The sequence below is a fragment of the Candidatus Kinetoplastibacterium blastocrithidii (ex Strigomonas culicis) genome (assembly GCF_000319245.1).
GTDB lineage: Bacteria > Pseudomonadota > Gammaproteobacteria > Burkholderiales > Burkholderiaceae_B > Kinetoplastidibacterium > Kinetoplastidibacterium blastocrithidiae.
On sequence record NC_019814.1, the window covers coordinates 519,043 to 576,713 of the forward strand.

A 57,671-nucleotide genomic window follows, 5' to 3' on the forward strand; every position below is an offset into this window, starting at 1 on the left:
TTGCTCTAAATCACAGCGCAAAGATTTTAAAAACAATTCTTCATCAATATTATTTGGATCTATGCTATGAGAATTGAAATCACAGTATGGGCATTTGCTAACACACCACGGGATATGTATATAAATGGATAAAGGAGGAAGATTTTTTATAAAAATTTTATCGTCGGAATACATTGTATTTCTTTTTTCTTCCACTTTTATAGGAATAATAATCATAACTATTATTTATTCATAATATTATCTATTAATTTATTTATTGCAATTGATCTATGACTTATCAAATTTTTTTCGTCCATGCTCATAGATGCTACTGTTTTCCCAAATTCTGGCATGTAAAAATGAGGGTCATAACCAAATCCATTGGTTCCTGATGGTTCATTCACTATCTCTCCATATAATTTTCCTTCAGAAATTATTGGAGTAGGATCATTTGGATTTCTTAAGAAAACAATGATGCTTATATAGTAAGCTTTTCTATTATCTATATTAGTTAGGTTTTTTATTAAAAGATTATTATTAGAGATATCTCTATTTTGTTTTTCTAATGAAGAATATCTTGCAGAAAATATTCCAGGGTAGTTATCTAAAGCATCAACACATAAACCAGAATCTTCAGCTATTGTCGGTAAATTAGTCAATCTAGTAACATGCCTAGCTTTTTCTATAGCATTTTCCACGAAAGTAATATGTTTTTCATTAACAGTATCAATACCAAATTTGCTTTGAGGTATTATATGAATATTTTTTTTTGAAAAGATATCCATAAATTCTCTGATTTTTTTAGGATTGCTAGAAGCTAAAACTAATTTATTAATTTTCCTGATTTCCATATAACTTCTTTTATTTGTTACTATAATAAAATTATTATTAACTTTGTTGTTTATTATTGATGATGCTGTACATAACAGTTAAAACTATTCAATAGTATCATATGTCATATCTTCAGTAATAGCTTCATAGCACTAGATTATTGTCCTTTATTAATAATAGTTTGTTACGTATAATCACCAGTGCTGTATACTATACTTGTTTTTATGCATTTTTATTCATAAATATTAATATTATTTGATGATCATTATTAATAATTTGTTAAGTAATTTTAACTTATTATTATTTATAACAGTATTCAAGATGTAATTATTTATTAATGGTAATATAGCTATGACAGAATATCCTTGTAAAGACGCGAACATACGTCATTTTCTACAATTAAAAGATCTTAGTAAAGAAGAAATTCTTTATATATTGAAGCGCGCTAGTTTAATAAAATCGAAATTTAAAAAATATGAAACACACATGCCATTACATGATCGAACACTAGCTATGATTTTTGAAAAGGCTAGTACTAGAACTAGGGTTTCTTTCGAGGCTGGGATGTACCAAATGGGAGGATCAGTAATTAATCTCACAAATAATGATTCACAGCTTGGCAGATCAGAGCCGATCGAAGATACGGCTAAAGTTGTATCTAGAATGGTTGATATCGTAATGATTAGAACTTTCGATCAGACTAGAATTGAGAAATTTGCTGCTCATTCGCGTGTTCCAGTTATTAATGGTTTGACTAATGAATTTCATCCATGTCAAATTTTAGCAGATATATTTACTTTTTTAGAGCATAGAGATTCTATAGTTGGAAAAAAAATAGCATGGATTGGTGATGCAAATAATATGTCATATACATGGGTGCAAGCAGCTGAAATTCTTGGTTTTACTCTACATTTTTCTTCTCCAAATGATTATAAAATGGATAGTTCTATAGTAGGTAATGTATCAAGTTCTTACTTAAAGCAGTTTGATGATCCCAGAGAAGCATGTAAAGATGTAGATCTTGTCACAACAGATGTTTGGACAAGCATGGGATATGAATCTGAGAATACAAAAAGGCTAGAAGCATTTGCTGATTGGGCAGTAGATGATAATATGATGTCTATGGCTAATAGTGACGCTTTATTCATGCATTGTTTGCCTGCACATAGAGGTGAGGAAGTCACCGCAAGTGTTATAGATGGTCCTCAGAGTGTTGTTTGGGATGAGGCAGAAAACAGGATGCATTTACAGAAAGCATTAATGGAATTTCTTATATTAGGAAAACTTTAGAACATAAAAATGCCTATATCTAATAAAAAGAAGCTATAGGCATTTTCTATTTTATTTGGTGGGTGCTACAGGATTCGAACCTGTGACCTACGCCTTGTAAGGGCGCCGCTCTACCAACTGAGCTAAGCACCCGAATTAAATCAGGATTAACGACTCAACATAATTCTACATTGTACACTCTATAAATATAATAGCAAGTATATTCTCTGATATTTATTGTTTTAATTTACAGCTTCTTTTAAAGCTTTACCAGGTTTAAATTTAGGAACTCTAGTCTTTTTTATTTTTATTTCTTCACCTGTACGTGGATTACGACCGGTTCTTTCTGCCCTAGTTGATACAGCAAAAGATCCAAAACCTACTAGTGTTACTGTTTCTCCCTTTTTCATTGTACTTTTAACAGCATCAAGGAAAGAATCAATCGCCCTATTAGCTGCTGCTTTTGATATGCCAGCATTAATGGCAATGTGATCAATGAGTTCTGTTTTATTCATATTATTATCCTTTAAAAATTTGGAGACTGGCATATTGAAGTTGGGTCACGATCTCAACTAAATATTATCATGCATATATTTAAATATCACGATTTAGATCTATAACCGTTATTAGGCATTGTTACTAATAATACTGTCAAGCACAAATAAATTTAAAACGTTGTTTTTAATATTTATTTAGCTAAATTGTTACAATGTGCTGCTAAATTTTCTTTGACGTACAGTTTCAAATAAACAAATAGCTGTTGCAACTCCAGCATTTAAACTCATAACATTACCAGACATAGGGATTTTTACTATTTCATCGCAGGTATCTCTTGTCAATCTACGCATCCCTTTACCTTCTGAACCAACAACCCATGCCATTGGTTTTTTTGTATCTATTTCGTATATGCTTTTGCTAGAACTTCCATCAGTTCCTACCAATGTTATTCCATAATCTCTCAATAATCTCATAGTTCTTGCTAGATTCGTCACTGGTATATAAGGAACCGTATCAGACGCGCCACAGGAGACTTTACCTACTACTGGGTTAGTAATATTTGCTGATCTATCACGTGGAGATATTACAGCATCAACTCCTGATGCATTTGCTGTCCGAAAACAAGATCCAAAATTATGAGGATCTGTTATTTCATCTAAGATTAACAATAGAGGATTTCCGCTACTAGAATCAAGTATATCTTCTATGTTTACTGTTTTTATATTAGATTTTCTGCAGAATGCTACTAATCCTTGATGTTTCATATAATTAGATAAGCTATCTAATTTAGCAGACTCAACGTAATATAATTTGCATTTGTTTTCCTCTGCTTTTTTAATAAAATCTAAAATTCTTTTATCTTTTCTTTTGATATCAATATATAATTCTTTTATAGATGTAGGATCTTGACTTAATCTCATTAGTATTGAATGAAATCCAATCATAGTTTGCATAGATGTCATATATTTAAACCCTAAAATTTATATAATGGTTTTGACTTGTTTTGATTAATTATTATTAGAATAGTTGCAATATTCATATATTAGAGTTTTATTATCTATTATTTGTAGAGTTGTTAATGATGAACAAAAATATCTGACCTGATTCAATAATTATTTTATTAATTTCTACTAAAACAGTATCACCTACCTGATAACGTGTGTTAGATATTTCGCACTCAATATATTTTAAGGTCTTATTATATTTAAATTTACTCTTTAATTCTATTATTGGCATAAAACCATCTATCTTTATAGAATCTATAGTAATGAAAATGCCTATATTTGTTACAGCAGAAATTAGTCCAGGAAATGATTTGCCTTCAAATTTTTTAGCAAAAATGCATTTCAGCCAATTATCTGCATACCTAGATGCTTCTAGAGCCCTTCTCTCATAGCAAGATGTTATGTTTGATATTTTTTCTAGATCATCATATGTATATATGGGATTAATTTTACCAATATTAGAATTTTTATCATTGCATATAATATGTTTTATTATGCGATGATTAATAAGATCAGGATATCTTCTTATTGGAGAAGTAAAATGAGCATATATATCAAATGAAAGACCGAAGTGCCCTATATTATCAACACTATAAGTAGCAGTTTGTAATGATTGCAATAACAATGTTTGCAATATGTTAAATTTATTATGAGTTGATATTAAATTAATTAAATTTTGATAATGTTTTGGTTTATTAAAATTATTTGTTATATTTATTCCTATATGGTTTAAGAATATCTTTAGGTTTTTTATACTCTCTTTAGATGGTTTATCATGCACTCTATATAGACACTCTATTTTGTTTTTTTCTATAAAATAAGCAGCGCAAGTATTAGCTAGTAACATACATTCTTCTACCATGCGATGAGCATCATTTCTTTTTTTGGTAACTATATCAGATACCTTACCTTTTTTATTAAAAAGAATTTTAGCTTCTGGTATATCAAAATCAATAGAGCCTCTATTAATACGTTTTTTGATTAAAATATTAAATAATTCGCTCAGAGCACTGATATTTCTATTAACCGGTATGTCTTGTATGATCTCTATCCCATTTTTAATATCTATAATGTTATTGTAAGTTAGTCTTTTTTTTGAATTTATAACTGCTTCATAAAATTTACAATTATCTTTTATTTCTTTATCTGATGTTTTTGATGAAATCAATAATTCACATACCAAAACCAACCTGTCTTCTCCAGGCAATAATGAACATATATTATTAGATAATTTCTCAGGTAGCATCGGTATTACTTCATTTGAGAAGTAAATGCTAGTACCTCTTTCCAATGAAATTTTATCTAAGACTGTATCTTTTTTCACATAATGACTAACATCAGCAATAGCTACCAATAGTCTATAGGATGTTTTTTTTCTATTACCATGTTTAATATATATTTCTTCACAATAAATAGCATCATCGAAGTCTTTAGCATTATCGTCATCTATAGTTATAAATGGTAAATTTCGCAAATCAGTTCTAGTTCTAATATCACTTTCAGTGATATTACTTAACATAGATTCAGATTCATCAATAACTTCTTTTGAAAAAACACTAGGTATATTAAAATTTTCTACAGCTATTTTATTTTCTATATTATTTTCATGTATATTTCCGATAACATCTATTATAACGCCTAATGGATTAAGGTATTTTGATGGTTGTCTAGTAATTTTAACACGAGCGACGTAGTCATTTCTTAACTTATAATCATTATAATTGGTTAAAATTATTTCTCTATTAATATTATTATTTATAGGAATACATAATGAAACACCTTTTTTTGTTATTACTTTTCCTAATAATTTATTTGTAGATCGTTTTACAACTTCAACTATAATATATTCTGACTTTTTTGTTCTGTGATTTATTTTTTTTCTTACATTTACCCAATCTCCGTTAAATACTTTCATCATTTCTTTTTGGGGAATATATAGATTACTTTTTTTGTGACTATTTTGCTTTAGGAACCCATTTCCAGATTTAGTACATATCACTTGACCATATATAAAATTAGTTTTTTTGTTTTCTATTATAAATTCATTATTTATAATAATTTGTCCATCTTTTTCCATAGCAAATAGACGTTTATATATGCCAGATAAGGCTGATTCTTCTTTTATAGGAAAAATATTTTTTATTTCTGTTTTATTAAGGGAGCCATTTTTACGTATAGCATATAAAATATCTTCGCGACTTGGAACATTAGGATCTATTAAAATATGATCAGAATTTAATATTGCTGTATAGGTAGAGTTGTTAGTATTTTTTAATTTTGCCAATGTTAGTATTTCCATATATAATTTAAAATCTATCTCTTATTTTAATAATTTATTTCAATAAGTAAACTGCCCAGATGGCGGAATTGGTAGACGCGCATGGTTCAGGTCTATGTGTCTTTATTGATGTGGAGGTTCAAATCCTCTTCTGGGCACCATGTATTTATCTATGTTAAATTTTCAATGCTTGGTCATGATTTATTTGTATAAATATTATTATTCATGCAGATAAATATGTTAGAATTAAACAGTTAGGAACGTGGCGCATTAGCTCAGTCGGTTAGAGCGACGGAATCATAATCCGCAGGTCCCCTGTTCAAATCAGGGATGCGCCACCAGGTTTTTATTTTATTCTTCTTGCCTCATTTGTATCTAAAGCAAGCTTCTCAGCTAGACCTACGTATGATCTTGGCTCAAGAGATAGTAGGTATTCTTTTGCTTCTGTTGGGATATTTAGCTTAGCTACAAAAGCATATAAATCATCTTTATTAATTTTTTTGCCTCTTGTTAATTCTTTAAGTTGCTCATATGGTTTTTCTATGCCATATCTCCTCATTACTGTCTGTATAGGTTCTGCCAATACTTCCCAAGAATTATTTAAATCATGCTCAATAGATTCTTTATTGATTGATAATTTATTTAATCCTCTTAAACATGATTCCCAAGAGATTATACAATAACCTATAGCTACTCCAATATTACGCATAACTGTAGAATCTGTTAAATCTCTTTGCCATCTAGATACTGGCAACTTGTCAGACATATGCCTTAATAGAGAATTAGCCAATCCTATATTACCCTCAGAATTCTCAAAATCTATTGGGTTTATTTTATGAGGCATTGTTGAAGAGCCAATTTCTCCTTCTTTAGGTAATTGTTTAAAATATCCTAAAGAAATATATCCCCAAATGTCTCTATCAAGATCTAGTATAATTGTATTTACACGAGATATTGAGTCAAATAACTCTGCTATCCAGTCGTGTGGCTCTATTTGAGTAGTATGAGTATTTTGAGTAAGACCTAATTTTTTTATTATGGTTTTAGTTAATAACTTCCAATCCACATTCGGATATGTGGCTACATGAGCATTATAATTGCCTGTTGCTCCATTAAGTTTTGCTAGTATAACTACATCTTTTATTTTTTCAGTAGCATTATGTAACCTAACCACTACATTAGCTAATTCCTTACCAACAGTAGTAGGGCTAGCAGGTTGCCCATGGGTTCTAGACAGCATTGGTTGTGAACTATATAGCTCCGCTATATTTGCAATTTTATCAGTTAATTTTTTTATAGCTGGTAATATAACATTATCACGTGTTCTAGATAACATCAATGCATAAGACACGTTATTAATATCTTCAGAAGTACAAGAAAAATGAATAAACTCTACTGCATCAATTAATTCTTTATTGCCTGAATTAATTATTTTATCCTTTAGCCAGTATTCTACAGCCTTAACATCATGATTAGTAATTTTTTCTATAGTTTTTATTTTTTCTGCATCTTCTAATGAAAAATTCTTAACCAAAGAATTTAGTTCTGCTTTAGATTGGCTAGAAAAAGATTTTAGACCGGGAAGATTTTCATCAGCCAGATTAATTAGCCAAGCAATCTCTACCTCTACTCTATGAGACATAAAAGCTGCTTCTGAAAGCAAAGGTCTAAGAACATCTATGTATGAAGAATATCTACCATCCAATGGAGAAATTGCATTAAGTTGACTTGAAATATTCATATTGCCTACCATTATTAGGATTTTTAAATTTATTAAATTATTATTATTTATAGTAAATATTGCTGGAAATTAGTAAATTATCCCTCCTCCCATACAAATATCATTATCATAAATCACAACTGACTGGCCTGGCGTTATAGCCCACTGTTTTTCTTTAAACTCTATTTCTATTTCGTTGTCATTTAAATTTAACAGCTTACATTCTGAGTCTATTTGTCTGTATCTAGTTTTAGCATGATACAAATTATTTTTTTTTGTTGGCATTAATTCATTTATCCAGTGTATATTAGCAGCTTGTAATCTATTTGAATTTAATAATTGATGATTCTTGCCTCTAACCACGTAGAGTATATTATTTTTTAAATCCTTACGTGCTACATACCAGGCAGCATTCTCAAAAATATTAGAGGAGGGATTATAGTCTTTTATACCTCCTATTCCAAGACCTTTTCTTTGACCTAATGTGTAAAAATGAACTCCTTTATGGACTCCTATTTCTTTACCATCGAGGGTTAGAATAGCTCCTTTTTTAATTGGAATAAATTTTTCTAAAAATCCTGAGAAGAATTTTTCTCCAATAAAACATATACCTGTAGAATCTTTCTTGTCAAAATTATGGAGCCCTATTTCCCTAGCTATTTCTCTAACTTCTGTTTTCTGTATACACCCCAATGGAAATATCGATCTAGATAATTGCTCTTGATTTAGTCTGTATAAGAAATAACTTTGATCTTTTTTTAAATCTACAGCTTTCAGCAAATGATATTTGGAATCTATTTTTTTTATGCGAGCATAATGACCAGTAGCTATATAATTGGCTCCAAGTTGTAAACAATAATCCAAAAAAACTCGAAATTTTATTTCTGAGTTGCATAATATATCCGGATTTGGAGTTCTACCTAATGAATATTCTTTTAAGAAAATAGAGAAAACCTTATCTTTATATTCTCTAGAAAAATTTGCATACTCAAAATCTATTCCTATTTTATCAGCTACGCTTGCAGCATCTATTAAATCATTTTTATATGTGCAATCAGAAGATTCATGATCTTCCCAATTCTTCATGAATAAACCAACAACTTTATAACCATTTTGTTTGAGAATCCAAGCCGCTACGGAAGAATCAACCCCGCCAGACATGCCAACTACAACTAATTTATTTTTATTGCCACTTTCTTTATTTGAAAGACACATATCAATACTATTTTTCATAAATTATTTTTATAGTTGCGGCATAATATTATTCCAATATGGTTCTAATGGAATATAAATGGGATAATTGCATTAGAACCTATAAACAGTATTTATATAAAAAAAACTAGATTAATCTTGTTCATGAGACAATACCTGCCTACGGTTTTTTACAGCTTTAGATAGACGTTCCAGAATCTTAATTGTTGTTTCCCAATCAATACAAGCATCTGTAACACTTTTGCCGTAAATTAAATCCTGTGAATTGTTTAGATCTTGCCTTCCAGACTCTATAAAACTTTCTATCATTACACCTATTATTCTTGAATCACCAGTTTCCAATTGCTCAGATATATTTTCTATTACTATCGGTTGATTATTATGATTCTTATTGCTATTAGAATGACTAGCATCAACCATGATTCTAGGAGCAATACCAGCTCTACCAAGTTCTTCACATGAAATCTGAATGCTTTCAGCATCATAGTTAGGTTTTTTACCGCCCCTTAGAATAATGTGGCAATTTTCATTGCCTTCCGTGGATATTATTGCTGAATGACCACCTTTGGTCACAGATAAAAAATGATGAGGTTGAGAGGCAGTTTTTATTGCATCAATCGCAATTTTTATATTACCATCCGTACCATTTTTAAAACCAACAGGGCACGACAAACCGGAAGCCAATTCTCGATGAGATTGGCTTTCAGTGGTTCTTGCGCCAATAGCACCCCAAGAAACCAAATCAGCTATATATTGAGGAGTTATCATGTCTAGATATTCAGAGCCAGCAGGCAAACCAAAACCGTTTATCGATAGCAATAATCTTCTGGCTATACGTATACCTTTATTGATATTAAAACTATCATCTAAATCTGGATCGTTTATTAAGCCTTTCCATCCAACAGTAGTGCGAGGTTTTTCAAAATATACTCGCATGACAATTTCTAATTCTTTTTTTAATTCTCTTCTAACTTCATTTAACCTTTTAGCGTAATCTAAAGCAGATATTTCATCATGTATAGAACAAGGACCTACCACTACTATTAATCTATCATCCATGCCATGCAAGATTTTATGAATTGATTCTCTTGCTGAATGTACTACTGCTGATGCTTCTTTAGTGCACTCCAATTCTCTCATTACAGTTGCTGGAGGATTTAATTCTTTAATTTCACGTATACGAATATCATCTGTATTATGCGACACTATATTACTCCATGGTATAAATACATTGTTTTAATATTATCTTTGTCAATTTTAACACATGAGCAAATTCTTTAGAAAGTTAAATTATATTTTATGTTTTAGCCTGTTCCTCCTACAGTCAGTTTCTCTATACGAACAGTTGGCATGCCAACACCAACCGGAATACTTTGTCCGTCTTTGCCGCAAACACCAACCCCTGAGTCTAGTGCTAAGTCATTACCGATCATGGATATTTGTTGCATAACATCAGGGCCATTTCCTATAATGGTTGCTCCTTTAACAGGATTAATTATCTTGCCATTCTCTATAATATAGGCTTCAGATGCTGAAAAAACAAATTTGCCACTAGTTATATCAACTTGTCCTCCAGCAAAATTAACAGCATATAAACCTTTTTTTACAGATGAGATTATTTCTTTTGGATCACTCATGCCTCCGAGCATATAAGTATTTGTCATTCTTGGCAATGGAATGTGAGCGAATGACTCACGACGACCATTTCCAGTTGGCAGAACCCCCATTAAATTAGAATTCATTATGTCATGCATGTATCCTTTTAGGACACCATTCTCAATTAAGATATTTTTCTTTGTTATATTTCCTTCATCATCTATGTTAAGAGATCCTCTGCGATTTGGAATCGTGCCATCATCTATTACTGTTACATCCTTAGAGGCTACTTTATCTCCTAATCGTCCAGAAAATATACTCGATCCTTTTCTGTTAAAGTCTCCTTCTAATCCATGACCTACGGCTTCATGTAATAATATCCCAGGCCATCCATTACCTAGAACTACAGTCATTTCGCCAGCAGGAGCTGAAGTAGCCTCTAAGTTTATTAAAGCCTCATTAACAGCTTGTTTTACATAACTTGTTAATATCTCATCAGAAAAATACAAAAGATCTGTCCTCGCTCCACCGCCAGATCTGCCTATTTCTCTTCTTCCTTTACTTTCTGCTATTACTGTAATTGAAACACGTACTAATGGTCTTACATCAGAAATAAAACGACCATCACTACCAGCTATCACTACTATATCTCTCTCAGAGGATAAACTTGCCATTACTTGAGAAACATTTGGGCTTAATTTTCTAGCTATTCTTTCGATTTTTTCTAATAAAAAGATCTTTTGGCCTGTTTCCATGCTATCCATGGGGCTATAGTTACTATAAAGATTGTTAACTTCTTGTATTTTCGAGGGTTTAACATAAATTCTTGAGCCATTTGTTCCAGAATTAGTTATTGTCCGTACTGTTTTTGCTGAATTTATTATGTCGTCATAAGATAGAGAATCTGAATAAGCAAATGCAGTTCTTTCACCACTCAAAGCTCGTATCCCAACCCCATTACTTATAGAAAAATTACCATTCTTTACTATACCTTCTTCCAAACTCCAACTTTCTTGAGATGAATGTTGAAAATACATATCTGCATAATCAACATTCTTAGTCATCATGCTATTAATTGCATTAGAAATTATATTTTCTGTTATATTCCATGGTTCTAATAATTTAGACTTTGCTATATTTAATGAGTCATTGGAGATACTTGTATTCATGTTAAAATTTAAGAGCCTGTTAAATAGTAGATGTTGTTATAAAAATTATACACAAGACCATTATAGTGATTTTGTTGTGTGTTTATCGTGATATTTACAAATTATGTGGATATTATGAAATAAAAACAAAATAAATCATAATTTTATCATCAAAAATAAATTATAAAATAATAGAAAAATATATAACAAAATTAATAAATAAAGTTTGAGAGAAGACTCATAGCTAAGATAATTACAATAACATTAATTTATATTTAAGAAATGAATAACAATAGATCATTTAATACAATCAATTTGAAAGATTATAAACCATACCCATATTTTATAAAACATATAGATTTACAGTTTGATCTTAGTATTAAAGTTACTAAAGTTACAAACAAGATGTATGTAGAGCGCAAATCAGATTTTGCCGATTGCACTGATATAATCTTATATGGAGAAGGAATAAAACTGTTAAATATATCAATTAATAATATTGATATTGATGATAGTCAATACTCTATTAAAGGAAATGCATTAATAATTAAAGAAATACCAAGTAAATCATTTATTGAAATTACTAATGAGTGTTTTCCTGATAAAAATTTTTCAATGATGGGATTATACTTATCGAACGATAATTTCTTTACTCAGTGTGAACCAGAGGGCTTCCGTAGAATAACTTGGTTTGCTGATCGACCAGATGTGATGTCAAAGTATACAGTTACATTAAAAGCTGATAAAAAATACTCGACATTACTATCAAATGGCAATTTAAAATATAAGAAAAGTATTGATTGTAATAGGACTGAGGCTAAATGGATAGATCCATTTCCTAAGCCTAGCTACTTGTTTGCATTAGTAGTTGGTAATTTTAATATCAGAGAAACTGAGATTAAAACTATTAGTAACCGAAATGTTAACTTGCAGATATATAGTGAAGAACCAATTTACTACACAGAATGGGCTATGCAATCACTAATAAATGCTATTAAATGGGATGAGAAAAAATACAATCTTGAACTAGATCTTGATAGATTCATGTTAGTGGCTGTTCGTGATTTTAATATGGGAGCGATGGAAAATAAGGGATTAAATATATTTAATTCTTCTTGTATTATTTCAAGTTATGAAACATCAACAGATTCTGATTATAAAAATATAGAAGCAATTGTTGCTCATGAATATTTTCATAACTGGACTGGAAATAGAGTTACTTGTAGAGATTGGTTTCAACTTAGTCTTAAGGAGGGATTGACTGTATTTAGGGAGCAAGAGTTTGTTTCTGACATGATATCTGAAAATTTAAATGGTGATATTTCTAATAGCGCTCGCGCTATAAAACGTATAGAAGATGTCGTGTATTTGAGATCAAATCAGTTTCCTGAAGATTCAGGCCCGATGGCTCACCCTGTTCGCCCAGAACAATATAAAGAAATTAGTAATTTTTATACTTCAACTATATATGAAAAAGGAGCTGAGATAATAAGGATGCAATGTGGCCTGTTGGGTTCTGAAAAATTTAGTTTAGCAATAAATAAATATTTCCAGTTATATGATGGTCATGCAGTGACATGTGATGATTTTATCAATATAGTAGAATCAATATATTGCGGAAAGAACCGTAATGATTATTTTAAAAAATTTAAGAATTGGTATACTCAGGCAGGAACACCTACTGTAGTGGTAGAAATAGATTACGATCACAAAACAAAATCTTGTTCAATAAATTTATCTCAATATTGCGATAAGGTAGGAATTGAAAAAGAAGAAAATAAAGAAAAGGAACCATTTTTTATACCATTTTCTATTGCTTTATTCGATAAAAATGGTAATGCATATAAGGTTATTTCTGATGAAGAAAATTTATCTATAATAAATGAAACTATCACTTTAGAATTTTTTCAAGAAAAACAAAAATGGATTTTTAAAGAAATAACTGATTTCCCTATTCTATCGCTGCTAAGGAATTTCTCAGCACCCGTAAAAGTAAAATATAAATATCATGATAATGATCTTGAGGTTTTATCCTTGCACGATAATGATTATTTTGCAAAATGGGAAGCTGTTCAAGAATTAGCTATGACTCAGATATTAAATATATTAGATCAGATGCATTTGGGATTAGATTTACAAATTAATAATAACTTTATCAGTGTATATAATGAAATTTTAATTAATAAAAATTTATATTGTGGATATAAAGCAAAAATCTTAACAATTCCAAATGAAAAAATGATTTCGGAACGTTTACAGGTAATTAATCCGTGCTATATAGCTATGGCTCATGATTTCCTAATTAGTAAAATAGGTGAACAACTTCTGCCCCTCTGGATAAACACATTTGTAGAGAACCAAGATTATGATGAATCATATTCTATAGATTTATATCACAAGAGAATGTTAAAAAATTTAGCTATAAAATATATAATGGCTAGTGGAACATCGAATATGTGTGATATTTTTGAAGAAGATTTTTATAGATCTAAAAATATGACGAACTGTATTGCATTGTTATCTAGTATTGTAAATTTTGGAAATTTTAATATTTCTAATAAGGCTTTATCTTTTTTTTATAATAAATGGCATAAAAATCACATTGTAATGGATAAATGGTTTTCAATTCAGGCATCATCTAGAAAAAAGAACTTGAATGATATTAAAGAACTCATGAATAATAAATATTTCACATTTAAGAATCCAAATAGAGTTCGTTCTTTAATATTTCAATTTTGCGCAAGCAATTCAAGAGGGATGCATAATAATGATGGCTCAGGATACGATTTTTGGGCAGAGCAAGTTATAACTCTTGATTGTTTAAATCAGGAGTTATCGTCTAGTTTGGTTCGTATTCTAGATAATTGGTCACGTTTAATACCTACTCTAAAAAATAAAGCCCTGAACTCTTTCTTAAAGATTTATAATAGAAATGATATTTCTAGGAATGTTTTTGAAATAGTTGAAAAATCATTAACAATTAAATAAGGAGACTTAATTGAATAATAATTTGTTGCTAGAATTCTTATCAGAAAAATACACATCATTAAGAAATGATGCTCAGTTGTCTAATTTGATACAAAATATAGCAAAATCCTGTCAAAAAATTAGTAATTTATTAGATAAAGGAGATTTGAATAATGTGCTCGGAAAATCTGAGAATATAAATATTCAAGGCGAAGTGCAGGCAAAATTAGACATCATAGCTAACAATATTATTATAAATGAAAATAATTTCATAGGAAGTCTTGCTGGTCTAGTCTCAGAAGAAATGGACTGTTTTTACAAGATACCAGATAACTATAAAACTGGTGATTATTTGTTACTATTTGATCCATTGGATGGCTCTTCAAATATAGATGTAAATATTTCTGTTGGAACAATATTTTCTATATTGAAAGTTCATAGGAAAATTAAGAATAGCAAAGAATTAATTAGCAATGATTTTCTACAACCAGGTATAAATCAAATAGCTGCAGGTTATGCTATATATGGTCCTCAAACTAGTTTTGTAATTTCTTTAGGTAATGGAGTACATAGTTTTATCCTAGATAAAGAAGAAAAAAGATTAGTTCTTACTAATGAATCCATGAAAATGCCAAAAGATACAAATGAGTTTTCTATAAACTCATCTAATTCAAGATATTGGGACAAATTTATATACAACTATGTGCAAGATTGTCTAAGAGGTTCTGATGGGCCTTTATCTAAAAACTATAATATGAGATGGACAGGATCAATGGTTGCTGATGTGCATAGAATTATAACTAGAGGGGGCATTTTTTTATACCCATGGGACTCTAGAAATCCTAACATCCCTGGTAAACTAAGGCTTATGTATGAAGCAAACCCTATGAGTTTTATAGTAGAACAAGCAGGAGGAATTGCCTCAGATGGAAACAAGAGGATTTTAGAAATCCTTCCAAATGAATTACATCAACGCGCTAGTGTAATACTGGGATCTAGTAACGAGGTTAATAGATTATTAGACTGCTACTTAAACACCTACTAAAGACTAAATCTAAGTAGGTGTTTATCATTTTGATTAACTGATATCTTCTATCCTTATACGAATAACTTTGGAACAGATAAACTCCAAAGATTCTATTTTCTTTATAGAGATATTTATATTTTTTTCAATAGAAGCATGTGTTATGAATATAATATCAGCTTCATTTTCATTATTTGAGCATTGTTGTATCATCGATCCAATAGATATATTAAGATCTGATAATATTTTAGATATCTCTGCTAATACTCCTGGTCTATCCTTAACTCTCATACGTAAATAATAAGAGGTAGATACCATCTCAATTGGCAATATAGGTATATTGCATAATGACTTAGGCTGAAAAGCTAGATGCGGTACTCTATTTTCAGGATCAGCTGTATGCAACCTTGTAATATCAACTAAATCAGCAACTACTGCAGAAGCAGTAGGCTCTCCTCCTGCACCTTGACCATAGTATAATGTCGTGCCAACAGCATCACCTTTTACAAGTACTGCATTCATAGCTCCTTCTACATTAGATAACAAACATCCAGAAGGAATAAGTGCAGGATGAACTCTTAGCTCTATACCATCAGCTCTATGTTTTGTAATTGCTAATAATTTTATACGGTATCCTAGTCTTTCTGCATGAATTATATCTTCTGAAGATAAATCAGAAATACCCTCTATGTATGCCTTTTCAAATTGTATTGGTATTCCAAAAGCTAGAGATGCCAGTAATGTTAATTTATGAGCTGCATCTACACCTTCAATATCAAATGTTGGATCAGCTTCAGCATATCCTAGTTCTTGTGCTTGTTTTAGAACATCCTTAAAAGGCAAACCACTAGACCTCATTTTTGATAAAATGAAATTTGTTGTGCCATTTATGATACCTGCAACAAATTCTATGCGATTAGCTGTTAGACCTTCTCTTATAGATTTAACTATAGGTATCCCTCCTGCTACAGCTGCTTCAAAAGCAACCATTACTCCATTTTCTGATGCTTTCGCAAAAACCTTATTTCCATGCTTGGCTAATAGAGCTTTATTGGCTGTCACAATATGTTTACCATTAGCAATAGCATCCATAACCAAATCCAAAGCTATTCCATCTCCTCCAATCAATTCAATAACTATATCTATATTTGGATCCTTTATTATATCATATGCATCTTTGGTTATTATTGCTTTACCATTCACCAAAGACTGAGCGTGTTCAATATTTAGTGAAGCAATTTTAGTTATTTCTATATTACTACCAGCACGACGTGATATTTCTTTTGCATTTCGCTCCAAAACACTCCATGTGCCGCTGCCCACAACACCCATACCAAGCAGGCCAACTTTAACAGAATTCATTTAATATACCTATCCTTTAATAAAACATACAATAACCATCAATAGAAATTGTATTTTTAAATATATAGTTGCTTTTAATTAGTTTTTGCTATTATGTATTTTTAAAATAATATTTATAATACCATGATAAATATATAAATATTATTGTTATAGGATTTTAAAGGAAATATGATTGAAGTTATATTCTGAAGATTACACATCAAATAATGTTATAAATTCTTATAAAGAAGGTTCTATAAAAATTAATGGTATTTTGTATACTGATAATGTTTTATTTAGCAATAATAGTAAAATACTAAAATTAGATATGATAAATATACAAGATACAGATGGCATGATGCTCCTTGAAATATTTAAATCCTTCCAAAATCAGGAAGAATCACAAAAACATATAGAATTTATATTGATAGGTATTGGCAATAAATCTGTTAGCAGAGATCATTATATAAATAAGAATAGATCTAATATTAATATAGGTATTGAGATAATGAAGACACAATCCGCTGTATATACTTATAATGCCCTGTTAATGCAAGACAAACAAGTTTTAATAGCGTTAATAATTAGAGATTAAGACGCCTATGGATTATATAAAAAAAATGGCTCCTATTTTTGAGGCCATGAGTACTAATGATATTGTAAAATTAGAAGATTATAGAAATAAAAAAAACATAGTTCTATTTTTTTATCCGAGAGATAACACTTCAGGATGCACAAAAGAAAATATAGATTTTCAAAATTATTATCAAAATTTTTTAAATAAAGATACTCTAATTTTTGGTATATCTAGGGATTCTATTAAATCACATAATAATTTTAGCAATAAACTCAAACTAACTTTTCCTCTAATTTCAGATAAAGATGGGATCATATGTAATTTATATAATGTACTTAAGGAGAAAAAGATGTATGGTAAAATTTTTATGGGAATAGATAGGTCGACTTTTATAATAAACAAAAATGGTTTTATCATTAAAGAATGGAGATCTGTGAAAGTAAATAATCATGTTCATGATGTTTTTAATTTTATGGATGATATTAATCTTAGATAAATATTTTAAAATATAGATATTAAAATCAATTATGTATAATTTACCGATTGGTATTACGATGGGGGACCCTTTCGGCATAGGTCCAGAGATTATAATTAAGGCTTACCTAAGCAATCATTTAAAGCGTTGTATAGTTTATGGGGACAAATTTATTCTATCTAAAGCATCAGAAATGCTTAATCAAAATGTAAACATAATTTCCATAGATTCCAATGATATAGAAAAAATATCCTTTGAAAAAAAATGCTTATATGTTCTAAATTGTTGTAATAATATTGACAACAAAAACTTTCAAGCTGGTACTGTCAGTGACACAGCCGGCTATCATTCTTACGCATATATTGAAAGTGCTGTAAAAGATGCAATGGACAAGAAGATAGGTTCTATAGTTACGTCACCATTAAATAAGGAATCACTGTTTGAAGCTGGTATTAAATTTCCAGGGCATACTGAGATATTGGCGAAATTAACAAATACAAAAAAATATGCAATGCTAATGATAAATGATTTGATCAAAGTGATGTTAGTTACTATACATATACCAATAGCAAATATTACTAATACTATTACTATAGGAAAAGAACTAGATACTATCAGATTAGCATACAAAGCTTGCAGGATGATGGGTATAGTTAATCCGCATATTGCAGTTGCTGGACTCAACCCTCATGCTGGTGAGAATGGAATACTTGGAAAAGAAGAGATAACTATTATAAAGCCAGCTATTAAAATAGCTCATAATGAGGGAATATATCTTTCTGGACCTTTACCTGGCGATACTATATTTATGATGGCTAGATTAGGAAAATTTGATATGGTGATAGCTCAGTACCACGACCAAGGATTAATTCCTATAAAATACTTAGGTATTGATCATGGAGTTAATGTTACTGTAGGGTTGCCTTTTATTAGGACAAGTGTTGATCATGGAACTGCCTTTGATATTGCATGGAAAAATAAAGCAAATCATTCGTCTTTAGTTTCAGCAATAAACATGACTAAAAAATTTAACCACAAAATTTAATCAATTATATGCTACTAGCATAATTCAAAAATCTAGTTGTATTACCCTGGAAAGTAAGCTTAACAGTTCCTATTGGTCCATTTCTTTGTTTGCCTATAATTATTTCAGCTGTTCCTTTTTCTTGAGAATCTTGATTATAAAACTCATCTCTATATATGAATAATATTAGGTCGGCGTCTTGTTCTATTGCTCCAGATTCTCTTAGATCACTCATAACTGGTCGTTTATTTTGCCTCTGTTCTAAACTTCGATTTAGTTGGGATAATGCTATCAACGGACAATCAAGTTCTTTTGCAAGACTTTTTAATGACCTACTAATTTCAGAAATTTCTGTAGCTCTATTCTCTTCCCCACTACCAGACATTAACTGCATATAATCTATTATTATCAGTCCTAATTGACCACATTGCCTAGACAGTCTTCTTGTTTTAGCTTTAACCTCTATTACATTTAATGCTGGGGTTTCATCTATATATAATTGAATATCTTGCATCGCTTGAATTGCATCTGTAATCTTAGGCCAATCTTCCTCTGATAATTTTCCAGTGCGCATCTTATGTTGATCAACTTTGCTTATAGATCCAAGCATTCTCATTGCAAGTTGAGAAGCACCCATCTCCATAGAAAAAATAGCTACAGGAAGACCGTGTTCTATAGCTACATATTCACCTATATTCATAGAGAAAGCTGTTTTCCCCATAGATGGCCTACCAGCAACAACAATCAAATCTCCAGGTTGCAATCCAGAAGTAATTTTGTCCAAATCTATAAATCCAGTAGGAACACCTGTTATATCGGTATCACCTTCTCTATGATAAAGATCATCAATTCTTTCTACTACTTGAGCTAGTAAAGGTTGAATTTCTTGGAAACCTGTAGAATTAGATGATTTATCCTGTGCGATCTTAAAGACTTTAGCTTCAGCTTCATCTAATATTTGTCTTGCTTCTTTACCTTTTGGATTTAGAGCTATTTCTGAAATTTCATCAGATATAGCAACTAATTTTCTCAGAATAGAGCGTTCACGGACTATTTCAGCATATCTTGTTATGTTAGCTGCTGATGGAGTATTATGCGCTAGGGCATTTAGATAGCTTATTCCACCAACATCATCAGTTTTTCCAGAATTCGATATAGAATCATTTACAGTAATTACATCGGCCGGCCTATCTAGATTTATTAAGCTGTCTATATGTTTCCATATGAGACGATGTTCATGTCTATAAAAATCATCAGATGTTATTATTCCACTTATTTTATCCCATGTGCTATTATCGATCAGCAGTCCACCTAGTACAGATTGTTCTGCTTCAATGGAATTTGGGGGTGTTCTCAAATAGTCTAATTTATTATCGCTAGTAGTCATTTTTATGTGAGCAATATAAGCACCATTTTAATTAATATAAAATTTCTAACAGCACTTCAAATTACTGAAATAAATAAAACAATAAATATAAATTTAATGTTTTTAACATATAATTATCTGATTTAATAGCATCTCTATTAAATATTAAGAAAAAAGATAATAAAGGAGCCAGTAAAAACTGACTCCTTTATTATCTATAACTCTTCCCTTATAACTATTATTGAAATTTCCTTTTCCACATCAGAATGTAGTTTTATCCTAGCTACGAACTCACCAATAGTTTTTATATGATTATCTGATAAATAAATTTGTGACTTTTCTATAGAAGAAAATCCTGATTTTTTTAAATTATGTAATATATCTATATTACTAACAGATCCAAATAACTTACCATCAACACTAGCTTTCTGAGATATTTTTATTACAAACCCATCTAATTTGTCTGCTAGTTCTTTAGCATCATTTAATTTCTTTAATTGACTTTTTTCTAATTCTGATCTTTTGTTCTCAAATTCTTTTATAGTTTCTTTAGTAGCTCTTTTAGCTATTTTGTTCGGTATTAAAAAATTTCTAGCATAACCATTTTTAACACGAACAACATCACCTAAATTTCCTAAATTGGAAACTTTATCTAATAAAATTACTTCCATGTTATTCAACTCGCTTAATTAGTTATGGTTATCTGTATAAGGAAGCAATGCCAGAAAACGAGCTCGTTTAATAGCTAAACTTAATTGACGTTGATAAATAGCTCTAGTTCCTGTAAGACGAGATGGAATTATTTTTCCATTTTCTTGTATAAAATCCTTTAGAGTATCTGTATCTTTATAGTCGATCTCATCAACTTTAGCTGCAGTAAATCTACAGAATTTACGACGCTTAAATAAAGGATTTTGTTGTACAAACTTACGTTTTTCTTTTGTATTCCCAAAGAATGCCATTTCTTACACCTTATATTTTTATAAAAATTACTATCATTCACTAAAACATTTATTGATAATAAAGAATTTATCTTGTGCTAATACTAAAAATATAAATGCTGCTGTATATCCAGTATATTTTGTTTATGTATTATAATTTCTTGCAAATGAAATTTTAACAATGCAGAGCCTCTATAAGCCGAAGCTATAAAACCCTTGGCTCTAAATTTATAGTCCATAGGCATATCTATTAGGTTATCAGTTATTTTCCCCATAGCAACAGATAATATTTGAAACCTAATTTTTCTCTCAAGACCTGACTCTATAACTTTTGAATAATTTTCTAGAAGCATTTCCAATACAGGAATTCCAGCCCTAGTATAACGTAAACCTTTATTCTCTATAATGGTTACATCAATCTCTAAATTATTCATTCTATATGATAAAACTATTCATCTTCTATGTTATCAGAACTTTCTGAAGAATCCTTAGATATTACTTCTTTTTCAACAGTTTTCATCATAATAGAAGGATTTATATAAGGTTTTTTAGTCTTGATAAGCAAATACCTCAATACAGCATCATTGTAGCGAAATGAATTCTCTAGTTCAGCTAAAGTACTATGGTCACACTCTATATTAATGCATATATAATGAGCTTTAACTAGTTTTTGTATTGGATAAGCCAATGTACGACGTCCCCAGTCCTCAGTGCGATGTATTGAACCACCATGATCTATTATAAGTGATTGATATCTTTTAAGCATAACAGGAACCTGTTCGCTTTGATCCGGATGTACAATAAAAACAACTTCATAATTACGCATAAGTAACTCCTAATGGATAATTTAGACAGATTTTTTAAAGAATGAAAATCAAACTAAAAAAGCCAGCTAAATAATTAGTCTGGCAGGAAAATAAAAAAACAGACACAACCCTACAATTATATATATAATTTATATATTTGCCTAGTTTTTGAATGTTTTTTCTATTACTGCATATGCAGAATGATTATGTATAGATTCAAAATTTTCTGCTTCTACACGATATTTGTTTATATTAGGAAAAATATTATTTATGCGAAATGCTATATCACGTACTAAATCTTCTACAAATTTTGGATTATTATATGCATACTCCGTAACATATTTTTCATCAGGACGTTTCAATATACTCCAAAGTTCACAAGATGCTTCTTTTTCTACTAAGCTAATAATATCCTCAATATATATTTCCATTATTTTACTAGAAGTTATAGATAATGTAATATTAGATCTTTGATTATGCGCTCCATATTCGGATATAGCTTTCGAGCAAGGACATAAGCTTGTGACTGGCACAATTACTACTATCTCAAATTCAGTTTTATTATTATAAGTACGAATATTTACTTGGGCATCATAGCTCATTAAACTAGCGACATTAGAAACAGGTGCTTTTTTCTCTAAAAAGAAAGGGAAAGAAGCAGAAATATCACCATTTTCTGAATTTAGCAGGCATAACATATCTTTGTTCATTTCGGAGAAGATGGATAAATCCATAGACCTATTTTTAAATTTTTCCAATAAAACTAAGAAACGAGACATATGCGTTCCTTTTTTATTAGCAGGTAAAGAAACCGTCATAGTCCAATTAGCAACAGTGTTTTGAGTACTATTATTCTTATCTAGAATACTTATAGGAAATCGCACGTTATGTATACCTACCCTACTAATAGGAATAGATCTAGTATCTACTAAATCTTGTATATCAGGTATTTCTGAAATATTTTCTAAATTTGATTTGATTATTTTCATTTCTTAATAAAATTAATATGATTTTTCTTAAAATATGGATTAGTATAGACTCCATTGAAAAAAATAAAATATATATCTACTGAAATATATATTACTTAATCAATCAAGTTATAAAAACGAGAACGTATAGAATTCTCAATTCCATATACATCTAAACCTATACTAGACATTAGTATATTTGTATCTCCATGAGCAATAAAACAGTCTGGTATTCCAAGCTGTAAAACAGGTATTAATAAATTAAATTTTTGTAATGTTTCCAATACAGCGCTACCGGCACCACCCATTATAGAAGAATCTTCTATTGTAACTATAGCTTTATGATTTTTGCTTATATCTATTATCATCTCATAATCAATTGGTTTTACAAACCTCATGTCTACTACGCTAGTATTTAGAATATCAGCAACATCCAATGCTTTTTGTAATAGAGTTCCAAAACATAAAATAGCTATATTTTTTCCTATTCGTCGTATAACTCCTTTACCAATTTCTACTACACTTAGATCCATATCCATCTCAACTCCAAATATACTTCCTCTAGGATATCTAACAGAAGCAGGTCCTTGATATTTATAACATGTGTTTAATAATATTCTTTCCTCATTTTCATCAGAAGGAGTAGCTATAACTATACCAGGGATACAGCGAAGAAATGATATGTCATAATTACCGGCGTGAGTTGGACCATCTGCCCCTACTATCCCTGCTCGATCTAATGCCAAAGTCACATCTAAACCCTGAATGCAAATATCATGTATAAATTGATCATATCCTCTTTGCAAAAAAGTCGAGTATATGGCAACTACTGGTTTTAATCCATCACACGACATCCCAGCAGCAAAAGTAATTGCATGTTGTTCGGATATGCCAACATCAAAATACCGTTCAGGATATAATTCTTCAAATTTAACTAATCCACTACCTTCACTCATTGCTGGAGTTATGGCAATTAATTTAGAGTCACTACGAGCCATATCGCAGATCCATTCGCTGAAAATATTAGTAAATGTTTTAGTAATATTTTTTTGGGGTAATTTAATACCAGTATTAATATTAAACTTGCCTGGACCATGATAAAGGATCGGATCTTTCTCTGCCAGCTTATAACCTTTCCCTTTTTTAGTTACAATATGCAGGAACTTTAGACCTTGATAAGAATTAACTATATTTAATTCAGATATTAAATCATCTATATTATGACCATTAATTGGACCAAAATATCTAAAACCAAATTCCTCAAAAATAATGCTTGTTTTTATTATATCTTTAGCATGACTTTCAAAAGACTTAGCTAGTTTTAATACTGACGGTATATGACGCAAAACAACTTTCCCAACATTCTTAGCTTTTGCGTAAAAACGACCATCCATAAGTTGAGAAAAATAATTATTTAAAGAGCCAACTGGTTGAGAAATAGACATATGATTATCATTTAATATAACTATTAAATTTATATCTTTTATGTTACCTGCATTATTCATAGCTTCAAATGCCATTCCTGATGATATTGCACCATCCCCAATAATAGCAATATTATTTCGGATTATATTAAGTTCTTTAGCTGCAAAAGCCATACCTAGAGCAGCAGAAATAGAAGTTGAAGAGTGAGCTGTACCAAAAGCATCATAGCAAGATTCTGATCTATTAGGAAACCCTGATATTCCATTATACTGTCTTAGGGTGCTCATTAACTCGCGACGTCCTGTCAGGATCTTATGGACGTATGACTGATGTCCAACATCCCATATAATACGATCCTTTGGGGCATTAAAAACATAATGAATGGCTAAAGTTAACTCTACTACTCCTAGATTAGAGGATAAATGACCACCAGTTTTAGAGACTAATTCTAAGATCTCTCGTCTTATGTCTTTTGCAAGACTTGTCAGCTCTGTAGTATTTAATTTTTTTAAATCACATGGTGATGAAATACAATCCAATAAATTAATAGTCATCTAAAACTCTTATATCTATGTTTATTCAATTAATCTTTAATAATCTCTGTAAATTATTAAATCAAGCATTTCTAATAATCTTTTATTATACAAACCTATAGGTCTTATTATATTTATTGCTTTGTTTCTAAGATTATCTAACATTTTTCTTGATTCTATAACTCCAAACATAGAGGCATATGTGGGCTTATTATATTTAGAATCCTTGCCTGATGTCTTTCCTAGTTGTTTGTCGCTACCTGTTTCATCAAGTATATCATCAACAATCTGAAATATTAGGCCTAAATAATAAGCAAATTTATCAAGCATGCACTGTATAAATTGGTTTGAGTTTGCTAATATATAACCAAATTTTATGCTACATGCTATTATCGCTCCAGTTTTCATTGAATGCATATTCTTTAGTTCATCATAAGAAAGATTGTTTCCTATATTAGTTAAATCTATCGCTTGTCCTCCTGTCATGCCCAAATAACCAGCAGACAGAGCAAGATTTTTTATAAGATTTAACTTTATTTCATGTGAAATTGAAATACCTGCAAGCAGTTCAAAAGCTAATGACTGTAGTGAGTCACCAGCCAGTATCGCAATTGCTTCTCCAAACATTACATGAGTAGAAGGTTTACCCCTCCTCATACAATCATTGTCCATAGAAGGAAGATCATCATGAATCAAAGAATAAGAATGAATAAGTTCTATAGCAATAGCTGCATTATCTACAGAAAATGAAGTTTCATAATCTATTGCTATACAACCATTTGCAGCAATGAATGAAGCATAAACCAATAAAGCACGTATACGCTTACCGCCAGATAAAACTGAATATTGCATTGCCTTCTGTAATGTAGATGATTCTACATTACAATTTGTCAATATATTGCTTAGATTGTCATTTATACTTTCTAAATTATCTGATATCCATTTAGAAAAAGATAAATTAACTTTATTCATTATGATTTATCTTCTTTTAATAAATTCTCATCTAATGGTTTTAATATTTCCTCATCTAAAATCTTTATTTCTTGTTCTGCTTTAGTAAGTTGATTTTGACAAAAACGTACTAGATCAACTCCACGACGATACATAATTAATGAATTTTCTAAAGTTACATTACAACTTTCCATAGAAGATACTAATTTTTCTAATTCGGAAATAGCAGTTTCAAAATCTATTTTAGAAACAGATGTCTTTTTCTTTGAATTATTCAATACAATCTCCAAGTTTAATTAATCTGCCCATAATATATTTATGTTTAATGATCTAATGTTTTTTATATTTTTATAATTAAAAAATTTATTTTTTAATAGAAAAGCTAGAAAATATACTAGATAATATTATTATTGCCATCCCCGCAATATTTTTCATTTCAAGGTGCTCAAGAAAGAATATTACAGCGATAAAATTTGAAAAAATTATAGCGCTATATTGTAAAGTTGCAGTTAAAAATGTTGATCCAAAAGCAAATGCTCTAGTCAAAGCTAATTGACCCAATAACCCAGAAATTCCTATTCCAATCAGACATAAATAAGATGTTGAGTTTATTGGCTCCCAAGAATCAATACTAGAAAAAAGAAAACCAGATATTGTTATAGTTAAAGAAAAATATAAAACTATAAGCCATCCAGACTCTCCTAGACGTCCTAATTCTTTAATTTGTATCATTGCAAGTGCTGATAATGCTCCGGACATTAATCCTAAAAAAATATAAATTAATTGATAGTAATCACTCAGGCTACTAGGACTAATTATTGTTATAACACCTATAAATCCAAATAGAACAGCAAATAACTGAATAATATTTCTATGATCTTTCTCATATACAAATATCCAAGCAGCAATAAACAAAGGGCCGGTATAATTAAGGCAAGTTGCTAGAGCAAGAGGAAGATTGGCTATTGAATAAATACTCATCCATAAAGATAAAACACCATACAAACTCCTCCATATATGTAAATTCCAGTTAATTGGTATTAAACTTTTAGAATAAAAGAATGCAGCTAAGGATATTAAGACAACCGATGGCACTCCTCTAAATATCATTATTTGTGACAAATTAACCCCATTATCAGAGGAGATTTTTACAAATGTTCCCATCAATGAGAAAAAAATAGAAGCTAACAACATCCAAAGAGACTGCATTTTATATGATTCTATTCAAAAAATTATTCACTGATTAATGATTCAATTATATAGCATTAATTGTTAGCGCTAACAATGATAAATTTAGTATTTGTTAATTTTTTTATTTATTGGAATATTAGATGTTAATATGATACATCAATAAAATTAATGCTCATAAACGATTGACAGATCTTTTTTAAAAGATCTATTTATTACATGGAATTTGGTGGGCCCCCCGAGAGTCGAACTCGGCACCAACGGATTATGAGTCCGCTGCTCTAACCAGGCATGAGCTAGAGGCCCAAACATTTTTTAATTATAATATAAAAATTTATTAATTAAAAGATGTTTTTATTTGTTATCTAAAAAGCTTTTAAGTTTATCTGCTCTACTAGGATGACGTAATTTCCTTAATGCTTTAGCTTCTATTTGCCTAATTCTTTCTCTAGTCACATCAAACTGCTTTCCAACCTCTTCTAAAGTTTGATCCGTGTTCATTTCTATACCAAATCTCATTCTCAATACTTTTGCTTCTCTTGGCGTAAGTGAATCTAAAACTTCTTTAACAATATTCTTCATTGACCCATGCAAAGCAGAATCAGAAGGAGTCAACGTTGTTGTATCTTCTATAAAATCACCTAGATGAGAGTCATCATCATCGCCAATTTGAGTTTCCATAGATATAGGCTCTTTGGCGATCTTTAATATTTTTCTAATTTTCTCTTCAGGAATATCCATTTTCTGAGATATTACTGAAGGATCAGGTTCAAAACCACTCTCTTGTAAGAGTTGACGACTAATACGATTCATTTTATTAATTGTTTCTATCATATGAACCGGGATGCGAATTGTTCTAGCTTGATCAGCAATAGATCTTGTTATTGCCTGGCGAATCCACCATGTGGCATATGTTGAGAATTTATAACCACGACGATATTCAAATTTATCTACGGCCTTCATCAAGCCTATATTACCTTCCTGTATAAGATCCAAAAATTGCAAGCCTCTATTAGTATACTTTTTTGCTATAGATATTACTAAACGCAAATTAGCTTCTATCATTTCTCTTTTTGCTTTTCTTGCCATGGCTTCACCCATGATCATTTTTTTATTAATTTCTTTAAATTCACTGATTGGCAAAAGAATCTCGTCCTGAATCTCAATTAATTTTTTTTGAAAATCCTGAATCATAGGAACATAATTCTTCAATAAATCAGAATAGGAATTATTATTTTTTATTTCATAAATTATCCAATTTAAGTCAACCTCTCTATTGACGAATGAATCTATAAAATATTCTCTTGACATGCCAACTTTATCTATGCATATGTTTAAAATTGATCTCTCAATCTGCCTTATTTTATCTATATAAGACCTAATACAATCAGCAAGCCTTTCTACTATTTTTGCTGTAAAACGGACACCCAATAACTCTTCTTGTATAGACTTAAGCATATTAAAATATTCTTCTGTTCGACAACCATTTTCTTTGTAGTTATCACCCATCTGTTTATAAGTATCAGCAATATTGCCAAATTTTATTAGACTTCTTGTTTTTAATTCTTCTAATTGTTTAATAGACATGCCGCCAGAAACAGGATCATCAAAATTATTACTATCGGTAACGCCAATACCAGCATACTCTTCACCATCTTCTGGATCAATTAATCCATCAATAACATCGTCTATTGAAATTTGCTCATTATGAATTTTTTCTATGTTTTGCAGAATATCATCTACTATTAATGGACAAGATGAGATAGCCATAATCATATGTTTCAAACCATCTTCTATTCTTTTAGCTATCTCTATTTCCCCCTCACGAGTTAATAGCTCTACTATACCCATTTCTCTCATATACATTCTTACAGGATCAGTAGTTCTTCCAAAATCAGAATCAACTGTTGTTAAAGCAGCCTCAGCTTCATCCTCAACATCATCATCATTAGAAGCCAAGGTTGCATTTTCATTCATTAATAGTGTGTCTACATCTGGTGCTTGATCATAAACTGTAATACCCATATCACCAAATGTGCTAACTATACTATCTATAGCCTCAGCATCTACCAAATCATCTGGTAGACTATCATTAATTTCACTGTATATAAGATAACCTCTATCTTTACCTAATTTAATCAAAGATTTAAGAATATTTCGGCGTTCTTCGTATTCTTCTTGAGATATGGGCTTTCTATTTAAAACTAAATCTTTCTGTTCATTTTTTCTTTTCCTGCTAACTCTTTTATGTGCCTTTAAATATGGAAGAATATCGACATCATTTTCTTCTATCTCATCAAAAGAATCATTCTCATGATCATCAGTATCATTAATAATTTTCTTGGAGCTGTTTTTAGAGGCATCAATCTCAAATGATTGATTATCTATTATTAAATCCTCATTATTTATCAAAAAAATTTCAGAATTATCAAAATCTTTATTTTTATTTGAATAATCATCTTCAAAATTATTATTTTCTATACTTAGATTATCATTATGGATATTTTTTTTATCTTTTTTTTTAGATCTGCTTGTCTTTGAAATATTTTTTTCATTAGATTTAATAAGTCCCATATATCTTCCATGACATTAATTACGAACGAATAGAATAGATATTAAATATGAGTAATAAAAATACAATATTACTACATAAAGAATATAATTTAGAATTAGTATCTATTAAAGCAATAAATAACTATGATTTATTTATTGCTTTAATAGATATCATTCTTTTTGATAAATCTTTATATCTATCTATATCTTCTCTTGAGGACAAGCCATTTTTGGCAAGAATAATCATATCATTCTTTATTGATTGAGATTCTATAAGCAAAAGAGAATCTTCCCATTCTTTTAAAGGATCTGGTAGTTTATTTTTATCAATCAGGTCTTCCTCTGTAAAGTTGCTTATAGCCATTCCTAATTCAGAATAAGGATCTACAATTTTTTTGATAGAGTCTAAATCTTTAGTGTTTGTATTTTCAACTAACAAAACAAGATCTCTAATTATTTTTAGATCAGAATCTTTATCGAGAATCTCTAATTGCTGATCTCCAATGTGATTAACCAAAGTCAAATTAGATAGCAATAGATTAAATAACCTTCTCATAAGAGAAGGAACAGACTTTTTATTTGATAAGTATCTATTTTGTATATTACTATGTCTTGCTGTGGGCCATTTCTTATTAGAAAATAAGTTATTATTTTCTAATAAGAAATGAGTTAGATCATTTTTATTAAAATTAAGGATTTCTGCAATTTCTTTCTCGATCTGAATTCTTAATGCAGAACAATGCTGCATTTGCTTTAATGTTTTACTAATATCAGTCCAACAAGCAGCTCTTCCTTCTGCCTCATTAATGGAATACTTATTGATATAATTCTCTATCAACATCTTTGATAATGGTACCGATTTTTTTAAACAATTTTCAAAAATATCTTTACCATTTTCTTTGATATATAGATCGGGATCATACCCATCTTTTAGAAATAAAAAACGGATTTCATTACTATCATTGATTTCAGAAATACATAGTAGAAGAGCCTTCCAGGCAGCATTTTTACCTGCTGCATCACCATCAAAACTAAATACTATTTTATCACTAATATTTAATAATTTTTTTATTTGTTCTTTTGTTATAGATGTTCCTAGTGTCGCTACAACATTATTTACGCCATGTTGCGTTAGGCTAATAACGTCCATATAACCTTCTACTACAAGAACAACTCCTTTTGATTTGATATTAATCCTTGATTCCCATAACCCATAAAGCTCTCTACCCTTAGAGAAGATTACTGTTTCAGGAGAATTTAAATATTTAGGCTGTGTATTAGATATCGTCCTAGCACCAAAACCAACTACAGATCCATATTGATTCTTAATAGGGAAAATTATCCTTTCTCTAAATCTATCATACCTGTTTTCATTAGATTTTTTAATAACTAAACCAACGTCAATTAAATAGATATTATTATAATAATCAGAAAATATCTTAGATAATGAGTTGTATCTAGTATCAGACCATCCCAAATTAAAAAATTTTATAAAGTCATTACTAATCCCTCTTTTTTTTAGATATGAAATAGCTGCAACTGAACTATACAACAAATGAGAATAATAAGACTGGGTCTTAAACATTATATCTAAATATATTTTCTCTTTTTTATATTCGTTTTGAAGCTCTTTATTATCAAGCATTGGAACTACTAAACCAATTTGCAAAGCAAGTGATTTCACTGACTCAGTAAAACTCAGTCCTAAATGACTCATAAGAAAAGATATAGAATCACCATGAACTCCGCAACCGAAGCAATGATAATTTTTTTTTACTCTATTAACTGTAAAAGAAGGTGTTCTCTCATTATGAAATGGACATAAACCAACAAAATTAGAGCCAGCTTTCCTTAAGCGAACATATTTAGATATAACATCTAAAATATCCACACGAGCCAATAAATCTTGGACAAAAGACTTTGGTATCAACGAATATATAACTACAAATTGATTTTAATACATACGTGGTGGTAATTGCTGACTGCGAATGCGCTTGTAATGTCTTTTTACAGCAGCAGCCAATTTTCGCTTGCGTTCTGCAGTTGGTTTTTCATAAAACTCCCTGGACCTTAATTCTGTTAATAATCCAGTTTTTTCAATAGTGCGTTTAAAACGACGCATAGCAGATTCAAACGGCTCATTTTCTTTAAGTCTAACAATAGGCATAAAATAATACACTCAAAAAAATTATTAAAAGTAAGATGCTTTATATGAATAATAATATTTATACTACAATCGCATTATATAGTCCCGCATTATAGCATTATTTTTATAATAACTATTAACAAATCTAATTAATGATTAAAAATTGATATAAAATAATCATTTATAACGACATTAAACACCGCCAATGAAGAATTAAACACTAGCGGTGTAAAATTATTATAAATTCAACCGACTTATAGCAGCCAAAAATCATGAAACTTAAAAATATTCAAGACTTCTATTATATCTTAAAATATAGATAACTATATCAGCCTATAGGATTACGAAGCACAATAGTCTCAGAACGATCTGGTCCTGTAGATACTAGATCTATCGGGACGCCACAGACTTCTGCTATCCTTCCAAGATAATGTTTAGCCTCTATAGGTAATTTATCAAATTCCTTTATCCCAGCAGTTGAAGAACTCCACCCAGGCATCTCTTCTAATACAGGTTCTAATTTAGAAACAGCATGCGATCCATATGGCAAAATATCATAAAAATTTCCTTCAGAACGATAACCAACACATAACTTAATAGTATCAATACCATCTAGAACATCAAGTTTTGTGATACATAAACCAGAAACTCCATTTAATCTTACTGATCTTTTTAAAGCCGCTCCATCAAACCATCCACAACGCCTTGGTCTACCGGTAACTGATCCAAATTCTTTACCTACTGTAGCAATATGTAATCCCAATTCATTTGATAACTCAGTAGGAAATGGACCAGACCCAACACGAGTTGTATATGCCTTAGTTATTCCTAATACATAATCTATTGCCTGAGGACCTATTCCAGAGCCAGATGAAGCAGAACCTGCGATACAATTACTGCTAGTAACATATGGGTAAGTACCATGATCAATATCTAAAAGAACACCTTGAGCACCCTCAAACAACAAATTGTTTCCAGATTGCTGCATATTAAATAAATTAGTAGCGACATCATGAACCATTGGTTTTAACAAGGGAGCAAAACTTAAAGTTTCATCTAAAATTTCTTGGAAATCTAATATGTCTGTATTGAAATAATTCTTTAAAATAAAATTATGGTACTCTAAGTTATCATTTAATAAATCCTTAAAATGAGACTCGTTAAATAAATCCTGAACCCTTAATGCTCTTCTTGCTACCTTGTCCTCGTAAGCAGGACCTATTCCTCTACCAGTTGTTCCTATTTTTTCCTTACCCTTATGTAATTCACGAGCATTATCTATGGCAACGTGGTAAGGTAATATTAGCGGACATATATTAGAAATCTGCAATCTAGACCTGACATCTATGCCTGCTGATTCGAGTTCAGAAATCTCTTTCAAAAGAGCCTCTGGAGAAAGAACAACACCATTACCTATAAAACAAGTAACGTGAGGTCTCATTATTCCAGAAGGAATTAATCTTAGCACGGTTTTAGAGCCATTGATCCAAAGGGTGTGTCCTGCATTATGACCACCCTGGAAACGGACAACACCATTGACCGACTCTGTTAACCAATCAACAATCTTGCCCTTACCCTCATCACCCCATTGAGTGCCAATTATTACTATATTTTTGCTCATATCATATTTAAATTTAATAGTTTATATGTATATCCCTAGATCACTATGAGATATAGCTAACCTGCCAGATGCCTTCAAATAAAACTAATTTACGGTCAAACAAAAACTCATCTTGATCAGGATAATCACCTGGTAGTACTTGAACTACTATTTCGCCCTTTCTACGCAAACCACGAATTGTTTCTATCAATAGAGGATCACGACCCCATGGGGCTAATATGGCCTTAGACTTTGCTAGTTTTAATCCGGATGCCAACAAACGCAAATTTAAGCTAAAACCAGTAGCTGGTCTAGCTCTACCAAACGCTAAACTAACATTATCATAACGACCACCGGTAACCAATACTTCTCTCCACCCATCGGCATAAAGAGCAAACTTAACACCAGAATGATAACCATAACCCCAAACATCAGCAAGATCAATACTTAATTGTACATTTGGCAACAAAGCATTTGTCAAAACCTGCAATGAATCAAGAGCCGATATGATACCAGGTGATGATGGTAATATCTTGCGGGCTCTTGAAATCACATCATCAACATTTCCGTATAGTGAACATATAAACTGTAACATTCTTATGGTGTCAGATCTTATAGATTTTTTAGTTAACTCTGATATTCCTGTAGTATCTTTTTCTTTTAATAAAGAAATAATTAAATCAGAGTTACTATAAGCATTATGATCTAGCTCCAATATGCTGCGAACAACACCTGGGTGAGATAAATCTAACCTTGGTAAGTCTATACCAGCAGTATGAACTGTATCTAATGCCATTTGAATAATTTCTAGATCAGCTTCTACGCCACTATGGCCATATATCTCAGCTCCTATTTGAAGAAATTCTCTACTAGATAAAGCATCTACAGGACGAGCATGAAAAACATTGCCACAATAACATAATCTAGTGACTCCATTGCGATTTAATAAATGAGCATCTATGCGAGTAATTTGAGGAGTCATATCAGCACGAATACCCATGGTTCTACCTGATAGCTGATCTATAAGTTTACATGTTCGTAAATTTAAATCACTACCAGTTCCTGATAGTAAGGAATCTATATATTCCACTAAAGGCGGACATACAAGCTCGAAACCATATTTTCTATATAAATCTAACAATCTATGACGCAAGTCTTCTATTCGTCTAGCTTCCATAGGAAGCACATCTGCAAGATTTTCAGGAAGCAACCAATTACTCATAACAATGATCCTTGGACAATAATTAATAAATATACGATAGTGAATTGAAAATTATTTTTAAGAAATAAATTTATTCTTTTATTGAGGATCTCTTAATAAACTGAAAAAATTCAGAGCTGGGATCTACAATCATAACATCATTTTTTGTAGAAAAAGAAGCTCTATAAGCATCTATACTTTTATAAAACTTATAAAATTCCTTGTTTTTAGTGTAAGATGAAGAATATATAGCACTAGCAGATGCATCTGCATCACCCATGATTTCTTGGGCCTTAACATTTGCTTTTGCTAATATTTCTTCTCTATGTCTGTCTGCTTCTGCTCTAATTTTTTCACTTTCTGCAGCTCCAATCGATCTTAGTTCATTTGCCACGCGAGTTCTTTCGGCTTCCATGCGCATATAAACAGATTTTGATATTTCAGGAGCAAATTCTATATGACGTAACCTTACATCTACAATCTCTACTCCTAATGGACTAGCTCTATTAGCCACATTATTTAATATTTCAGCCATTATTTTAGCTCGTTCTACAGAAACAACTTCTTTTACGGTTCTAATATTTACAGAAGCATTCAAAGCATCTCTAATTTGAGCTTGCAATCTTTCTTGTGCAGCCCTCTCATTACCTTCGAAAGTAACATAAAATAATCTTGGATTTGCTATTTTCCATTTAACGAAAGAATCTATCAACAAATTCTTTTTTTCCGAAGTCTGTATTCTTTCAGCATCCTTAGATTCTATTGTTAAAACTCTTTTATCAAGAAAAACAATATTTTGAAAAGGTGATGGTAACTTGAAATACAACCCAGGATCACTAATTTCCCTTCTTAACTCTCCAAGAGAAAATACTAGAGCATAATTTTGCTCACGAACAATGAATAAAGTAGAACCAATAATTGATGCTATTATAAATATTCCAGATAAAATTAAAAATATACGATGCATAACTTTATACAATATTAACGGTTGCGTTGTAACTTATTTAATTCAGAACTAGATAAGTCATTTTTCATATTTTCAGAACATGTCTGTCTTCTGTCATCTTGTTTTTTATTTATAAACTGAGAACTAATATTTTGATAATTACGGAGTTCAGAATTTATATCAGATTTAAAATCATTACCATCTCCAGAACTAGCTCTAATCATTTTATCTAATGGCAAAACCATAAAATTATTATTACTGGAATCTACCATAACTTTACTAACACTAGAAAAAATATCTTTCATTGCATCTAGATATAAACGATCCTTAGTCACCTCAGGAGATTTTTCATACTCTATTAGAATACTATCAAAACGAGAAGCATTACCCTTAGCATCTCCTACTATCCTTGCTTTATAACCCTCTGCTTCTTCTATAACTCTAAAAGCTTGTCCTCTAGCTAAAGGAACAACTTGATTAGCATACGCTTGACCTTCATTTATCTGCCTTTCTCGATCTTGACCTGCTTTCACTGCGTCATCAAAAGCATCTTGAACTTGCTCTGGAGGTTGAACATTTTGTATAGCTACTGCTGTTATTTGAATTCCAGTATTATAGTTGTCTAATATTTTTTGCATAAGATTTTGAACTTCGGATGCTACTAGTGTTCTACCCTCATACAAAACAAAATCCATTGTCTTTCTACCAACAATTTCACGCATAGATGTTTCTGCTGCTTGACGAACAGATTCATCGGGATCTCTTGTTTTAAATAAATAATCAGGAGCTCCATCAGAATTTAACCTATACTGAACCACGAATTGCATATCTACTATATTTTCATCTGTTGTTAACATCAATGATTCTGTTAAAACCTTATTCCTGGATCCTCCTCTAGATCCAACTTCAAATGTTCTTAGTTGAGATATATTTACAATTTCATATTTTTCAATTGGCGCTGGAAATATCCAACTAAAACCTGCATGAGTTGTTTTTAAATATTTACCAAATCTAGTAATAACAGCAACCTGGCCTTCTTTTACAACAAAGAACCCACTAGCAATCCATATAACAAACAATAACAAAAATGATACAATTAGAACATTAAAAGTATTTTTATTGCTAAATCCATTATGTCCTGAACTGTTAAATTCCCCATTATTGTTTTTCTTCCCAAAAACATTACTAATTTTTTTATTTAAGCTGTCCCAGACTTCAGATAAATCAGGAGGACCATCATCGATGTTTTTATTAGCAGAATTGTTTGGTAGGCTGTTCACTTTTTCTTCCATATTTTTTTTACGACCCCAGCCTGAATCGTTTAGATTTAATAGAATTTTAGACATTATTCCTTAGCACCTTACTGGCATTCGATATTACACTTTTCAAAAAATCTACACCATCAAGATTTACTGCGCTCATAAAAACCTTTGCTACAAGTCCTGCACTATCATCATACAGCAACTTAGAAGTAATTTTAGACTTGTCAGTTTTATTGTACACTAAAACAGTAGGTATATTAGATGCTCCTATCTCCTTTATGACTTTGTTTACATTTTCAATTTGATCATACATTTCATTACTAGATGAATCTACTATATGCAACAACAAATCAGCGCTAGCCGTCTCCTCAAGAGTAGCGTGAAATGCCTCCACTATAGAATGCGGCAAATCTCTTATGAAACCTACTGTATCAGATAAAATTATATCCTTATCTATATCATCTCCTACCCAAATACGACGAGAAGTAATATCAAGAGTGGCAAATAACTGATTGGCTACATAAACCTTATCCTTAGCAAGGATATTGAAAATAGTAGATTTTCCAGAGTTAGTATACCCTACTAAGGATACAGAAAATGCGCCATTACGCTCACGTAATCCTCTTTGAGAAATCCTTCTTAATTTAATTTTTTTTATGCGCTCCTTCAAAATCTTTACTTTTGAGCCTATAACACGGCGATCCATCTCTAGTTGAGATTCTCCAGGGCCTCTCATTCCTATACCACCCCTCTGGCGTTCTAAATGAGTCCATAATCTAGTTAGCCTAGTGGATAGATGTTTTAGCTGTGCTAGTTCAACTTGAAGCTTTCCCTCGTGACTTTTTGCCCTTAATGCAAAAATATCTAAAATAAGCGATACCCGATCAACTACCCTTACGTTCCAAATTTTTTCAAGGTTTCTATGCTGAGAAGGTAATAGCGCCTGATTAAATAAAATAATCTCTATGGATAGATCATTTAATAAAGATAATATCTTCTGAACATTACCAGAACCTATAAAAAATTTATTATCTGGCATGTCTTTTTTAAATAACTCAATATGCAGTATGTTCGCCCCAGCAGATTGTGCTAGCATGATGAATTCATCTATATCACACTGAAAATTATCTTTATTTAAATTAACAGCAATTACTAATGCACGCATAATATCAATTAAAATAGACACATGTTAATAACATTCAATTAATTCAGAAACTATACAATAAATTATTCTGAATCGGAATTGTATTGTAGGTCTACGGCTCGAGAGGGAACAACAGTAGAAATAGCATGTTTATATATCATCTGAGTTACTGTATTACGCAGTAATACAACGTATTGATCAAAAGCTTCAACTTGCCCCTGAAGTTTAATGCCATTAACTAAATATATTGAAACTGGCACATGATCCCTACGCAATATATTTAAAAATGGATCTTGAAGCATTTGTCCTTTATTATTCATTAGTATTGTCCCATGTATTTATTATAAACATAAATTTATTTTAGATTTAAAAACTTTTTATTAATTTTAATAGCAAAATAAAAATAAAGCTGCAATTTTAGATATATATTTTTTTTATAGAAATATAAATTAAATATAAAAACAAATCACTACAAAGTATAATTTTTTATAAAAAAATTCAATATAATTTGCCGTTGTGTTGAATATACAATTTAAAAAATGACTATAATTAAATATAAGGATTTTTAGATGACTTAAACTCAATTCTAAGAGGGGTCCCAGATAATTTAAACTCTCTTCGAAAAAAGGACTCTAAATACCTAACATATGAATCTTGTATACTCGTTAAACAATTACCATGAATAACTATTACAGGTGGATTTTGCCCCCCTTGATGAGCATAACGCAATTTAGGGACAAATATACCCTTCTTTGGTGGTGGTTGCTGCTTAGTAGCATCTAGTAAAACTCTTGTTACTTTTGGTGTTGGCAATTTAACAAAAGCTGCATCATATGCATCATTTACAGAAAACAATAATCTTTTTATGTTAGTTTTTCTTAAAGCTGATATAAAATACATATTTGCAAATGATAGAAAATGTAATTTTCTTTTAAATTCTCTTTCTATAGCTGAGCGACTGTCTAGTGATATAGAATCCCACTTGTTAATAGCTATAACAATTGCTTTTCCAGACTCTAAAATAAAACTTGCTATGCGTGCATCTTGATCTGATATTCCAGTATTAGCATCTAATGTTAATATCACAACATTACTTTTTTCTATGGACTGGATAGTTTTAATAACAGAAAATTTCTCTATACAATCAGAAACACGGCTACGTCTCCTTAAGCCAGCTGTATCTATCAATACATATGACCTTCCTGAAAAATTGAAATCAATATTTATAGAATCACGTGTTGTCCCTGGAGAGTCAAAAGTAATCAAACGCTCTTCTCCTAGAATACTATTGATCAAGGTAGACTTACCTACGTTAGGTTGACCAACAATAGATAACCTTATTTTTTTATACAGATCATCATTTTGAGAATCAACATTATCATTTTTACTATATTTATCAATATATAATTTAGATTTGAAAATACTTTCTATAAGAAATCCGATTCCATCACCATGGGAAGCAGAAATTAAAAAAGGAGCTCCAAATCCTAATTCATGGAACTCACTTGCTATTGTATCAATAGATCTTCCCTCTGATTTGTTAATAACAAGAAATACATTGGTTACCGATAGTTTTCGTAAAAAATTGGCTATATCGTAATCAGTATTACATAAACCATCTTTACCATCTACCAAGAAAATTACTATATCAGCGTCCAAAATAGCTTGATTAGTTTGATTAGCTATTTTCATATACATTTTATCTTTAGATAAAGGCTCAAAACCACCAGTATCTATTACAATAAAATTATATTCACCGAACATACCATCACCGTAAATTCTGTCTCTAGTCAATCCGGAAAAATTTGCTACTAAAGCATCTTTAGATTTAGTGAAACGATTAAAAAGCGTAGATTTTCCTACGTTTGGTCTTCCTACTAAGACAATTGCTGGTTTATACGACACGATAAAAACTTTATAAAGAAAATTTCAAAATTAAATATTATAACAACATAAATATTATTATATATAAGCAAATAAATGATTTAGAGTTCATGGATTATAAAAACTAACAGAATCAATTTTTGATTGAATTACTGGCAATAAAGGATCATTTTCTTCTATTGCCTCCATTGCTTTTGTCCACCAATAAATAGCCTCTTTAATATGACTCTGAGCAAAGAAAATATCGCCTTTTTTATCTGCAACCAAACTAAAGAAAGAATCACATGGAATATCTAAGTAAGCAATAGACTCCTGGTATTTCTCTTGATCTAATAATAAACAAGATATTCTCAAACTAGCAATAGACTTAATTAAAATACTATTAGAATTATCATTAACCCATTTTAGTTCATTCAAAGAACCTTGCAAATCACCGCCATCATATAATGCTCTTGCTGTTAATAAACTTCCAAAATATGCATAACTAGTATTAGAATAACCATTGCGCAAAATATTCATAATATATTTAATTTTATTTAGATCAACAGAATCAGAATTTAAATTTTTATTTAAAACTTCAAAATATTCTAACGACTTGTCTAATCTATTTTTATTATAAATTTTCCACGAAAATGAGCCGGCAGTAACTATAATAAAAAAACAAAGCAAAAATATTTTCGCGAAATTACTCTTAAAAAAACCATAAAAAGAATAATCTTTTCGTAAGAAATTAATCATTTCATAAGCCTTTTTCTTAAAAAAGACTCTAGATTTTCAATTGGCATAATTTCTTGCTCCTTGAAAATATCATTAGGATATTGACGTAAATTCTTTACACTAACTGAATTGTTAATTATCTCGTTTTCACCAAATATTACAGCAATAAGAGCCCCACAAGAATCAGCAATCTTAAATTGACGCCTAAAACTATCCCTACCACTGTGTAAAATAACCGAAAAACCTGAATTGCGTAACTGCTCACTAATTTTCAATGAGATCAATTGAGATTTTAAGCTATCATGCATAATGTAAACATCACACTCACTCTTAATATAATCTTTATCAGTATTTGTTTTTTTCCATATTTCTATTAGCCTTTCAAACCCTATTGCAAAACCAGCAGCAGGAATTTGTTTGCCGCCAAGAGATTCTATTAATCCATCATATCTACCACCACCACAAACAGTACCCTGCGAGCCTAAGTCGTTGGAAATCCACTCAAAAACAGTCAAATTATAATAATCTAACCCTCTAACTAAACGATTATTAAGATTGTATTTAACTCCTGCTTCATCTAGAAAAGAACAAACTTTTTCAAAATGATTTATTGAACTATCAGACAAAAAATTAAATAAATTAGGGGCTTCAATTATTAGAGAGCGCATTTCAGGATTTTTACTATCTAATATTCTTAATGGATTAGAATATAATCTACTTCTACTTGCATTATCTATGCAATCAATATTTTTCTCAAAGAAACTTACTAATTCTTGCTTGTATCTTATTCTATCTTGAAGTAAACCTATGGAATTTAACTCAAGATGGATATTATTTAGCCCCAACTTCTTCCATAAACTTGAAACCATAATAATTAATTCAGCATCAATATCAGGATCAGTAAATCCAATAGTCTCAACATCTACTTGGTTAAATTGTCTGTAGCGACCAGCTTGAGGTCGTTCATGTCTAAATACAGGTCCTATAGAGTATACTCTTCTAGATCTTTTGTATGCAAAATTATGCTCTATAGATGCACGAACTATACCAGCAGTTATTTCTGGACGTATCGTCAAACACTCTCCATTTAAACTATCTACAAAAGAATACATCTCTTTTTCAACTATATCGGTAACAGATCCTATACCTCGTTCAAATAACCTAGTATGCTCTAGTAAAGGGACACGTAAATTAACATAACCATAACTATGCAGCCAATCTATTATCAATTTTTCTAAATATTCCCAATCTGCGCTATCCGGAGGAAGAATATCATTCATGCCCCTAATAGCTATAATCTTATTCAAAATATTATTATTCTCAGACATTTTACTAGTATCTTTTAATTTTTATAAAGAAAACCTACCGTATCGAGCAGCAACATAGTTAGATATTATGGTTTTAAATTCCGATAATATACTATCACCCTTTAGAGTAGTAACTCGCTCGCCATCTACAAATACTGGCGCAATAGGAAGCTCTCCATTACCAGGTAAGCTTATCCCAATATCAGCATTTTTACTTTCCCCGGGTCCGTTAACTACGCAACCCATAACGGCCACATTCATTTTTTCAACTCCTGGGTATAAATCCTTCCAAATCAACATATTATCTTTTATAAATATATCTATATCACTAGCTAATTTTTGAAAAAAATCACTGTTTGTTCTGCCGCAACCTGGACAAGAAATAACGGAAGGAGAATAAAACCTAATTCCCAAAGATTGAAGAATTTCTTTAGCTATTAAAACTTCTCTTGACCTAGAATTATTGCCTTCCGGTGTTATCGATACACGTATGGTATCCCCTATTCCTTGATTTAACAATATAGATAATGCTGATGTAGATGAAACTATACCTTTATCTCCTAATCCAGCTTCTGTAAGTCCCAAATGTAGTGGATAATTACAAGCATCTGAAAGAGCATTATATACGTAAATCAACTCTCTAACCTGACTTACTTTACAAGATATCACTATTTTATTACTGCCAAGACCAAGCTCCTCTGCATGACTAGCACTATTCAATGCAGATTCTATCAATGTGTCTAACATTACTGATTTATAGTCAAGCTGATTTTCTTTAAGATGATTATTCTCATTTAGTTTTAACGATAGTAAATCCTTGTCTATACTTCCCCAATTTACACCAATTCGAACTGGTTTATCGTACCTGCACGCTATTTCTATGATATTATTAAAATTGTTATCTTTGTAATGTCCAGAACCAACATTTCCAGGATTTATTCTATACTTTGATAATGCTTGGGCGCAATCAGGGAAATCAGATAACAACTTATGCCCATTGTAATGGAAATCCCCAACTAGAGGAACATAAATTCCATTCTTATCTAACTGATTTCTAATATCTATAACAGACCTAGCCGCCTCTGATGAATTAACAGTTATGCGAACAAGCTCTGCTCCAGATAAAAACAATTCTTTAATTTGCAAAGAAGTATCAATATAATTAGTAGTGCCAGTGTTAGTCATAGACTGTATGACAATAGGATAACCACCTCCTATTGTCACATTATTGTCATTCCAAGATACTTCAACAGCATTAGTTTTTCTACGATTTAAATAATAGTATTCTTTAGGATCTGTCATGGACATGATTTTATATTCTTAAAAATAAACTGAAATGCTGAAATGAAGTAGTTATATAGATTATATACAAAAAGAAAAATCAAATATAAAAATTTAAATATTGAACAAGTCAACTCATACCAAACTATATTCTTTTTATAGGGATCTGTGTTGCTATTTTAGTTACATTCTTAATACTACCAGATAGTTGCCCACAAGCGGCATATATATCATTACCTCTAGTCTTTCGTACTGTAGTCATTATTCCACTATTTATTAATCCATTAGCAAAAGAATTAATTTTTTCAATTGCAGGAGCTTTAAATTCAGAATTTATAAATGAATTAAAAGGTATCAAGTTAACCTTACACTTAATTGTCTTTATAAGACTTATAAGCTCCTTAAGATGGTTATCCGTATCATTAATACCAGATAGCATGCAGTACTCAAATGTTATAAAATCTCTAGGAGATCTTAGAATGTATCTCTTACATGAATCAATTAATTCTTTTATAGGATATTTCTTGTTTATTGGAACCAACTTATTACGTAAAACATCATTAGCAGCATGTAAAGAAACAGCTAAAGAAACAGGACAATCTCTTGCAAGTTTATCTATCATGGGTACTATACCTGATGTTGATACTGTTACTTTTCTTCTTGAAAAACCATATGCATTTACATCAAGTAGCAATTTTATCGACTGAACAACCTCAGAATAGTTTAATAATGGCTCGCCCATACCCATAAAAACTATATTTGTTATCAAGTTTCCTCTATCTTTAATGCTATTCTTATTTATCAAAGATTCATTTCCAATTAATTTATAATTAATTGACCTTTGAGCAGACCATAGTTGGCTTATAATCTCATTAGCACTAAGATTTCGATTAAAACCTTGATGCCCAGTAGAACAAAAAGCACAATTAACAGCGCAACCAGCTTGGCTAGATATACAAAGAGTACGTCTGTTTTTTTCTGGAATAAAAACAGTTTCAATAGCATTGTTATTTCCAACATCAAATAGCCATTTTACTGTACCATCTTTAGAAAAAGTTTCGCTTTTAACTGGCATATTCTCTATTTTTGATATTTCTTTTAATTTATCCCTTAATTTACTTGAAATATTTGTCATAACATCAAAAGAATTTGCAGAGAATTTATGAATCCACTGCTGCAATTGAGTAGCACGAAAACTACTTTTAATAGAATTTTCCTCTAAAAATAAACTTAATGACTCGTGATCCAATCCAATTAAATTAACAAGAGAATTATTATTCATAAAAGTCTTTTGTATTCTCTATATTATTTATGTTCCTGAGCATAGATCTCTGTCTCAGAAAAGAAAAACGAAATTTCTTTAACTGCATTGTCTATAGAGTCTGAGCCATGCACTGCATTAGCATCTATACTATCAGCAAAATCAGCTCTGATAGTCCCAATATCAGCTTTCTTTGGATCAGTATTGCCCATTATGTTTCTATTTTTTTGAACAGCATCATCGCCCTCAAGAACCTGAATAAATGATGGACCAGAAACCATAAAATCTATCAATTCTTTAAAAAAAGCACGATCTTTGTGTATATAATAAAAACTTTCAGCCTCAGAACGTGATAATTTTTTAAATTTAGCAGCAATTATGCATAATCCTGCCTCCTCAAAACGATTTATTATTTTTCCGATAATATTTTTACGTATAGCATCAGGTTTTATTATCGACAAGGTTCGTTGTTTTAACATAAGATCAATCCAATAAAGTTTTATATATTAATATTTGAAAAACCAGCTAACATTCTAACCTAATAATCAAATTAATTTAACAAAAGGAACTTTATTTTTTTACTAAAAAATGTCAGTATTTGATAAAATGCGAAGCTTAACTTTTTCATTATAAAATAATTATAATGAACAAATATAAAAAATAAATTTTAATTAACACTTATGAACGACATAAGATGAATGTTAAGCACTGATATCAGTCTGCTATCTTAACCACTTTAAATGCATTTTCTGGAATTATATTCGATGAATAAATCGGTATTAAATGAATATACAAAAAAAAATAAATTATCTAATGATGAAGATAATCTTTCAAAAAGTTTTGATCCTTGCTCTATAGAAAAAAAATGGTATTCAGAATGGGATAAAAAAGGATATTTTAAATCTGGAAAACATGTAGGAACCGATAAAAATACTGAGGATTTTATAATCCAATTCCCTCCTCCTAATGTAACAGGCACCCTACATATGGGACATGCCTTTAATCAAACAGTTATGGACTGTCTTGTTCGTTATCATCGAATGTCAGGCGATAATACGATATTTATTCCAGGAACTGATCATGCAGGCATAGCTACACAAATGGTTGTAGAACGCCAGCTAGAAAAAAAGAATATTTTTCGTTCTGAGCTAGGAAAAGAAAAATTTATAAAAGAAATATGGAAGTGGAAAGATCATTCTGGGAACACTATAACAAATCAAGTGAAAAGACTTGGTATATCAGCAGATTGGGATAAAGAATATTTCACTATGGATCATAAGATGTCTATAGGTGTCATAGAAGCCTTTGTTAGACTTTATAAAGATGGTCTAATTTATAGAGGAAAACGTTTAGTTAACTGGGATCCTCATTTACTTACTGCTGTATCAGACTTAGAAGTAATTACAGAAGAAGTAAAAGGCTTTATGTGGCATATATCTTATCCATTATCAAAAGAATTTATTAAGTCTGATAACGGCATTAAAAAGATAACAGTTGCAACAACAAGACCTGAAACAATATTTGCCGATTCAGCTATATGTGTAAATCCTAAAGATCATAGATACAATGATCTTATAGGAAAAACAGTTAGTTCCCCAATAACTAATCAAAAAATACCTATTATTGCTGATGATTTTGTAGATATGAATTTTGGTACTGGTTGTGTAAAAATTACTCCAGCTCATGACTTTAATGACTATGAATGTGCATTAAGACATAATTTACCTATGATAGAGATTTTTACAAAAAATGCTCATTTAAATGATAACGTTCCAGAAAAATATCGAGGACTGGACCGTATACAAGCTCGTAAAATTATTATCGAAGATATAAGCAAATCTGGGCTTTTGGTTAAAGAAGAAGAACATATAATTATGATTCCAAAAGGAGATCGTTCAGGTGCAGTTCTAGAACCAATGATCACAAATCAATGGTTTATTGCTGTTAGCAAATATACTAATAATGAAATTTGCTCAAATAAAAGCTTAGCTAAAATAGCACTGGAAGAAGTTGAAACAAACAGGATAAAATTCCATCCAGAAAATTGGAAAAATACCTATAGGCAATGGTTGAATAACATTCAAGATTGGTGCATATCAAGACAACTATGGTGGGGACATTCAATACCAGCATGGTATTCTGAAGATGGAAAGATATTTGTAGCAAAAAATGAAGAAGATGCATATAAAGAAGCATTAAGTTTAGGAGTAACAGGAAAATTAACAAGAGATCCAGATGTGCTTGATACCTGGTTTTCATCTGCTTTGGTTCCCTTTACAACTCTAGGATGGCCTAATGATACATTAGATTTAGATAAATACCTTCCTTCTAGCGTTTTGGTAACAGGGTTTGACATCATATTTTTTTGGGTAACCAGAATGATCATGATGACAAAATACCTAACAGGTAAAATACCATTTAAAAATGTCTATATACACGGTCTTGTACGTGATTCAGATGGACAGAAAATGAGTAAATCTAAAGGAAATACTCTTGACCCTATAGATATAATAGATGGCATTAATTTAGAAAATCTAGTTAAAAAAAGAGTATTTGGTTTATTAAATAATAAACAGGCAAGTAATATAGAAAAAAATACTCGTAAACAATTTCCCAATGGGATTACTGGTCTTGGTACAGATTCACTAAGATTCACTATGGCATCTTATGCAACACTTGGTCGCGATATAAATTTCGATATTAAAAGATGCGAAGGTTATAACAATTTTTGCAATAAATTATGGAATGCTTCACGTTTCGTTCTTCTAAATACAAAAAATAGCCCGATAATAAATGAAAATGTAGAATTTTCATTTGCAGACAAATGGATAAAATCTAGGTTACAAAATACTATTCTTGAAGTAGAAAAAGGATTCTCGGAATACCGATTAGACAATATTTCAACATCAATATATAAATTTGTATGGGATGAATTTTGTGATTGGTATTTAGAAATGGCTAAAGTGAATCTATATCAGCTAACAGATCCACAAAAGAATGCTACAAAAAAAACATTAATCAGTGTGCTTGAGACGATTTTACTTTTACTACATCCTATTATGCCTTTTATAACTGAAGAATTATGGCAAAAAATACATACATATGATTTAAATAAAACTAGCATCAGTGTCCAGCCCTATCCAAAAATAAATAAAAATGAAGTGAATCTGGATATAGAAGATAAGTTTTTAAATTTAAAATTACAAATAGATTCTATACGTGCATTGAGAGGTAGCATGAACATATCACCATCTCATAAAGTACCCCTGATAGCTAAAGGAGATATAGAAGAGTTAAAAATAAATTCTCCTTATCTAATTTATTTCTCAAAATTAGATAAAATTGAGATTGTTGATGATTTACCCAAAATTAATGCTCCACTAAAAGTAATTGGAGCAACCCATTTGATGTTAGATATAAAGATAGATCCAGAAGAAGAATTGTCTCGATTAAATAAAGAATTAATGAAAATCTCAATGGAAATAGAAAAATCTAAAGAAAAACTAGAAAACGTTGGTTTTATAAAAAAGGCACCATTAGAGATACTAGAAAAAGAAAAAACCAAACTTAATAACTTAGAAAATACTTTTATAAGCCTTAAAAATCAATGCTTTGAAATAAAAAAGATAAAATAAAAATACTAAGTTGTATCATTGCTATTATTTTTTAGGAGGGATATAAAAAGCTCGTCATCTTCTGTGAGAAATCCATTGTTACGAGCTTTTATAATCAAATCTGGACGACGCATAAACGTTATCATTAGAGACTTTTCCCTATTCCATTTCCTTATGTCACTATGATTTCCATTAAGCAAAACTTCTGGAACAATTTCTTCTTTAAAATTTCTTGGCTTAGTATATGGATGATCATCTAATAATCCTGATTTATATATACTAAACGATTCACAAGCTTTGGACCTGTCATTTCCAAGAACATTAGGCAACAATCTTACTACAGCATCTATTAATGCTAAAGCTGCAATCTCTCCTCCTGATAGTATGAAATCACCAATAGATATCTCATGGGTAACACAACGATTAACGAATCTTTTGTCAACTCCTTCATAGCGACCACAAACTAATATAGCCCCAGATGTCTTAGATAACCTAATAGCACGATCCTGATCAAAAACATCACCAATTGGAGATAATAATATGACTGGAATATCATTAAAACCAGACAGCATATGCTCATGTTTTATGAAGCTAACAGTGTTTTCCAAAGATTCTGCAGACATAACCATTCCTGGTCCACCACCGTATGGATTATCATCTACCCTCCTAGTTTTATTGTTTGTAAAATCACGAGGATTCCAGGTATTTAACTCCCATTTTTTATTTTTATAGGCCCGACCAACAACTCCAATATTTTTAATAAAATTAAAAATCTCAGGAAATAAAGTAATTATGTCTAATCGCATTAATCTATTTGCCAACTAGTAAAAATGCAATTATCTTCCAAATTAACATTAACAATATATGATTTTACAAAAGGAACCAATATATCTTCTATTTTATTTTTGTTTTTATAATTTTTTAAAAAATTAATATCTGGTGTAATACTAAGTATAGGATGAGCTCCATTTTCAAAAATATTATTAACTACTCCTATACAACACTGTGTCTCGCCTGAATATCCATGTACAAAGCAACCAATTAGATCTACCCAATAATACTCATCATCACCTGTGCTTGGAAATAAACTTCTAGATACGCAAATTGTATATCCACGCAACGCATTAGAATCCTCACGACTGAGGTTTTCCATAAGTCTAACTATTATAAATTTACCGTGAATCCTGGCACTTACAATATTATGATGATAAAAATTTAATCCAGTAGTAATCGATCTGCATTTATTACTAACAATCCAGCAATCACTTATATTTAATAAAATACTTTGATCCTCAGAGTAAGGATATATTTTCAATAAACCATTAACGCCGTACGAGGAAACAATACGGCCTAACTCTACTAAATCACTGGGAATATTAAGAGTCTCTAAATAACTAGACACAATGTATATTTTTTGAAAATTCTGAGATTAATCTTTCAACAACTGGAGACAAGCATGCACCATTATCCTTCCAAAACTTTACTCGATCTAAAGATATTTTTAATTTGTTTTCTGACGATGAGCTAACAGGATTATAAAAACCTAAACGCTCTATAAATCTACCATCACGACGATTTCTAGAATCAGTAACAACTAAACTATAAAAAGGCCTCTTTTTTGACCCACCACGTGCTAAACGAATAATAACCATAATAACCCTAAAATTTAATAAATCATAAAACTTTTAATTCTATCAGTAATTAAGTATAAATTACAAAAAATAAAAATCAACGTCTTCTAATATAGATTACAATGTATTCTATCTCATTATCTATATATTTCTCTTTAAAAACTATAGAATTACCAGTCTGTTCTGCAAAAATCACAAAATCGTTTAATGAGTCTATATTGGAAGTACTAATAATACGTAAAATTTTACCAGTTTCCATTTTAGACAATGCTTTCTTTGTATTCAATATAGGAAGCGGACATGACAATTTTGAAACATCCAAGATATCGTCATAATGACATTCCTCATTATTATCAAATTTCTTCATAAAAAACCTAAATTTTTTCTTTTATAAAATCAAGCACATTGTCTAATATCTCTGGCAATTTAATATCATAATTACCACTCCCTGCAGACATATTATGACGACCCCCACCTTTACCATTAGTTTTAGACAATACTAAATTTATAATATCTTTAGCACTTACTAAACTTGTAATAGTATTTGAAACACCACAAACTATATCAGTTTTGCCACTAGGCAAGACTGTAACTAATAGCACTATAACATCATGAAAACGAGATTTCATTGAATCCACTATATTACATAACACATTGTGTTCTACATTATGAATAATTGACACTAGGACACTAATATTTTTTATTAATTTAATAGTATCTACTGTAAAATTATCAACAATTAAATCAGCTATGTTCTTTTCCAAGAAAGAAATTTTCTTTTCTCGTTCTTTAATACAATTAATTTGATCAGTTACTTTAGCTACTATATTAGATATGCTTGTATTTAAAGAAGCAGAAAGGTCTAAACATGTATCATACTGAGACTGAATAAATTTAAGAGCATTATTACCTGTAACAGCATCTATTCTCCTTACTCCAGATGAAACGCTACTTTCAGAAATTATTTTAAATAATCCTATATCTCCAGTCCTATTTACATGTGTACCACCACATAATTCCAAAGATGACCCTATTTGAACAACCCGAACATTGTCATCATATTTTTCACTGAACATAGCAATAGCACCACTTTTTATAGCATCGTTGTATTCCATATTGCTTATGTTTACTAAGTAATTAGATAATATTTCCTCATTAGAAATTCTTTCTATTTCCTTTATTTGATCAATACTAACCGAAGAATCATGAGCAAAATCGAAACGAATCCTATCTGAATCAACTAAAGATCCTTTCTGTACTGCATGCATCCCCAAAACATTACGCAAAGCTTTATGCATAATATGTGTTGCAGAATGATTTCTTGAAATATTTTTTCTATTTTCTATATCTATAGAAGCCCTTAGAATATCTCCAACCTTTATCGACCCTGATTCTAGATATCCAGCATGAACAAAAACACTAGAGAACAATGTAGTATTTTTAACAAAAAAATTTGCAGTATCACTAATTAAAAATCCTTTGTCTCCAACCTGGCCACCAGATTCAGCATAAAACGGAGTTCTGTCTAAAATAATATTAGCACTATCTTTTGTTCCTATGCTATCTACAAATTTACTATCAACATAAATAGCTATTACTTTTGCAGATAAATCAAAGATTTTATATCCATCAAAAATTGTAGCAGGACCACTATAATTTATTAAAGCATTTGAACTCTTAAACTTTCCAGATAGTCTTGCTTTATCTCTTTGTTTAGACATGGCCAATTCAAAAGATTCTATATCCACACTAATTCCATGCTCACGACAAACATCTGCGGTTAAATCAGCAGGGAAACCATATGTATCATATAAATTAAATAATATATCACCACTAAAAATATCTCCAGACTTCATATTATTTAAATTACTATTTAGAATTTTCATGCCATTGGCTAAAGTTTCTATAAATCTTTCTTCTTCTTGTTTTAATATACGAATTATTAAATTAGAACCAGATACTATCTCTGGGTAAGCAGTACCCATTTCATGAATCAGATCTGGAATCAATTTATAAAGAAAAACTTCATTTTCTCCTAGTTTATATGCATGTCTTAGAGCTCTTCTAATTATACGTCTTAAAACATAACCACGACCATCATTAGCAGGTAATACACCATCCACTATGAGAAAAGCAGTAGCTCTTATGTGATCAGATATAACTTTTAAGGAATTATTAGACAAATCATCAATATTAATTAAACTAGCAGAAGATTTAATTAAATTTTTAAATATGTCTATATCATAATTGGAGTTTACTCCCTGTAAAACAGCAGCTATTCTTTCTAGACCCATTCCGGTATCAATGCATGGTGTAGATAGAGTCGTAATTTCACCATTAACATCGATATAAAACTGCATGAAAACCAAATTCCATATCTCTACATATCTATCACCATCAGAATCATCTGTACCCGGAGGTCCTCCATATACATCAGATCCATGATCATAGAATATTTCTGAACAAGGACCACATGGACCAACATCAGCCATCTGCCAAAAATTGTCAGAAGCATACTTTGATCCCTTATTATCCCCTATTCGTATAATTACATCTGGATCCAAACCAATTTCTTTATTCCAAATATTGTAAGCTTCATCATCATCGTAATATACCGTTACAAGTAACTTATTCTTTGGTATTTTATATATTATAGTTAGTAACTCCCATGCATAATGTATAGCCTCTCTCTTAAAATATTTTCCGAAACTAAAATTTCCTAACATTTCAAAAAATGTATGATGCCTGGCTGTATAACCAACATTATCAAGATCATTATGCTTTCCTCCAGCTCTAAAACAACGCTGTGATGTAACGACACTCTTATAATTACTAACTTCATATCCAGTAAAAATATCTTTAAACTGAACCATTCCTGAATTTGTAAATAATAATGTTTGATCATTTTTTGGAACAAGAGAAGAAGAAGGCAGTATAGTATGTCCCTTCGACTCAAAGAATTTTAAAAACTTAATACGTATATCTGATGTTTTCATTAAAAAACTAGCTAAATAAAGAAATTAAATTTAAATACCCAATTCATTAATTTTCTATTTATAAAAAATTAATGAATTGGGAAAATTACTATAATTATATTAAGAAAAATAATCATTAAAAAAAACAAAATGAAAATTATTAATCTAATCTAATATAATTATAAAATTTAAATAATAAGAAACCTAAACAATACATCAAATGTACAGTAAAATATACCAATATATAATAATTTGACCAATGTAACAGCCAATATTAATAAGTGAATATTGGCTAAAAATTTTTTGCAATAAACACCACTATCAATCCATACAACTTCCACAAAAGCAATTAATCATACAAATAAAAAGGATCAGCAAAAAAATTAGAGCATTTCAAATTGCATTGTGAAATAAAATTAATCCTAGCTAATTCAACAATATCTGGAGAGCCACTTGCGTATACTTCGTATTCTATCATATCAGGTATATCTTCCATAACCACATTATGCACATCACCGACTTTACCATTCCAATCATAATTTGTTGTTAACTTGTTTGAAACAACTGGAGTATAATGGAGATTGGGTATTGTTTTTATCCAAGAATCTATTAGATCTCTCATATACATGTCCTTAATATTCTTAACACTCCAGTATAAATATATAGGTCGCCATTTCCTAAAAAGAAGTATGTATTCAATCATTGATTTAATTGGTGCAAAACCTGTGCCACCAGCTAGAAATATAATTGGATTGCAGCTCTCTTTTTTTAAAGTAAAATTACCAAATGGACCCTCTAAATTCATAAGATCATTTATCTTAAATATTCTACTAGAATCATATCCAAATAATTTATCAGTAAAATAGCCGCCACGAAAATGACGAATATGAAAATTTAGAATATTATTTATACGAGGAGAGTTTGAGATTGAATAACTTCTTCTAATATTTCTATCTAGAACTATGTCTATATATTGACCTTCTTTAAATATAAAAGGACGACTACTCAATAACTTGATATCCAAAGAAATAACATTATCAGCAACCTTCTCCATTGATACAATTTTTCCTATATGCTTCTGTATCAATAGATCTACTTGTTCTACAACCATATCAGATAATGGATAAGATCTACAAGCAAGTATATTGAGATCAGAATTATCATTATTGGAAATTTTTTTCAAATAATTTTTTGTTTCAAATAAACCAGATAGCACTTTACATTCGCATCTTTTACAATCACCCATTTTACAACCATGTGGAAAATCTATCCCTGATTCTATTGCTGATTCCAATATAGATTTGCTTGCTTCTGCAACAAACTTCTCATCACTTGGTTTTATAGTGATACTAAAACTCATAGTCACCTTGTTTAAATTCATATGAATTAAAATTTAACAAATATTACTAAAGTTAATATATGTTTTCATAAAACATGGATATTAAGTATTTAGACATATAAATGCAAATTACAATTTAAATCACCAATAAAAAAACTATTGATAGTAACTATATATAAATAACATTTTTTATTTAATTATTAATCTCTGGATTTGCAAAAAACCAACATTTAATTTATATACAAGTAACAATTTTTTTATAAAACAAAATCTTATGCTTTATTAAAATTAATTTTTTAAAAATTTTATTTTATACAAGAAAAGCCAATTAATAATTAGCAATTAACAGTGTTTAATGGTTATAAACATAATGATAGTTTATAAAATATAGAAATTATGGAATAAAAATACATAATTATATTTTCAATAATAATCCTTAGAAAATTATAATGATTATTGACTAGTAGTAAATTACTGTTAAACTCAATCAAGTATTAGTCGCAGCTACAAAATACGATATACATAATTATATCGTTTTCATATCACTTGTTAAATCAACCATTTAATGACCGTGCTTGATGATAATTTTTCTTATTAAGATATAGAAAAGTTAAAATTTATAGTTCATGGTTATATGTAATCAAAAATAATAATCGCAATGCATCTAAACGAACTAAAGACGCTACATGTTTCACAATTGCTAGAAATAGCCTTAAGCTTAGAAATAGATAATGCTAACCGCTTACGCAAACAAGAATTGATGTTTGCAATAATGAAAAAACGAGCCAAACAAGGAGAACAAATCTTTGGCGATGGAGTATTAGAGGTTTTACCAGATGGATTTGGATTCCTTAGATCTCCTGAAACATCATATCTAGCTAGTACTGATGATATATACATATCCCCATCTCAGATAAGAAGAATAAATCTACATACTGGAGATTCAATAGAAGGAGAAGTTCGTACACCAAAAGATGGAGAGAGGTATTTTGCATTAGTTAAAGTTGATAAAGTAAACGGAGTTACTCCAGAATTACTTAAGCATAGAATTATGTTTGAGGACTTAACACCTCTACATCCTTGCCAGCATATGCGCCTAGAGAGAGAGATTAAAAGCGAAGAAAATCTAACAGGCAGAATACTAGATGTATTCTCTCCAATTGGCAAAGGTCAGAGAGGACTGATAGTTGCTAGCCCTAAATCAGGCAAAACTATTATGATGCAGCATATAGCACATGCTATTGCATCTAATTTTCCAGATGCAATACTAATAGCATTGTTAGTAGATGAACGTCCTGAAGAAGTCACTGAAATGCGACGTACTGTTAAAGGTGAAGTAGTAGCTTCTACATTCGATGAGCCAGCAACAAGACATGTACAAGTAGCCGAGATGGTCATTGAAAAAGCAAAAAGATTAGTTGAAATGAAGAAAGATGTAGTTATTATACTGGACTCAATAACAAGATTAGCAAGAGCATATAATACTGTTGTTCCTTCCTCTGGAAAAGTTTTAACTGGTGGCGTTGATGCTAATGCTCTACAACGCCCTAAAAGATTTTTTGGGGCTGCTAGAAATATAGAAGAAGGAGGATCTCTGACTATTTTAGGAACTGCTCTTATAGAAACAGGTAGTAGAATGGATGAAGTTATCTATGAAGAGTTTAAAGGAACAGGAAACTCAGAAATACATTTAGAAAGGCGTATAGCAGAAAAACGAGTATACCCTGCTATTAACTTAAATAAATCCGGAACAAGACGAGAGGAATTATTAATTAAACCTGAGATTTTACAAAAGGTTTGGGTTTTAAGGAAATTCATACATGACATGGATGAAATAGAATCCATGGAATTTATATTGGACAAAATGCGAAACACAAAAAACAATAACGATTTCTTTGATATGATGAGAAAGTAAAAGCCAAATTACACTATAGGCAAATAAATAATTCAAAGTAAATATTTCCAGATCATGACATGATAAATAATGTAAAAATAACAGAAAGACCCACTGTAATATTACCACCTAATTCTAAAAAAGTTCTTCTACATTCTTGTTGTGCCCCATGTTCTTGTGAAGTAATGGAAATAATGACAGAATCACACGTAGAGTATGAAATATTTTTTTATAATCCAAACATTCATCCGAAACAAGAATACGAAATAAGAAAAAGAGAGAATATTAGATTTGCGGAAAAAAACAACATAAGATTCATAGATGCTGATTATGATACTGATAATTGGTTTGCTCGGGTAAAGGGATTAGAACACTCACCAGAAAGAGGAGACAGATGTACAATTTGTTTTGATATGAGATTTGAAAGAACCGCTTTATATGCTCATGAACATGGTTTTGATACTATCACAAGTTCTTTAGGTATTTCTAGATGGAAGGATATGGATCAAATTAACTCAGCAGGGATACGAGCATCTTCCAAATATAATAATTTAATCTACTGGACATATAATTGGCGCAAGAAAGGTGGCTCTCAAAGAATGATAGCAATTAGCAAGAGAGAAAAATTCTATCAACAAGAATATTGTGGATGTGTATATTCACTAAGAGATACCAATAAATTTAGAATATCTCATGGATCGGAACGAATACAAATTGGCATTAAGTTCTATGATGAAGAATATAAAAAAACTAAGAATATTATTTAATACCAATAAAGCAACTACATTGACATAGATAATTATGACCAAGATTAGTAATTAAATATGTAATAGCAATGCCAACTATTACAAAAATTAATTGAGGAATATGAGCAGTTGGATATTCCTGTTCATGCATACTAGGTATTAAATCTGATATTGATATGTATATAAAACTACTTGCAGCTATTACCAAAACATATGGGGTTATTTGTTGAATATTCTGTAAAATAAAATATCCGAACAAACCACCTATAGATGAACATAAGCTTGAAGCAAGAATCATACAAAAAATTCGTCTTCTATGGAAACCAGCATTTCTCAAAACTACAAAATCACATAATTTATGAGGAACCTCATGTGTAATAATAGATAATGCTGTCAAAACACCTAATAAAGGAGAAGCTATAAATGATGCTGAAATTAATACGCCATCAGAAAAATTATGTAACGAGCTTCCTATTAAAATTATTACACCACCGTTACCAGCATCATGCCTATCATGACCATGGCTATGTCCATGACCATCACCTTCATAATGATGATTATGCCTAATCAATGATATTTTTTCTAATATAAAGAAACCTACTATTGAAACTAACATTGCTAATAATAAAACATCAGATTTCTCTGGAATATCATTAAATGCCTCTGGAAGCAAATGCAAAAAAGATACTGATAAGAAAACCCCTACGGATAAACTAACCATATAATGCAAATATTTGGAAAATATATTATATGTTAACCAATTAGCCATGCATACGGCTATCAAACCACTAGAAATTGTAGTTACCAATATATATAAAATTATCATATTTAAAAATAAATTATGCTTAATGTGCTTGTGACCAATTTTTACCAGTACCAATTTCTATAACTAATGGTACGCTGATGTTAACTATATCACACATTAAAGAAGGTAAAACATCTTTTAGTATCTGAACTTCTGTCTCATGAGCCTCGAATATTAACTCATCATGAACCTGCATTACAATCCTAGTTTTCATATTATTTTTTACCAGCCAATTATGAACAGA

The 57,671-nt window shown here is 30.4% G+C and carries 52 protein-coding genes and 4 tRNA genes (2 of these 56 only partly in view); 11 read left to right on the forward strand and 45 right to left on the reverse strand.

Features of this window, described 5'->3' with window-relative positions; all coding sequences use genetic code 11:
- Positions 1–216, reverse strand: partial view of a radical SAM family heme chaperone HemW gene (gene hemW, locus CKBE_RS02560; RefSeq protein WP_015238031.1) — the 5' end (the start) only. The gene continues 1,002 nt to the left of window position 1, outside the view; only the first 216 of its 1,218 coding nucleotides appear in the window; its start codon is at positions 214–216; its stop codon lies beyond the left edge, outside the window.
- Positions 217–221: 5 nt separating this feature from the next.
- Positions 222–830, reverse strand: a complete 609-nt coding sequence (gene rdgB / locus CKBE_RS02565; protein ID WP_015238032.1) for an RdgB/HAM1 family non-canonical purine NTP pyrophosphatase — start codon at positions 828–830, stop codon at positions 222–224.
- Positions 831–1,161: 331 nt separating this feature from the next.
- Here rdgB and argF point away from each other — a divergent pair, with 331 nt between their 5' ends.
- On the forward strand, positions 1,162–2,100 hold the full coding sequence (gene argF, locus CKBE_RS02570; protein WP_015390020.1) for an ornithine carbamoyltransferase: 939 nt from the start codon (positions 1,162–1,164) through the stop codon (positions 2,098–2,100).
- A 56-nt stretch (positions 2,101–2,156) separates the two neighbouring features.
- On the opposite strand, the gene CKBE_RS02575 is transcribed toward argF, so the two are convergent.
- The 4 genes from CKBE_RS02575 to rnr all read right to left on the reverse strand — a co-directional run bounded on the left by CKBE_RS02575 (position 2,157) and on the right by rnr (position 5,880).
- A tRNA-Val gene (locus CKBE_RS02575) sits at positions 2,157–2,232 on the reverse strand.
- Positions 2,233–2,321: 89 nt separating this feature from the next.
- On the reverse strand, positions 2,322–2,627 hold the full coding sequence (locus CKBE_RS02580) for an HU family DNA-binding protein (RefSeq protein WP_487249258.1): 306 nt from the start codon (positions 2,625–2,627) through the stop codon (positions 2,322–2,324).
- A gap of 156 nt (positions 2,628–2,783) precedes the next feature.
- Positions 2,784–3,539: a 23S rRNA (guanosine(2251)-2'-O)-methyltransferase RlmB gene (rlmB, locus tag CKBE_RS02585; protein WP_015238035.1), complete on the reverse strand. Its 756-nt coding sequence runs from the start codon at positions 3,537–3,539 to the stop codon at positions 2,784–2,786.
- A 91-nt stretch (positions 3,540–3,630) separates the two neighbouring features.
- Positions 3,631–5,880: a ribonuclease R gene (gene rnr, locus CKBE_RS02590; protein WP_015238036.1), complete on the reverse strand. Its 2,250-nt coding sequence runs from the start codon at positions 5,878–5,880 to the stop codon at positions 3,631–3,633.
- 53 nt (positions 5,881–5,933) lie between these two features.
- Between rnr and CKBE_RS02595 the strand changes: the two genes are divergently transcribed.
- Both CKBE_RS02595 and CKBE_RS02600 read left to right on the forward strand, forming a co-directional pair.
- A tRNA-Leu gene (locus tag CKBE_RS02595) sits at positions 5,934–6,020 on the forward strand.
- A 103-nt stretch (positions 6,021–6,123) separates the two neighbouring features.
- Positions 6,124–6,200, forward strand: a tRNA-Met gene (locus CKBE_RS02600).
- A 5-nt stretch (positions 6,201–6,205) separates the two neighbouring features.
- Here the strand turns inward: CKBE_RS02600 and purB are convergent.
- The 4 genes from purB to tldD all read right to left on the reverse strand — a co-directional run bounded on the left by purB (position 6,206) and on the right by tldD (position 11,556).
- Positions 6,206–7,600, reverse strand: coding sequence for an adenylosuccinate lyase (gene purB / locus CKBE_RS02605; RefSeq protein ID WP_015390021.1), 1,395 nt, complete (start codon positions 7,598–7,600; stop codon positions 6,206–6,208).
- Positions 7,601–7,669: 69 nt separating this feature from the next.
- The gene (gene mnmA, locus CKBE_RS02610) at positions 7,670–8,812 is read right to left on the reverse strand and encodes a tRNA 2-thiouridine(34) synthase MnmA (protein WP_015238038.1); all 1,143 of its coding nucleotides are present in this window, start codon (positions 8,810–8,812) and stop codon (positions 7,670–7,672) included.
- Between the two features lie 111 nt (positions 8,813–8,923).
- Positions 8,924–9,997: a 3-deoxy-7-phosphoheptulonate synthase gene (locus CKBE_RS02615; protein WP_015238039.1), complete on the reverse strand. Its 1,074-nt coding sequence runs from the start codon at positions 9,995–9,997 to the stop codon at positions 8,924–8,926.
- A 98-nt stretch (positions 9,998–10,095) separates the two neighbouring features.
- Entirely contained in the window at positions 10,096–11,556 is a 1,461-nt protein-coding gene (gene tldD / locus CKBE_RS02620; protein WP_015238040.1) for a metalloprotease TldD, read from the reverse strand.
- Between the two features lie 261 nt (positions 11,557–11,817).
- Here tldD and pepN point away from each other — a divergent pair, with 261 nt between their 5' ends.
- The gene (gene pepN / locus CKBE_RS02625; protein WP_015390022.1) at positions 11,818–14,523 is read left to right on the forward strand and encodes an aminopeptidase N; all 2,706 of its coding nucleotides are present in this window, start codon (positions 11,818–11,820) and stop codon (positions 14,521–14,523) included.
- Positions 14,524–14,533: 10 nt separating this feature from the next.
- Positions 14,534–15,547, forward strand: a complete 1,014-nt coding sequence (locus CKBE_RS02630) for a class 1 fructose-bisphosphatase (protein WP_015238042.1) — start codon at positions 14,534–14,536, stop codon at positions 15,545–15,547.
- A 33-nt stretch (positions 15,548–15,580) separates the two neighbouring features.
- Here CKBE_RS02630 and CKBE_RS02635 read toward each other — a convergent pair whose 3' ends face one another.
- A complete protein-coding gene (locus CKBE_RS02635) occupies positions 15,581–16,888 on the reverse strand; it encodes a homoserine dehydrogenase (RefSeq protein ID WP_015238043.1) in 1,308 nt (435 codons plus the stop codon).
- A 172-nt stretch (positions 16,889–17,060) separates the two neighbouring features.
- Here CKBE_RS02635 and CKBE_RS02640 point away from each other — a divergent pair, with 172 nt between their 5' ends.
- The 3 genes from CKBE_RS02640 to pdxA are packed head-to-tail and all read left to right on the forward strand — an operon-like array spanning position 17,061 to position 18,964.
- Positions 17,061–17,462, forward strand: a complete 402-nt coding sequence (locus CKBE_RS02640) for an Mth938-like domain-containing protein (protein WP_015238044.1) — start codon at positions 17,061–17,063, stop codon at positions 17,460–17,462.
- 7 nt (positions 17,463–17,469) lie between these two features.
- Positions 17,470–17,940, forward strand: coding sequence for a peroxiredoxin (locus tag CKBE_RS02645; RefSeq protein WP_015238045.1), 471 nt, complete (start codon positions 17,470–17,472; stop codon positions 17,938–17,940).
- A 31-nt stretch (positions 17,941–17,971) separates the two neighbouring features.
- On the forward strand, positions 17,972–18,964 hold the full coding sequence (pdxA, locus tag CKBE_RS02650; RefSeq protein WP_015390024.1) for a 4-hydroxythreonine-4-phosphate dehydrogenase PdxA: 993 nt from the start codon (positions 17,972–17,974) through the stop codon (positions 18,962–18,964).
- Positions 18,965–18,968: 4 nt separating this feature from the next.
- Here pdxA and CKBE_RS02655 read toward each other — a convergent pair whose 3' ends face one another.
- The 26 genes from CKBE_RS02655 to ndk form a co-directional block, all read right to left on the reverse strand.
- Entirely contained in the window at positions 18,969–20,330 is a 1,362-nt protein-coding gene (locus CKBE_RS02655; protein WP_015238047.1) for a replicative DNA helicase, read from the reverse strand.
- 194 nt (positions 20,331–20,524) lie between these two features.
- Positions 20,525–20,980 (reverse strand): 50S ribosomal protein L9, encoded by a 456-nt coding sequence (rplI, locus tag CKBE_RS02660; protein WP_015238048.1) that lies wholly within the window; start codon positions 20,978–20,980, stop codon positions 20,525–20,527.
- 18 nt (positions 20,981–20,998) lie between these two features.
- Complete coding sequence (gene rpsR / locus CKBE_RS02665) at positions 20,999–21,271, reverse strand: 30S ribosomal protein S18 (RefSeq protein WP_015238049.1); 273 nt, start codon at positions 21,269–21,271, stop codon at positions 20,999–21,001.
- Between the two features lie 83 nt (positions 21,272–21,354).
- A complete protein-coding gene (locus tag CKBE_RS02670) occupies positions 21,355–21,684 on the reverse strand; it encodes a primosomal replication protein N (RefSeq protein ID WP_015238050.1) in 330 nt (109 codons plus the stop codon).
- A 14-nt stretch (positions 21,685–21,698) separates the two neighbouring features.
- Positions 21,699–22,076 carry a 30S ribosomal protein S6 gene (gene rpsF, locus CKBE_RS02675; protein ID WP_015238051.1) on the reverse strand — a complete coding sequence of 126 codons (378 nt, stop codon included), beginning with the start codon at positions 22,074–22,076 and terminating at the stop codon, positions 21,699–21,701.
- Positions 22,077–22,217: 141 nt separating this feature from the next.
- A complete protein-coding gene (folE2, locus tag CKBE_RS02680; protein ID WP_407712409.1) occupies positions 22,218–23,036 on the reverse strand; it encodes a GTP cyclohydrolase FolE2 in 819 nt (272 codons plus the stop codon).
- Positions 23,037–23,140: 104 nt separating this feature from the next.
- Positions 23,141–25,003, reverse strand: coding sequence for a 1-deoxy-D-xylulose-5-phosphate synthase (dxs, locus tag CKBE_RS02685; protein ID WP_015238053.1), 1,863 nt, complete (start codon positions 25,001–25,003; stop codon positions 23,141–23,143).
- Positions 25,004–25,039: 36 nt separating this feature from the next.
- A complete protein-coding gene (locus CKBE_RS02690) occupies positions 25,040–25,954 on the reverse strand; it encodes a polyprenyl synthetase family protein (RefSeq protein WP_015238054.1) in 915 nt (304 codons plus the stop codon).
- On the reverse strand, positions 25,954–26,211 hold the full coding sequence (locus CKBE_RS02695; RefSeq protein ID WP_015238055.1) for an exodeoxyribonuclease VII small subunit: 258 nt from the start codon (positions 26,209–26,211) through the stop codon (positions 25,954–25,956). The genes CKBE_RS02690 and CKBE_RS02695 overlap by 1 nt, the downstream gene beginning before the upstream one ends.
- An 85-nt stretch (positions 26,212–26,296) precedes the next feature.
- A complete protein-coding gene (locus tag CKBE_RS02700; protein ID WP_015238056.1) occupies positions 26,297–27,142 on the reverse strand; it encodes a DMT family transporter in 846 nt (281 codons plus the stop codon).
- A 206-nt stretch (positions 27,143–27,348) separates the two neighbouring features.
- A tRNA-Ile gene (locus CKBE_RS02705) sits at positions 27,349–27,427 on the reverse strand.
- A gap of 48 nt (positions 27,428–27,475) precedes the next feature.
- Positions 27,476–29,695 (reverse strand): RNA polymerase sigma factor RpoD, encoded by a 2,220-nt coding sequence (gene rpoD / locus CKBE_RS02710; protein WP_015238057.1) that lies wholly within the window; start codon positions 29,693–29,695, stop codon positions 27,476–27,478.
- A gap of 121 nt (positions 29,696–29,816) precedes the next feature.
- The gene (gene dnaG, locus CKBE_RS02715; protein ID WP_015238058.1) at positions 29,817–31,604 is read right to left on the reverse strand and encodes a DNA primase; all 1,788 of its coding nucleotides are present in this window, start codon (positions 31,602–31,604) and stop codon (positions 29,817–29,819) included.
- Between the two features lie 24 nt (positions 31,605–31,628).
- Complete coding sequence (gene rpsU / locus CKBE_RS02720; protein ID WP_015238059.1) at positions 31,629–31,841, reverse strand: 30S ribosomal protein S21; 213 nt, start codon at positions 31,839–31,841, stop codon at positions 31,629–31,631.
- A gap of 307 nt (positions 31,842–32,148) precedes the next feature.
- Complete coding sequence (locus CKBE_RS02725) at positions 32,149–33,441, reverse strand: adenylosuccinate synthase (RefSeq protein WP_015238060.1); 1,293 nt, start codon at positions 33,439–33,441, stop codon at positions 32,149–32,151.
- Between the two features lie 43 nt (positions 33,442–33,484).
- Entirely contained in the window at positions 33,485–34,642 is a 1,158-nt protein-coding gene (locus CKBE_RS02730) for an ATP phosphoribosyltransferase regulatory subunit (protein ID WP_015238061.1), read from the reverse strand.
- 70 nt (positions 34,643–34,712) lie between these two features.
- A complete protein-coding gene (hflC, locus tag CKBE_RS02735) occupies positions 34,713–35,588 on the reverse strand; it encodes a protease modulator HflC (RefSeq protein WP_015238062.1) in 876 nt (291 codons plus the stop codon).
- A gap of 14 nt (positions 35,589–35,602) precedes the next feature.
- Positions 35,603–36,913 carry an FtsH protease activity modulator HflK gene (hflK, locus tag CKBE_RS02740; RefSeq protein ID WP_015238063.1) on the reverse strand — a complete coding sequence of 437 codons (1,311 nt, stop codon included), beginning with the start codon at positions 36,911–36,913 and terminating at the stop codon, positions 35,603–35,605.
- The gene (gene hflX, locus CKBE_RS02745) at positions 36,906–37,994 is read right to left on the reverse strand and encodes a GTPase HflX (protein WP_015390025.1); all 1,089 of its coding nucleotides are present in this window, start codon (positions 37,992–37,994) and stop codon (positions 36,906–36,908) included. Before hflX ends, hflK begins: the two co-directional genes overlap by 8 nt.
- A 62-nt stretch (positions 37,995–38,056) precedes the next feature.
- The gene (gene hfq / locus CKBE_RS02750; protein WP_015238065.1) at positions 38,057–38,293 is read right to left on the reverse strand and encodes an RNA chaperone Hfq; all 237 of its coding nucleotides are present in this window, start codon (positions 38,291–38,293) and stop codon (positions 38,057–38,059) included.
- 229 nt (positions 38,294–38,522) lie between these two features.
- Positions 38,523–39,878 (reverse strand): ribosome biogenesis GTPase Der, encoded by a 1,356-nt coding sequence (gene der, locus CKBE_RS02755; RefSeq protein WP_015238066.1) that lies wholly within the window; start codon positions 39,876–39,878, stop codon positions 38,523–38,525.
- A gap of 87 nt (positions 39,879–39,965) precedes the next feature.
- Positions 39,966–40,595, reverse strand: a complete 630-nt coding sequence (locus CKBE_RS02760; RefSeq protein WP_015390026.1) for a YfgM family protein — start codon at positions 40,593–40,595, stop codon at positions 39,966–39,968.
- The gene (gene hisS / locus CKBE_RS02765; protein ID WP_015238068.1) at positions 40,592–41,902 is read right to left on the reverse strand and encodes a histidine--tRNA ligase; all 1,311 of its coding nucleotides are present in this window, start codon (positions 41,900–41,902) and stop codon (positions 40,592–40,594) included. Before hisS ends, CKBE_RS02760 begins: the two co-directional genes overlap by 4 nt.
- Before the next feature lie 21 nt (positions 41,903–41,923).
- Positions 41,924–43,189, reverse strand: coding sequence for a flavodoxin-dependent (E)-4-hydroxy-3-methylbut-2-enyl-diphosphate synthase (gene ispG, locus CKBE_RS02770; protein WP_015390027.1), 1,266 nt, complete (start codon positions 43,187–43,189; stop codon positions 41,924–41,926).
- 118 nt (positions 43,190–43,307) lie between these two features.
- Positions 43,308–44,444, reverse strand: a complete 1,137-nt coding sequence (rlmN, locus tag CKBE_RS02775; RefSeq protein ID WP_015238070.1) for a dual-specificity RNA methyltransferase RlmN — start codon at positions 44,442–44,444, stop codon at positions 43,308–43,310.
- 23 nt (positions 44,445–44,467) lie between these two features.
- Entirely contained in the window at positions 44,468–44,902 is a 435-nt protein-coding gene (gene ndk, locus CKBE_RS02780) for a nucleoside-diphosphate kinase (RefSeq protein ID WP_015238071.1), read from the reverse strand.
- A gap of 285 nt (positions 44,903–45,187) precedes the next feature.
- Between ndk and CKBE_RS02785 the strand changes: the two genes are divergently transcribed.
- The gene (locus CKBE_RS02785; RefSeq protein ID WP_015238072.1) at positions 45,188–48,058 is read left to right on the forward strand and encodes a valine--tRNA ligase; all 2,871 of its coding nucleotides are present in this window, start codon (positions 45,188–45,190) and stop codon (positions 48,056–48,058) included.
- A gap of 5 nt (positions 48,059–48,063) precedes the next feature.
- Here CKBE_RS02785 and trmD read toward each other — a convergent pair whose 3' ends face one another.
- The 6 genes from trmD to CKBE_RS02815 form a co-directional block, all read right to left on the reverse strand.
- Positions 48,064–48,843 carry a tRNA (guanosine(37)-N1)-methyltransferase TrmD gene (gene trmD, locus CKBE_RS02790; protein WP_015238073.1) on the reverse strand — a complete coding sequence of 260 codons (780 nt, stop codon included), beginning with the start codon at positions 48,841–48,843 and terminating at the stop codon, positions 48,064–48,066.
- Positions 48,843–49,439 carry a ribosome maturation factor RimM gene (gene rimM, locus CKBE_RS02795; protein WP_015238074.1) on the reverse strand — a complete coding sequence of 199 codons (597 nt, stop codon included), beginning with the start codon at positions 49,437–49,439 and terminating at the stop codon, positions 48,843–48,845. Before rimM ends, trmD begins: the two co-directional genes overlap by 1 nt.
- The gene (rpsP, locus tag CKBE_RS02800) at positions 49,432–49,689 is read right to left on the reverse strand and encodes a 30S ribosomal protein S16 (RefSeq protein ID WP_015238075.1); all 258 of its coding nucleotides are present in this window, start codon (positions 49,687–49,689) and stop codon (positions 49,432–49,434) included. Before rpsP ends, rimM begins: the two co-directional genes overlap by 8 nt.
- 76 nt (positions 49,690–49,765) lie before the next feature.
- Positions 49,766–50,035, reverse strand: coding sequence for a sulfurtransferase TusA family protein (locus CKBE_RS02805; protein ID WP_015238076.1), 270 nt, complete (start codon positions 50,033–50,035; stop codon positions 49,766–49,768).
- A 7-nt stretch (positions 50,036–50,042) separates the two neighbouring features.
- Positions 50,043–52,664: an alanine--tRNA ligase gene (gene alaS, locus CKBE_RS02810; protein WP_015238077.1), complete on the reverse strand. Its 2,622-nt coding sequence runs from the start codon at positions 52,662–52,664 to the stop codon at positions 50,043–50,045.
- A gap of 328 nt (positions 52,665–52,992) precedes the next feature.
- Positions 52,993–54,024, reverse strand: a complete 1,032-nt coding sequence (locus CKBE_RS02815) for a 2Fe-2S iron-sulfur cluster-binding protein (RefSeq protein ID WP_225968673.1) — start codon at positions 54,022–54,024, stop codon at positions 52,993–52,995.
- 616 nt (positions 54,025–54,640) lie between these two features.
- Between CKBE_RS02815 and rho the strand changes: the two genes are divergently transcribed.
- Both rho and CKBE_RS02825 read left to right on the forward strand, forming a co-directional pair.
- On the forward strand, positions 54,641–55,897 hold the full coding sequence (rho, locus tag CKBE_RS02820; protein WP_015390028.1) for a transcription termination factor Rho: 1,257 nt from the start codon (positions 54,641–54,643) through the stop codon (positions 55,895–55,897).
- 59 nt (positions 55,898–55,956) lie between these two features.
- Positions 55,957–56,643, forward strand: coding sequence for an epoxyqueuosine reductase QueH (locus CKBE_RS02825; RefSeq protein ID WP_015238080.1), 687 nt, complete (start codon positions 55,957–55,959; stop codon positions 56,641–56,643).
- Here the strand turns inward: CKBE_RS02825 and CKBE_RS02830 are convergent.
- Positions 56,636–57,448: a ZIP family metal transporter gene (locus tag CKBE_RS02830; protein WP_015390029.1), complete on the reverse strand. Its 813-nt coding sequence runs from the start codon at positions 57,446–57,448 to the stop codon at positions 56,636–56,638. The genes CKBE_RS02825 and CKBE_RS02830 overlap by 8 nt on opposite strands.
- A 19-nt stretch (positions 57,449–57,467) precedes the next feature.
- Positions 57,468–57,671, reverse strand: the final stretch of a protein-coding gene (gene polA, locus CKBE_RS02835; protein WP_015238082.1) for a DNA polymerase I. 2,502 nt of this gene lie beyond the right edge of the window; the window shows 204 of its 2,706 coding nt (coding positions 2,503–2,706); the start codon falls outside the window, past its right edge — the gene reads right to left on this strand; the stop codon is at positions 57,468–57,470.

What these genes read in the sequence shown, in the direction of transcription:
- rdgB (WP_015238032.1), bottom strand. Translation starts at nt 830, where the DNA reads ATGGAAATCAGGAAAATTAATAAATTAGTTTTAGCTTCTAGCAATCCT.
- argF (WP_015390020.1), top strand. Translation starts at nt 1,162, where the DNA reads ATGACAGAATATCCTTGTAAAGACGCGAACATACGTCATTTTCTACAA.
- CKBE_RS02580 (WP_487249258.1), bottom strand. Translation starts at nt 2,627, where the DNA reads ATGCCAGTCTCCAAATTTTTAAAGGATAATAATATGAATAAAACAGAA.
- rlmB (WP_015238035.1), bottom strand. Translation starts at nt 3,539, where the DNA reads ATGACATCTATGCAAACTATGATTGGATTTCATTCAATACTAATGAGA.
- rnr (WP_015238036.1), bottom strand. Translation starts at nt 5,880, where the DNA reads ATGGAAATACTAACATTGGCAAAATTAAAAAATACTAACAACTCTACC.
- purB (WP_015390021.1), bottom strand. Translation starts at nt 7,600, where the DNA reads ATGAATATTTCAAGTCAACTTAATGCAATTTCTCCATTGGATGGTAGA.
- mnmA (WP_015238038.1), bottom strand. Translation starts at nt 8,812, where the DNA reads ATGAAAAATAGTATTGATATGTGTCTTTCAAATAAAGAAAGTGGCAAT.
- tldD (WP_015238040.1), bottom strand. Translation starts at nt 11,556, where the DNA reads ATGAATACAAGTATCTCCAATGACTCATTAAATATAGCAAAGTCTAAA.
- pepN (WP_015390022.1), top strand. Translation starts at nt 11,818, where the DNA reads ATGAATAACAATAGATCATTTAATACAATCAATTTGAAAGATTATAAA.
- CKBE_RS02635 (WP_015238043.1), bottom strand. Translation starts at nt 16,888, where the DNA reads ATGAATTCTGTTAAAGTTGGCCTGCTTGGTATGGGTGTTGTGGGCAGC.
- CKBE_RS02645 (WP_015238045.1), top strand. Translation starts at nt 17,470, where the DNA reads ATGGATTATATAAAAAAAATGGCTCCTATTTTTGAGGCCATGAGTACT.
- pdxA (WP_015390024.1), top strand. Translation starts at nt 17,972, where the DNA reads ATGTATAATTTACCGATTGGTATTACGATGGGGGACCCTTTCGGCATA.
- CKBE_RS02655 (WP_015238047.1), bottom strand. Translation starts at nt 20,330, where the DNA reads ATGACTACTAGCGATAATAAATTAGACTATTTGAGAACACCCCCAAAT.
- rplI (WP_015238048.1), bottom strand. Translation starts at nt 20,980, where the DNA reads ATGGAAGTAATTTTATTAGATAAAGTTTCCAATTTAGGAAATTTAGGT.
- rpsR (WP_015238049.1), bottom strand. Translation starts at nt 21,271, where the DNA reads ATGGCATTCTTTGGGAATACAAAAGAAAAACGTAAGTTTGTACAACAA.
- CKBE_RS02670 (WP_015238050.1), bottom strand. Translation starts at nt 21,684, where the DNA reads ATGAATAATTTAGAGATTGATGTAACCATTATAGAGAATAAAGGTTTA.
- rpsF (WP_015238051.1), bottom strand. Translation starts at nt 22,076, where the DNA reads ATGCGTAATTATGAAGTTGTTTTTATTGTACATCCGGATCAAAGCGAA.
- dxs (WP_015238053.1), bottom strand. Translation starts at nt 25,003, where the DNA reads ATGACTATTAATTTATTGGATTGTATTTCATCACCATGTGATTTAAAA.
- CKBE_RS02690 (WP_015238054.1), bottom strand. Translation starts at nt 25,954, where the DNA reads ATGAATAAAGTTAATTTATCTTTTTCTAAATGGATATCAGATAATTTA.
- CKBE_RS02700 (WP_015238056.1), bottom strand. Translation starts at nt 27,142, where the DNA reads ATGCAGTCTCTTTGGATGTTGTTAGCTTCTATTTTTTTCTCATTGATG.
- rpoD (WP_015238057.1), bottom strand. Translation starts at nt 29,695, where the DNA reads ATGGGACTTATTAAATCTAATGAAAAAAATATTTCAAAGACAAGCAGA.
- rpsU (WP_015238059.1), bottom strand. Translation starts at nt 31,841, where the DNA reads ATGCCTATTGTTAGACTTAAAGAAAATGAGCCGTTTGAATCTGCTATG.
- CKBE_RS02725 (WP_015238060.1), bottom strand. Translation starts at nt 33,441, where the DNA reads ATGAGCAAAAATATAGTAATAATTGGCACTCAATGGGGTGATGAGGGT.
- CKBE_RS02730 (WP_015238061.1), bottom strand. Translation starts at nt 34,642, where the DNA reads ATGAGTAATTGGTTGCTTCCTGAAAATCTTGCAGATGTGCTTCCTATG.
- hflC (WP_015238062.1), bottom strand. Translation starts at nt 35,588, where the DNA reads ATGCATCGTATATTTTTAATTTTATCTGGAATATTTATAATAGCATCA.
- hflK (WP_015238063.1), bottom strand. Translation starts at nt 36,913, where the DNA reads ATGTCTAAAATTCTATTAAATCTAAACGATTCAGGCTGGGGTCGTAAA.
- hflX (WP_015390025.1), bottom strand. Translation starts at nt 37,994, where the DNA reads ATGCGTGCATTAGTAATTGCTGTTAATTTAAATAAAGATAATTTTCAG.
- hfq (WP_015238065.1), bottom strand. Translation starts at nt 38,293, where the DNA reads ATGAATAATAAAGGACAAATGCTTCAAGATCCATTTTTAAATATATTG.
- CKBE_RS02760 (WP_015390026.1), bottom strand. Translation starts at nt 40,595, where the DNA reads ATGATTAATTTCTTACGAAAAGATTATTCTTTTTATGGTTTTTTTAAG.
- hisS (WP_015238068.1), bottom strand. Translation starts at nt 41,902, where the DNA reads ATGTCTGAGAATAATAATATTTTGAATAAGATTATAGCTATTAGGGGC.
- ispG (WP_015390027.1), bottom strand. Translation starts at nt 43,189, where the DNA reads ATGTCCATGACAGATCCTAAAGAATACTATTATTTAAATCGTAGAAAA.
- rlmN (WP_015238070.1), bottom strand. Translation starts at nt 44,444, where the DNA reads ATGAATAATAATTCTCTTGTTAATTTAATTGGATTGGATCACGAGTCA.
- ndk (WP_015238071.1), bottom strand. Translation starts at nt 44,902, where the DNA reads ATGTTAAAACAACGAACCTTGTCGATAATAAAACCTGATGCTATACGT.
- CKBE_RS02785 (WP_015238072.1), top strand. Translation starts at nt 45,188, where the DNA reads ATGAATAAATCGGTATTAAATGAATATACAAAAAAAAATAAATTATCT.
- trmD (WP_015238073.1), bottom strand. Translation starts at nt 48,843, where the DNA reads ATGCGATTAGACATAATTACTTTATTTCCTGAGATTTTTAATTTTATT.
- rpsP (WP_015238075.1), bottom strand. Translation starts at nt 49,689, where the DNA reads ATGGTTATTATTCGTTTAGCACGTGGTGGGTCAAAAAAGAGGCCTTTT.
- CKBE_RS02805 (WP_015238076.1), bottom strand. Translation starts at nt 50,035, where the DNA reads ATGAAGAAATTTGATAATAATGAGGAATGTCATTATGACGATATCTTG.
- alaS (WP_015238077.1), bottom strand. Translation starts at nt 52,664, where the DNA reads ATGAAAACATCAGATATACGTATTAAGTTTTTAAAATTCTTTGAGTCG.
- CKBE_RS02815 (WP_225968673.1), bottom strand. Translation starts at nt 54,024, where the DNA reads ATGAATTTAAACAAGGTGACTATGAGTTTTAGTATCACTATAAAACCA.
- rho (WP_015390028.1), top strand. Translation starts at nt 54,641, where the DNA reads ATGCATCTAAACGAACTAAAGACGCTACATGTTTCACAATTGCTAGAA.
- CKBE_RS02825 (WP_015238080.1), top strand. Translation starts at nt 55,957, where the DNA reads ATGATAAATAATGTAAAAATAACAGAAAGACCCACTGTAATATTACCA.
- CKBE_RS02830 (WP_015390029.1), bottom strand. Translation starts at nt 57,448, where the DNA reads ATGATAATTTTATATATATTGGTAACTACAATTTCTAGTGGTTTGATA.